Consider the following 51,090-nt stretch of genomic DNA (forward strand, 5'->3'; position numbering starts at 1 on the left):
CTGCGTGCCGAGCACGGCGAGCAGGCGCAGCTTCTCCTCGGCCTCACTGCGCGGCTCGGGCGTGAGCACGAGGAGCGCCTGCGCGCGGTCGTCGGTGAACAGCACCTGACAGTCCACCTCGATCGCGCCGACCTCCGGATGCAGCAGCACCTTGTGGTCGGCGAACCGCTGCGCCACCTCCTGCCGCTCCCACAGCCCCGCGAACTCCGCGCTGCGCGCCTGCAGCGCCGCGGCGAGCTCGCCGGCGACCGACGCCGGGCCGAGTGTGCCGTAGGCGGCGCGCAGACCCGCGACGATAGCGCGACTCTGCCGGTCACGGTCGTCTTCCGGGTAGTGCGCGCGCTCGGTCGCCGGCTCGACGAACCAGCGCCACGCCTCGAACCGGCCCCAGCCGTCGCGGGCGACGTGGTCGCCGAGGAGCGCGACCGACAGCGGGTTCTGCAGCAGCGTCTCGCCCACGTGCGAGATGATCAGCGCCGGCGTGTCGGACAGGCGGTCGAACACGCGTTGCAGCGCCGGGGCGACGTGGTCGGCGCCGCCGAGCCGGTCGGGCACGGCCTGCCCCGCCATGCGGTAGAGGTAGTCGCGCTCGTCCACGCTCAGCCGCAGCGCGCGGGCGAGCGCCGCGAGCATCTGCGTGCTCGGCTGCGGCCCGCGCTGCTGCTCGAGCCGCGTGTAGTAGTCGGTCGACATCGTCGCGAGGGTCGCGACCTCCTCGCGGCGCAGCCCGGCCGTGCGCCGGCGCGGCCCCGCCGACAGCCCGACGTCGGCCGGATGCAGCGCCTCGCGGCGAGCGTGGAGGAAGTCGGCGAGCGCGGCACGGTCCATGGCTCCATCCTCGCGGGCCGCCGCCTGCTCAGCCAGGGATCGCGACTCCCCCGATGAACGCTCCCTGGAGGCCACCCGGCCCGGCGCGAAGACTCGGGGCATGCGAATCAGCGGAAACACCATCTTCATCCCCGGGGCGACCAGCGGCATCGGGCTCGCCCTCGCCACGCGTCTCCACGACGCCGGCAACACCGTCATCGTCGGCGGCCGCCGGGAGGAGCTGCTCGCGGAGATCGCGGCGCAGCATCCGGGCATCGACACCGTGCGCATCGACACCACCGACGCCGACTCGATCGCCGCCGCCTCCGCCGACGTGCTCGCGCGGCATCCCGGGCTGAACGTCGTGATCGCCATGGCCGGCATCATGCGGGTCGAAAACTGGCCCGCCGGCGGCTTCCGGCACGACGCGGAGGACATCGTCACGACGAACCTCCTCGGCCCCATCCGTCTGATCGACGTGTTCCTGCCGCATCTGCTGGCGCAGCCGGATGCGACGCTCATGACGGTCTCGTCGGGCCTCGCGTTCGTGCCGCTGCGGGTCACGCCGACGTACAACGCCACGAAGGCGGCCATCCACATGCTCAGCGAGACGCTGCGCCTCCAGCTGGCCGGCACGAGCGTGCGGGTCGTCGAACTCGAGCCGCCGTCGGTCGCGACCGACCTCATGCCCGGCCAGCGCGACAGCGACTTCGCGATGCCGCTCGACGCCTTCGCCGACGAGGTCCTGACGATCCTGCGCGAGCGTCCCGACGTGACGGAGGTGCAGGTGGAGCGCGTGAAGTTCCTGCGGTATGCGGAGCAGCGCGGCGACTACCCCGACGTCGTCGCGACCCTCAACGCCGCCGACCCGCACGCCGCCGCCTGACACCCCGTCGCACCTCCGCTCGTCCCTGTTCGCTCGTCTGATATGCCGCCCCCGAGCCGCGGCGGAGGGCGATATACGCCGAGCGAACGGGGAGAGGATCACGCGGGGGCGAGCCACACGGTCGACTCGCCGGGCACGCGCACCGCGGACGCGGCGGACTCGGACGCGGCGGACTCGGATGCGTCAGGCCCGGACGCGGCGGACTCGGATGCGTCAGGCCCGGACGCGGCGGGCCCCGACGCCTCACCTCCCGACGCCTCACCTCCCGACGCCGCATCCCCGGTCGCCAGCACCACGGCGCGACCCGCGGCTTCGAGGGTGTACGGCTCGGTACCGAAGTTGGTCACGACCTCCCAGCCGTTCGGGCGGACGTAGTGGAGCACGTCATCGCGGCCGGTCTCGAGCCAGTCGAGGCGCTCTTCGGCGAGGAGCGCGTGCCGCGCGGCGAGGGCCCGGCGGTACAGCGACAGCGTCGAGGCAGGGTCCTCCTCTTCCGCATCGACCGCGTACGAAGCGAACCAGTCCGGCTGCGGCAAGTGGGCGCCACCCGCGCCGAAGCCGAACGCCGGCGCGTGCACCCGCCACGGCAACGGCACGCGGCATCCGTCCCGCCCGATCTCCGCACCGCCGGAGCGGAAGAACGTCGGGTCCTGCCGCGCGTCCGCCTCGAGTCCGGCGACCTCCGGAAGCCCGAGCTCCTCGCCTTGGTACAGGTAGGTCGAGCCGGGCAGGCCGAGCACGAACGTCGTCGCCGCCCGCGCGCGGCGCAGGCCGCGCGCCACGTCGAGCCGGTCGGCCGGGCCGCCCGCGAGGAGCCACGCCGCGGCGCGCTGCGTCGGCCGGCCACCATCGGACGGGGCGGGGGCGAGGCCGTACCGCGTCGCGTGTCGCACGACGTCGTGGTTGGACAGCACCCACGTGCTCGACGAGCCCGACTGCGCGGCGAGCGCCAGGTTGTCGCTCACGATGCGCCGGAACGTCGGCCCGTCGAATTCCGCCTCGAGCAGGTCGAAGTTGAACGCCTGGCCGAGACTCTCGGGCCGCGCGTACAGGTGCACGCGCGACGAGTCCACCCACGCCTCGGCCACGGCGGTGCGCGGCGGGTCGTAGGAGTCGAACACGGCGCGCCACTCGGCGTACACCTCGTGCACGTCGTCGCGGTCGACGAGCGGATGGTTGCCGTCGCGGGGGATGAGCTCCAGCTGGGCGCGCGAGGGGAGCGGCTCGGTCAGGTCCTTCGTCAGCATGTGAGCGACATCGATGCGGAACCCGTCGACTCCGCGGTCGGCCCAGAAGCGCAGCGTGCGCACGAAGTCGGCGCGCACGTCGGCGTTGTCCCAGTTGAGGTCAGGCTGCTCGCGCGCGAAGTTGTGGAGGTACCACTGCCCGTCGGCGACGCGCTCCCACGCCGATCCGCCGAACACCGACACCCAGTCGGTGGGCGGCTCCGACCCGTCGGGGCCCGTGCCGTCGCGGAAGATGTACCGTTCGCGCGCGGGTGATCCCGGAACGGCCGCGAGGGCCTCCTGGAACCACGCGTGCCGGTCGGACGTGTGATTGGGCACGATGTCCACCACCACGCGGATGCCGCGGGCGTGCAGCGCCGCCAGCATCTCGTCGAAGTCGGCGAGCGACCCCAGGCGCGGGTCGACGTCGCGGTAGTCGGCGACGTCGTAGCCGCCGTCGGCGAGCTCGGACGGATAGAACGGGCTGAGCCACACCGCGTCCACCCCGAGCTCGCTCAGGTAGTCCGCGCGCGCGGTGACCCCCGGGATGTCACCGAGTCCGTCGCCGTTCGTGTCGGCGAAGCTGCGGGGGTAGACCTGGTAGACGACGGCCTGGCGCCACCACGGCGGGGCCTGGTCGGCGGCATCGTCGCGGACGAGGGCGAGGGGGGTGGTCACGGAACGGGTCCTTTCTCGAACGGGTGGATGCCGCGTCAGCTCAGCCCTTGACGGCACCCTGCGTGACGCCCTCCATGACCCATCGCTGGGTGAACAGATAGGCGACGATCGCCGGGGCCATGGCCATGAGGTACGAGGCGAACGACACGTTGTAGTTGTTGCTGAATTGCGTCTGGAACAAGTTCTGCCGCACCGGGAGGGTCTGCAGATCGGGGTCGGAGATGATGAGCGAGGGCATCATGAAGTCGTTCCACGCGTACAGGAACGCGAAGATGCCGACGGTCGCGCTCATGGGCGCCAGGAGCGGGAAGATCAGCCGCCAGAAGGTCTGCCACGTGCTGGCCCCGTCGATGCGCGCGCTCTCCTCCAGCTCGAGGGGGATCGAGCGCAGGAACGCCGTGAACAGCAGCACGCTGAAGCTCAGCTGGAACATCGTGGCCAGCAGCACGACACCCACGGGGTTGTCGAGGCCGACGCGCCCGGTCAGCTGGATCTGGGGCAGCGCGACCACGGGGAACGGGATGAACATCGCGGCGAGAAGGTAGAAGAACGACCAACGGAACAGCCGCCGGTCCCAGTTGCGCACGATCGCGTACGACGCGAACGCCGCCAGGATGATCGTCGCGGCGACGGTGCCCGCGGTGACGAACAGCGAGATGGCCGCCCCGACGGGCAAGCGCGTGAGGTTCCATGCCTGCACGAACCCCTCGAAGCTGATCGGCGCCGGCAGGGAGAACGCGTTGCCGTCCACCGCCTGGCCGGTGGTCTTGAGAGCCATCGAGATCGTGACGTACAGCGGCAGGAGCACCGTCACGGCGCACAGCATGAGGATGATCGTCGTCGACCACGAGATGCGCTCGCGGCGCATGCGCTGCGGACGGGCGGCCGGGGTGTCGTCGGCGCGCAGCTCGACGGCGTCGGCCTGCTCGAAGGCAAGTGCGGGCTGAGTGGTCATGACAGGCGGTTCCTTCCGCGCGTGATCGACAGTTGCAGCAGCGAGATGACGATGGCCACGACGAAGAAGATCGTCGCGTTGGCCATCTGGTAGGCGTAGTCGCCGCCGTTGAAGCCCGTGATGATGCTCATCGCAACGCTGCGGGTCGCTGTGCCCGGCCCGCCGCCGGTGAGACCCACGATGATGTCGTAGGCGTTGAGGAAGCCCTTGAACCCGAGGATCACGTTGATGACGACGTATCCGGCCACGAGGGGCAGCGTGATCCGGAACAGCTGCTGGGTCTTGGATGCGCCGTCGAGGTCGGCCGCCTCGTACACGTCCCCCGGCACCGCGAGCAGGCCCGCGATGTAGATGAGGAGCGTGCCGGGGATCGCCTGCCATGCCGTGACGATGACGATCGCCACCCACGCCAGGTCGGGGTTGGCCAGCAGACTCGTCGAGAGCACCGGGATCCCGAGGGCGCCGCCCGCCTCCGGGAGGGAGTTGGAGAAGAGGAAGTTGAAGACGTAGGCGATGATGATGCCGGAGATCACCATCGGGATGACGAAGATCGTCCGCAGCCCCGCCGTGAACCGGATGCGGGCGGTCAGCCCCACCGCGAGCAGGAAGCCGGCGACGTTCACGACCACGACGGTCGCGATCGAGAACCCGATCGTGAACAGGTAGCTCTGCAGGATCGCGGGGTCGCTGAAGAGCGCGATGTAGTTCGTCAGGCCGATGAAGCTCCAGTCGCCGATGCCGATCGAGTCGGTGAAGCTGAAGAAGATGCCGATGACGGCCGGCACCGTGATGGCGAGCGTGAACAGGATCAGGCTCGGCAGCAGGAAGAGGTAGTAGATCGGCTCGACGCGGCGGGTGCTGTGCCGGGCACGGGCGTTTCCGCCGGTGACGATCGTCGTCGTGGTGGTCACTGTCCGGGCTCCTTCGCCTGTGCGGTGGGCGCCGGCTGCCGGAAGGCCAGGCGCGCCCAGTCCTCGTCCATGGTGCGCAGCTGCGCCTCGGGGTCGGCGCCGAGCACCATGGCCTGCGCATAGTTGAAGACCGGGATCGTCTTGGGAACGAGCACCGACGGACCCTGGTAGATGCGGCCGCTGTCGTAGTACTCCTGCATGCCGGCCACGCGCGGGTCGTCGGGGGGCGCGGCATCCGTCGTCGGCGCGAAGCCGAGCTGCGACTGGTTGTACGCCTCGATGATCTGCGGCTGGTACAGGTACTCGAGGAAGTCACGGGCGGCGTCCTTGTGCCGAGACGCGTCGGGGATCATGGCGGCGAGGTCCATGTTGACGCGCACCGCGAGGTCGTCGGGGTCGTCGGTCATCGGCAGCGGAAAGGTCCCGAGGTCGAGGTCGGGCGCGCTCTTGGCGATCTCGCTGAAGGCCCACGGCCCCTGCAGGTACATCGCGGCCTCGCCCTTGCCGAACGCGAGGTTGCCGTCGCCGTACGCGCGGCTGGCTGCATCCGCGTTGACGTCATCGCTCGCGAGCTCGAGCATGCGCTGCAGCGGCTCGGCGAAGTCCTGCGCGAACGACACGGCCGATCCGCTGCCGACGTCGGCGCCTTCGGCGGCGAGCTCGTCGAAGAAGCCCTTCACGTCGAGCGAGCCGCCGATCGCGTAGTCGTACCAGCCCTGCCCGACGGTCCAGTCGTCCTTGAACGTCGCGTAGAACGGCGTGATACCGGCAGCCTTGAGCTTCTCGCACACTTCCTGCAGTTCGCTCCAGGTCGTCGGGATCTCGAGGCCGTTGGCGGCGAAGATCTCCTTGTTGTAGATCACCGACGCGGCCATGACGGAGTAGGGCAGCGCGCTCACGCGGCCCTCGCACGAGCCGTACTGGTCCATGAGCGGCTGGAGGTCTTCGCGCGTGCTGGCCGCGGCCTCGGTGCCCGACAGGTCGCTCAGGGCGCACCGCTGCACGAAGCGCGCGACCTCGTAGTTGTAGTTGGCGAGCATGATGTCGGGCGGATTGCCCCGCACGAAGCTCGCCGAGACGACGTCGACGCCCGACGTGTCCATCTCCACGCGCACGCGGTCCTGCGACGCGTTGTAATCGGCGACGACGCCGTTCATGAACTCGAGCGCCTCGCGCTTGCTGAACGTGAAGCGGATCGTCTCGCGCCCGTCGGCGCTGCATCCGGCCAGGGCGGCTGCAGCGAGTCCGAGCGCGGCGATCACCGCCGCCGCCCGCCTCATGGTGGTCCTGCCTGTCGTGGGCACCGTCTCTCCGTTCGCTCCGTCGCGACCGCCGCTCCCGCCGGGCGGTAATCATCATCGATTAGATTTAACTATCCAATTAACTTGGATGCCGCCAGTATCACACGCCCCGATCAGTAGGGTCAATAGCCGTGTCGAGTGCCTCGCCCTCCCCCGCCGCACGGCCGGCGAGCCTCGACGCCGTCTTCGCCCACGCGTGGCAGGCGGCGGAGTTCACCGCGAGCGATGTCATCGCCGTGACAGGGCTCACACGATCGACCGCGATCGACGCGATGGACACCCTCGCCCGCGCGGGCCTGCTGCGCGAGCTGCCCAATGCCCGCCACGCGGGCGATTACCGCAAGGGCCGCCCCGCCCGCCGCTTCGCGCTCGCCGAGGAGGCGGGCGCGCTCGTCGGCATCGATGCCGGCAACGAGCACGTGACGGCGACGGTCGCCGACCTGCGCTCGCGGCCCCTCGCGACGCGTCGCCTGCGCCTGGAGCTCGACCGCGACGACGGACCCGCCCGTGCGGCGCTCGTCGCGGCCCTCGTCGACGACGTGCTCCGCGATGCCGGCCTCGCCCGCGCCGACGTGCTGTCGGTGTGCGCGGGCGTTCCGGCGCCCGTCGACCGGTCGGGCCGGTCGCCGCGGCATCCGACGGGATTCTGGGAACGCATGAACCCGGGCCTGGTCGACACGTTCGCGTGGGCGCCGCTCGTGCGCATCGCCAACGACGCGTCGCTCGCGGCCGTCGCCGAGGGGTCGATCGGGGCGGCCGTCGGCTGCCGCGATTACGTGACGCTGCTCGCGGGGGCGCGGCTCGGGGCGGGCGTCGTGATCGACGGGCATCTGCTGCGCGGCGCGCACGGCGGCGTCGGCGAGATGGTCGCCTTCGCGCACGTCCTCGGCGTCGGCACGGCCGACGGCCTGGGCGCGCGGGTGGGGGCGATCGTGGCCGACGTGCTGGCCGAGGGCGCCGCCGACTCGGCGCTCGCCGGCCTCGGTACTTCTGAGCGCGACGCGCCCGCCGTGCTCGCGCTCGCCGCGCGCGGTGACGCCGCGGCGCTCGAGGTGGCCGACCGGCTCGGGGCCGTGCTCGCCCGCATCGTGAGCGTGCTCGGGAGCATGTTCGATCCCGAGCGCGTGGTCGTGTCGGGCGCGATCGCGGCCGGCATGACCGACGTCGTCGCCGCCGCTCGGCGGGCGCTGCCGACCGACCTCGACCTGCCGGCTCCGACGATCGCGCTGTCCGATCTCGGGGCCGACGTGGTCGTGCGCGGCGCGGTCGCCGCGGCTGCCTCCCACGCCCGCGAGCGCGCGCTCGACGTCTGGACCTTCGCGCGCCCCTGACCCGCCCCGCCGACTCAACCACGCCGCCGCCTGACCCGCTCGACCCCAAACCGACTGCACGTATTCAGGCGGGCGGCACGGGGCGGCACGGTCCCGCGGCGGAATTCCGCGGCCAGACGTGCGCACACGAGCCGCCCAGCCTGAATTCGTGAGCCGGGGGGCGGCGCATCGAGCGCGTGCCTAGGGTGGAAGGCATGGCTGACATCCTGGCGATCACCGGTGGTCACGTCGTCCCCGTCGTGGGCGACCCGATCGAAGGCGGCACCGTGGTCGCCGTCGACGGCGTCATCGCGGCAGTGGGCGCGGATGCGGCGATCCCCGACGGCGCCCGCGTCATCGACGTGCGCGGCAGCTGGGTGCTGCCCGGCTTCGTCGAGGCGCACGGCCACCTCGGCGTGCACGAGGACGGCGAGGGCTGGTCGGGCAACGACACGAACGAGATGACCGACCCCAACGGCGCGCGCTTCCGCGCGCTCGACGGCATCGACATCGAGGAGGTCGGCTTCCGCGACGCCCTGCGCGGCGGCGTCACGACCGCCGTCATCAAGCCCGGCTCGGGCAACCCGATCGGCGGGCGCACCGTTGCGATCAAGACGTGGGGCGGGCGCACGGTCGACGAGCAGCTGCTGCGCTACGACGTGTCGGTCAAGTCCGCGCTCGGCGAGAACCCCAAGCGCGTGTACGGCGACAAGAAGCAGACCCCCTCGACGCGGCTGGGCGTGGCCGCGGTCATCCGCGAGGCGTTCGTGAAGGCACGCGGCTACGCCGAGAAGCGCGCGGCGGCCACGGCGAAGGGCGAGCCGTTCGAGCGCGACCTCACGAACGAGACGCTCGCCGCCGTGCTCGACGGCGACCTGCTGTGGGACCAGCACTGCCACCGCCACGACGACATCGCCACGGCCATCCGCATCGCGGAGGAGTTCGGCTACCGCCTCGTGGTCAACCACGGCACCGAGGGGCACAAGATCGCCGACGTGCTCGCCGAGAAGGGCATCCCCGTGATCTTCGGGCCGATGCTCACGTCGCGCTCGAAGGTCGAGCTGCGCGACCGCGGCATCGGCAACCTCGCGCTCATCGCCGACGCCGGTGTCACCGTCGCCATCACGACCGACCACCCCGTCGTCCCGATCGACCAGCTGCGACTGCAGGCGATCCTCGCGGTGCGGGAGGGCCTGGATGCGACGACCGCGCTCGAGGCGCTGACCGTCAACCCGGCGGCGATCCTCCGCCTGGACGACCGCGTCGGCGCACTGGAGGTCGGCCGCGACGCCGACATCGTGGTGTGGTCGGACGATCCGCTCGCGCTCGACTCGCGCGTCGAGCGCGCCTTCATCGTGGGTCGCGACGTCGTGGAGCCGACGGATGCCGACGACCCGACGCCGCGCGTCGTCGAGCGCTGGGAGCGCTTCGGGCGTTCGTCCTGGCGGGGGTGAGCGTGGTCTTCCGCGACGACCTGCGGCCTCCCGGGGCCCTGCGCGGACCCGATTTCCTGTTGCGTCCGATCACGCTCGACGACGTCGAGCGCGATTTCGCGGCCGTCATCGCCAGCCGCGACGACCTGCGGCTGTGGGAGCAGTCGGGTTGGCCGGCCGACGACTTCACGGTCGAAGACAACCGGCGCGACGTCGCCGACCTCGTCGAGCGCCATACGGCCGGGCGCGCGTTCACGTACGCGGTCACGGATGCGGACGACACCGATAACGTCGGCTGCGTCTACGTGTTCGCGAACGACGCCGGCTTCCTCGCGCGCGCCGAGCGCACCCCCCTCGGCGACGGGGCATGGGACGACCTGGACGCCCTCGTCTATTTCTGGGTGCGCACCGACCTCCGCCAGACCGGCCTCGACGCGCGCGTGCTCGCGGCGCTGCGTCCGTGGTTCGCGCGGGAGTGGTCGCTGTCGACGGTCGCGATCGTCGCGCACGAGTCCTTCAGCGCGCAGGTCGAACTGCTCTCCGCGGCGGGCATGCGGCCGGCGTTCGCGATCCGCGAGTCCGATAAGCCCGGCCGATTCCTCGCCTTCCGGTGATGCGCGGCCGCGCGAAGCGACGTTCAGGCGAGCTCCGGTCTGCTCTGGGCCGGTCCTCTCGCGACGACGCCTGAGGTTGCCCGTTCACGATCCGGTGAGCGTCCCGCCGCGTGGGGCGGTGGCGCGGTCGGGGCGGATGCGGCGCCCTAGGATCTCGGGTGACGGAGGAGGACCGGATGACGGCGGATGGTGCACGAACGGATGCGGCCGTGCCGACGGCGCGCCGACGCGGCGTCGACGTCCTCGGACTGATCGGCGTGATCCTCGCCGGGCTCGCCCTGCTGCCCTCGCTCGCCGTGTTCCTCATCGGCCTCATCCCGGAGATGAACGCGATCTGGTGGCTCGGGATCCTCATCATCCCCGCGCTCGGCATCGTCGGCGCGGTCGTCGCCGTGCTCGGGGTGATCGGGCTGATCCTCGGCATCCGCGCGCGTGGGCGCTACGCACTGTCGATCGTTGCGATCGTGCTGGCGATCGTGCTGATCGCCCCGATCGCCCTGCTGTACTTCGGCTCCGCGGTCTGACCGGGGCGGCACCCGCCGCCGGGGTCATCGCGCACCGAGGACGGTGACGACGAACACGTCCGCGAAGACCAGCGGCACGTCGATGTCGTCGCCGATCCACGGCGCCCCCTCGGGAGGAGGCGCTGCGGGGCATCAGTCGACCAGGTCCGCGTGGCGGTGGACGAGCCGCCACGCGTCCTCCTCGCGCCGGAAGATCTCCGTCACCCGCAGCGTCATCGCGACCCGCTCCGGCTCGCCCTTCACGTCCATCTCGGCGACCTGTCGACCGGTCCAGTACGCGAGGTCGCCGCTGGACCCGCTGTGCAGGATCTCGAAGCGGCCGGTGCTGGCGGGGCCGAATGCGCGCGCTCCGGCGACCTGGGCGTCACGCGCCGGTCCGGCGTGCTCAATGATCGCGCCGCCGGGCGGCAGGAAGGTGGCGGGATCGTTGATGGTGAGCAGTTCCGAGAGCGGGACGGCGTCTCCGCGGATCCAGGCGTCGGACGCCTCCCGGCGTCGCCGCAGGAACTCTTCGAACACCTCCGTCATGACGGCTCTCCCTCCTCTTTCGCGCCTGCGATCGTCGGCGTCCACGCGCGCGTGGCCACCGAGACGACGTTCCAGGCGTTGATCGTGGTGATGAGCGCGACGAGAGCGCCGAGCTCGGCGTCGGCGTAGACCGCACCGGCCTCCTCCCACGCGTCGGCCGGCACGTGCGTGTCGGCGACGCGCGTCATGCTCTCCGCGAGGGAGAGCGCAGCACGCTCGCGCACCGAGAAGAACGGCGATTCCCGCCACACCGACACCGCGGCGACGCGCTCGATCGGCTCGCCGGCGGCGAGGGCGTCGCGCGTGTGCATGTCGACGCAGTAGGCGCAGCCGTTCAGCTGCGAGGCGCGGATGCGGACGAGCTCGCGCAGCCGCGCCGGGACTGCCGCCGCATCCAGTTCGCGCGCAGCGGCGGCGTCGAGCGCTGAGAGGGCGCGGGAGAACGCAGGCGCCGCGCCCTCGATGTCCAAGCGGATCGGGATGTCCAGTCGATGATCGACCGTGCTCATAGTGTGCCGCCTCTCCCAGACGTGATCCCATCGTGCCGCGCAGGTGCGGATCTTTCCAACATCTGATAGTGACGCGACCTATCATTCAAAGTGATGGAACTTCACCAGCTCCGCTACGTGCTCGCGGTCGTCGACACGGGGTCGTTCACCGCGGCGGCGGAACGCGTGCGCGTGGCTCAATCCGGCGTCAGCAGCCAGGTGCAGAAGCTCGAACGTGAACTGGGTGTCACGATCTTCGATCGCTCGTCGCGACGGGTTTCGCTCACGCCCGACGGCCAGCGGCTGCTGCCGGCGCTGCGTGCGGCCGTTGCCGCGGCCGACGACGTCCACGACCGCGCGGCCGAGCTCCGGGGTCTCGTGACCGGCGGGCTGCGGATCGGCACCGTCACCGGGCTCGTGCTGCCCGCCCTCTTCGACGCGATCAGCGGGCTCCACGCCGATCACCCCGGCCTCGAGCTCAGCGTGCGAGAGGGCCTTTCGGACCAGCTCGTGACCGACGTGCGCCGGGGCGACCTCGACATCGCAATCGCCGCGTGGGCGCTGCATCCGCCTGAGGGTCTGGAGACCGCCGTGCTCGTGGACGACGCCCTCGTCGCCGTCGTGTCCGCCGACCACCCGTGGGCGACGCGACGCGTGGTGCGGCCCGCCGACATCGCGGCGGCGGACGTGATCGCGCTCTCCCGCGGGGCCGCCGCGCGGGTCGCGCTCGACGCGATGCTCGGACGAGCCGGCGCGTCCGCGACGCCGCGGTGGGAGGTCGCGACGCCGGCCCTTCTCGAAACCCTCACGGCGCGGGGACTCGGCGTGGGCGTGGCGAGCGAGACCACCGTGAGCGGGGCGGAGGGGCTCGTCCGCCTGCGCATCGACGACCCGCGCGCACGCTCTCAGTTCGGCATCGTGTGGCGACCGGGGCCGGGCGCGGCGGCCCGCGCGCTGTTGCAGCTTCTGCTCCCGTCCCGCGAGGAGTGAGCGGCGGATGCGTCAGGCGACCGCGAACGCCTCCCAGTTGCCCTCCGAGACGACGCGCACGTCGGAGCCCACGACCGAGATGGCGGTCTGCTCGTCGATCGCAAAGGCCGGCGCGCCGAGCGCCGCCGCCCAGCGGCGTGCCGCCGCTGTCGTGTTGCTCTCCCATCCCGGGTAGTCCAGATGCGGGAAGATCGAGAAGTCCACGAGGCCGAGGGTCTCGTCCGACCCGCCCGGGCGCCAATCGACGAACTCGGGCCCGATGCGCGGGGTCATCACCATGCTGCCGGCGCTCACGCCGACCCACACGACGTCGAGATCCGGCAGCATCCGGTCGAGGCCGACCTCCCGCATCCGGTGCGCGAGGAAGACCGCCTCGCCGCCGTCGGCGAGGATGACGTCGGTCGCCTCCACCCACGGTCGCCAGCGCTCGGGATCGACGTCGCGCAGGGCCGCGAGCTCCAGCACACCGACCGTCCGCCAGCCCAGTCCGACGAACGCGTCGCCGAAGGGCGGGGCGCCGGCCGTCGACCGCCACACGCTCTGGGGTGAGCACATCGGCTGACCCCACTGGGCGGTGGGCACGACCAGGGCATCAGCTTCCTCGATCGGCTTTTCGAGCAGCCGCACGAGCTCGGCGCGGATGCTGGCGTTCGTCACGCCGCCGGAGGTCAGAAGCATCTTCATGCCGCCGATCGTGTCACGAGCCGTCCTCCGGCACCTACCAGAACTCCACTGCTCCGTCGAGCACGGAATGGCCGGATGCAGGCGACATACAATCGCCGGACGGAGCGGCCCCGCCCTGCGCAGCGAAGGAGCCACACATCGACGAGCATCGCGCCCCGGCCGCCGGCGGCGCCGTCCCGGCGCGCACGACATGGCGCGCCACGCTCGCTCGCCTCGTCCACATCTCGCGACCCGTGCTGTGGATCAACACGATCGGCACCGGCATGCTCGGGATGTGGCTCACGGGGCGCCTGCTGGATGCCGCGGCGATTCCGCTCCTGCTCTGGCTGACCCTGCCGTTCAACCTCCTCATCTACGGCGTGAACGACATCTTCGACCAGGAGACCGACGCGCTGAACCCGCGCAAGGGCACGATCGAGGGCGCCCGCATCGCACCGCGCGAGGTGCGGACGATCGTGCGGGCTGTGGCGGTGACGAACGTGCCGTTCCTCGTGTGGTTCCTCGTCGCCTACCCGCTGGCCGCCAACGCGCTCGTGCTTCTCTACACGGCCGTGTTCGTCTTCTACTCCGCACCGCCGCTGCGCTTCAAGCAGCGTCCCTTCCTCGACTCGCTCAGCAACGCCGCCTACGGCCTGCCGCTGCTGATCGTGCCGGTGGCCATCGGCGCCCCGCCGGTATGGCCGGCGGTGGCCGGCCTGCTCGTGTGGAGCGTCGCCAAGCACGCGTACGACGCGGTGCAGGACATCGACGAAGACCGTGCGGCGGGCATCATGACCACCGCCGTGCTGCTCGGCCCCCGCGGGACGGCCCTGTGGAGCGGCGCGTGGTGGCTCGCGGCGACGGTCCTGTTCGCGCTCGTCAGCGTGCCCGTCGCGCTCGTCAACCTCGTCATCGCGGGCGTCCTCATCGGATGCCTCCTGATGCGCCCGACCCCGGCGACGGGCCGGCGTCTCTACCCCGTATCCATCGCCTTCCCGTACGTCGCCGGGTCTCTCGCGAGCGGCCTCCAGCTGACGAAGATGTTCTTCGAGGCCACCGGATGAGTCGCATCGTCGTCGTGGGCGCGGGGCTCGGCGGCCTCGCCGCATCCGCGCTTCTCGCCCATGCCGGTCACGACGTGACCCTGCTCGAGCGGTCCGCGTCGGTGGGTGGCAAGAGCCGGCGGCTCGAGGTCGACGGCCAGCGCATCGACTCCGGTCCCTCGCTCGTGACGTTCCCGGGGGTGTGGGAGGAGCTGCGGCGGCGCCTCGGGGTGGCGGCGGACGCCGGGCGGCTCGACTTCGAACGCCTCCCCGAGGTGGGGCGCTACTACTTCGCCGGCGAAGAGGTCACCCTCCCGGTGCCGCCGGGCCACCGGTGGCACGCGGCGTGGCAGCGGTTCAGCGAGCTCCATGCGCCGCTCGCCGACGATGTCACCTCCCTGCTCGTCGCCGACCCGCTCGACCGCCGCTCGCTGCCGGCGCTGCGGCGACTGCTCGCCGTGTACGGCACACGTCTGAGCACCCGCGCGTACCTCGACAGTCTCCCGTGGCTTCCCGACGGCCTGCGCGAGATCATCGCGATCCACACGCTCAACGCCGGTGTCGCGCCCGCGCGCACCCCCGCGCTGTACGCGAGCATGCCCGCGATCATGGCCGCCTCGGGCGTGTGGGTGCCGCGCGGCGGTGTCTACGAGATCCCGCTCGCGCTCGAGCGGATGGCGGATGCGGCGGGGGTCGTCATCCGGACCGGACAGACCGTCACCCGCATCGAGCGCGGACGCGTGCTCACGCTGGACGGATCCTTCGCCGCGGATGTGGTCGTGGCCGGCCTCGACGCAGACCGCGTGACCGCGCTGCTGGGCGGCTGCTCACGTCCAGCCCGCGCCCTCTCGTGCTCGGCGGTGGCCATCTACGGAGCGCTCCGCGAACCGCTGCCGGAGTCGATCGCGGCTCACAGTGTGATTCTGCCGACGCGACCCGACGCGCTGCATCGCAGTCTCGCCGCGGGCGACGACCCGGCCGAGACGATGGCGTTCGTCAACCTGTACCGGGCGGGGCAGGTGTACCCGAACGAGCGGAGCACCCTCGCGGTGCTGCTCACCGCGCCGGCTGACGGCTCGGCGTACACCCTCGAGCACCCGTTCGTGCGCCGCGAGGTCGAGCGCATCTCGCGGGCGATGGGCCTCCACAGGCCCCTCACCGAGGCGATGTCGGGTGCGACGGTCCTCGATCCGCGGTACTTCGGCACGTTCGGCGAAGCGCACGGCGCCCTCTACGGCGCGGCGCGGCCGCTCTGGATGAGCGGGCCGCTCCACCGCCCCGCGCAGCACGACCTCCGCCGGCCGTGGCTCTACCGGGTCGGCGCATCCGTGCACCCGGGCGGTGGCATTCCCGCCGTCCTCGGCGGCGCGATGATGGTCGCGGCGAAGCTGCTGCGCCGCCACCCCGCCTAGCCGACAGGTCGACCGAATTGCGCATTCCCCCGGTGCAGAAAACGCACTCGTGAAGACGAACCGTAAAGTCCGGATGCGGCTTTGGTAGACAGATGCGAAGCATCGACCGCCATGGCATCTCTCAGCCCCGGGCTCCGCGTTTCCGCAACGCGAGACGGGCGCTTCTTCGCAAGCGCCCCGGAGTGCCCGTCGATATCGACGGCGCTCTCGGTGCGGGTGGGTCCCCCAGCCCACCCGCACCTTTCCCGTGGCATGGTTGTCCCGTCGCGAGCCGGGGTGAGAACGGTCGTCCGCCGTCAGGTGAAGTCGCCCGGGGCCATGTCGGTGAAGCGCGAGTAGTGACCCTGGAAGGCGACCGTGATCGTGTCGGTGGGGCCGTTGCGGTGCTTGGCGACGATGAGGTCGGCCTCGCCCGCCCGCGGGCTGTCCTTCTCGTAGGCGGCCTCGCGGTGCAGCAGCACGACCATGTCGGCGTCCTGCTCGATCGATCCCGACTCGCGCAGGTCGGAGAGGGCCGGCTTCTTGTCGGCGCGCTGCTCGGGGCCACGGTTCAGCTGCGACAGCGCGATGACGGGAACCTGCAGCTCCTTGGCGAGGAGCTTCAGCGCGCGCGAGAACTCGCTGACCTCCTGCTGGCGTGACTCGACGCGCTTGCCGCTGGTCATGAGCTGGAGGTAGTCGATGACGACCATCTTCAGACCCTCGCGCTGCTTGAGGCGCCGGCACTTCGCGCGGATCTCGACGAGGGTCATGTTGGGGCTGTCGTCGATGTAGAGCGGCGCCTCGTTGATGCGCCCGCGCGTCGCGGCGATCGTCGTCCAGTCCCGCGAATCGAGTGTGCCCTTGCGCATCGACTGGAGGGGGATCGCACCCTCGGCGCTGAGCAGGCGCATCGCGATCTCGCTGCGCCCCATCTCGAGGGAGAAGAAGATCGTCGGAGCGCCGCCCTTGATCGCGGCCGCGCGCGCGAAATCCAGCGCCAGCGTCGACTTACCCATCGCGGGTCGTGCCGCGATGATGATCATCTGGCCGGCGTGCAGACCGTTGGTGAGCTGATCGAGACCCGAGAAGCCGGTGGGGATGCCGGTCATCTGACCGTCGCGCCCGCGGGCGGCCTCGATCTCGTTGACGGCCGCGTCGACGGCGGTCGTGAGCGGCACGTAATCCTCGGCCGTCTCGGCGCCGGAGACGTTGTAGATCTCCGCCTGGGCATTGTTGACGAGGTCGAGCGGATCGCCCTGACCGGAGTAGCCCATCTGCACGATGCGGGTGCCGGCCTCGACGAGACGGCGCAGCAGCGCGCGCTCGGCGACGATCGATGCGTAGTAGCCGGCATTGGCGGCCGTGGGGACGATCGACGTGAGGGTGTGGAGGTAATCCGCGCCGCCGGCCCGCTGGAGCTCGCCGGTCTTGATGAGCTCGTCGGTGACGGCCACGACATCCGTGGGCTCGCCGTGCGAGTACAGCGAGAGGATCGCCTCGAAGATCAGCTCGTGCTTCGGCACATAGAAGTCCGTGCCGCGCAGCGTCTCGATGACGTCGGCGACGGCGTCCTTCGAGAGCAGCATCCCACCGAGGGCGCTCTGCTCGGCGAGCAGATCGTGCGGAGGTGTGCGTTCGGACGGGCGAGGTCCGCCGAGTCGTTCGTCGGCGATGTCCGCAATCGACACAGGCTCTCCTTTTCGGGTCGGGTGCACCGCGCTCCGCGCACGTGGGAGCGCGCCGATGAGGGGACCGACGGATGCGTCTCCACACCGTGCATGAATGACAGCACGGACCCCCGACACGCACCGACGCGTTCCGGGTACCGGCTCGAGATGGGCTGCACCCACGGTATGGAGGGAGTTCCCAGGCTGCAACTGTGCCTGTGGATAACTCTGTGGAGGGTCTGCGCGAAACGCCGTTCAGCTTGTGCATAACGGCTGTGGAGAACTCACGACACGCCCAGATGAGAAAACGCTTATCTGAGTTTTCATCAGGCCTTTTGCTGTCCACAATCATCCACTTGTGCGCTGATTGAAGTGGGGGTTGAAGGTTGACAAACGCGCGGCGGTGCTTGTGCACAACATTGGGGAGAGCGCGAACCGCTGCCAGAACAAGCAATTGGTTGTCAACACCTCTTGAAAATTTGCTATGCGCGTCGTAACGTGCATCGCATCTGGATATCCGGTCCAGTGAACGCTTCACGGGCGTCAGGGGTGAGATCGTGGAAGCAGTGCAGCGCCGCCGGCGGGTTCGTCCCGCGCGCCTGCTGCTGCTCGCGGGCATCGGCGGGATCGCCTGGGCCGCGTTCACGGTCCTGTCCGCCCCGGTGGCCGCATCCGCGGACGACGGCTCGAGCCAGGGCTCCGGTCTGCTGGGCGTCGTCTCCTCGACGGTGTCGGGCGTCGGTGACACCGTCGGCTCGGTCGTGGGCGCGGTCGACAGCACGGTGCACACGGTGACCGCCGCGGTCGCGCCCGCTGTCGAGCCCGTCGTGGCGCCGGTTCCGGCACCCGTCGTCGCGCCGGCCGCGCCCGTCGTCGCGGCTGTTCCACAGACGGTGACCACTGTCGTCGCTGCGGTCGACTCCGCCGCGACCGCGGCCGTCGACGCCGTCCTCGAGACGGCCGGATCCGCAGTCGAAGGCGCACCCGTCGGTGCCGTCGTCGAGCCCGTCGCGGATGCGGTGACAGCCGTCCCGGTTGTCGGCGGCATCGTCGCGGACACCGGCGTCGTCCAGCTGCTCACCGGAACGGCCGACTCTCTCGACCACGCGCTCACGACGATCGTCGGCACTCCGACGCCGACCGGTGGCATCCTCCCGCTTCCTCCCGTCACGGCGGTCGACCCCATCGTCGACGCGCTGACCCCCACAACCACGCCGGCCCTCCCGTCGATCCCCGGAATTCCCGGCCTGCCAGGCCTTCTCCCTGGCCTCGATGGGCTCGTCACGGTGCCTTCCGGGCCCGGGACGACGGGAGCCGGCGCCCTCTCGTCGGCGCCGGATGAGGCGAGGGGCGCGCTCTGGCGTGCCGGGGGTGACGCCGCATCCGGCGCCGCGGCTGCTTCCGCGGCGATCTCGGGCGGCGCGCTCGCGGGCCAGGACTCCGCCTGGGGTGCCACGCCGGCCGCCCCGGGATCGGCGGGAACGTCCGCGTCCGGCAACGGCGCCGGAAGCGGATCCGCCGCTCTCGGGCACGAAGACTCCCACACCTCGGCGCTGGGCCCCATCGGCTCCGCCGTCCTCGTCGACGACGCGCTTCCGGGCGCTCCCGTCTACGACACCGACGTCGCTCCTGACTGAGTGAGGGTCGCGTCGCGTTCCATCGCGACAGACGACCGTCGGCGCGCATCCGCGCGCCGTCATGACCACTCATTCACTTTCAGATTTTCAGGAGCTCATGATGCGTACATTCATGAAGAGGGCGCTCCTCGGAGCGCTGGTCGGGGGCGGCATCGCCGTCCTCGGCGCAGGGGTCGCACAGGCGGCCGAGACATCCGGGAACGACGGACTGCTGTCGGGCACGCAGGGAATCGTGTCCGTCGACCTGCCGGTGACGGTGTCGGGCAACAGCATCTCCGTCATCGGCGACTCGTCGAGCAGCGGCGCGGAGACCTCCGCGCCGGCACCGGCGGCGGCACCCGCCCCGGCGACGACGAGCGGTGACGACGGCGCCGCATCCGGCGGCCAGGCGCTGGTGAGCGTCGCGGTCCCCGTGACAGTGTCGGGCAACGGCATCTCGGTCGTCGGAGACAGCACGTCGGACGGTGCGGACACCGCAGCCGCGCCGGCACCCGCCCCCGCCGCAGCGCCGGCGGGGACGTCGGGCGACGACAGCGTCCTGGGCGGCACCCAGGGTGTCATCGACGTCGCCGTGCCGGTCACCGTGTCGGGCAATGCCATCTCCGTCCTCGGCGACGCCGAGACGACGGATGCGGCGACCACCACCGGCACCGGCACCTCCGGCGGATCGACCGGCGGCGCGATGACGTCGGGCGACGACGCGATCGCGGGCGGCACGCAGGTGCAGGCGCCCGTGTCCGCGCCGGTCACCGTCGGCGGCAACGCGATCTCGGTCATCGGCGACAGCTCGACCGACGGCGCCGAGACCACGGTCGCAGGCGGCGGCTCGGGCACCGGCTCGGGTGCGAGCACGACCGGCGACGACGGCATCCTCGGCGGCACCCAGGTCGCCGCCCCGGTCACCGCGCCGGTGACCGTCGGCGGCAACGCGATCTCCGGCCTCGGCGACGCCACCACCGCCGACCCGGCCACCGGCGTTACCGGCACCACGGGCTCGAGCACCGGCTCGGGCGCGAGCACGACCGGCGACGACGGCATCCTCGGCGGCACGCAGGTCGTCGCCCCGATCACCGCGCCCATCACGGGCGGCGGCAACGCCGTCTCGGGCATCGGCGACGCCACCACCGACGGCGCCACCACCGGCGTCTCCGGCGGCACCGCGGGCGGCTCGGGCTCCGGCTCGGCCACGAGCGGCGACGACGGCATCCTCGGCGGCACGCAGGTCGTCGCCCCGATCACCGCGCCCATCACGGGCGGTGGCAACGCCGTCTCCGTGATCGGCGACAGCACCTCGACGGACGCGACCACCGCGGTCACGCCCGGCGCGGGCACCGGCACGCCGGTCACCAGCGGTAACGGCAGCGTCGGCGGCGGCACGCAGATCGTGCTTCCGATCGGGGTCCCGGTGACGGTCGGCGGCAACGCCGTGTGCGTCGTCGGCGACTGCACCACGGGCGGTTCGACGACCGTGGTCACGCCCACGACGCCGACGACCCCGACTACGCCCACGACGCCGACGACCCCGACGACTCCGACCACCCCGACGGACCCCACGGGCCCGACGACCCCCGGTGACTCGGACGGCGGTTCGGCGATCGGCGCTCCGGTGGCCCTCGGCTCCGCGGCCGCGACCGCGCGGCTGGCCGCCACGGGCGGCGAGCTGCCCTGGTTCGCGACGCTCGCGGGTCTGCTGCTCCTCGTCGGCGGCGGGGTGATCATCGCCCTGCGTCGCCGGACGGCGTGAGCGATCCCGGCTCCGCGGCGATCCCCAACCGTCGCGGCGCCGGGACACTCCGGTGAGACCGGCTCCCCCAGAGCCGGGAGGTTCCCCAGACCGACGCCGGAAACACGGATGCCGCGGACCCCAGTGGGTCCGCGGCATCCGCTCACGCCGTCGCGAGGTTACTTCGCGGCGACCACCTGCAGCGTGATCACGGCGGTGACGTCGTCACGCAGGCGAACAGTCGCCTCGTGCTCGCCCACGGCCTTGATCGGCGAGGTGATGTGGATCTTGCGCTTGTCGAGGTCGCCGAAACCGGCGGCCTTGACGGCGTCGGCCACGTCGCCCGTCTTGACCGAACCGAACAGACGGCCCTCGTTGCCGGCCTTGACCGACAGCTTGACCTTGTTCGACTCGAGGGTGTTCTTCAGGGCCACGGCCTCTTCGTGGTCGTGGATCGCGCGGGACTCGCGGGCCGCGCGGATCGACGCGACCTGCTTCTCGCCGCCACGGGACCACGCCACCGCGAAGCCCTGGGGGATGAGGTAGTTGCGGGCGTACCCGTTCTTGACCTCGACCACGTCACCGGCGCTTCCGAGCCCGGCGACCTCATTCGTGAGAATCAGCTTTGCCATGCGCGTGCTCCTTAGCGGCCGGCGCCGGAGTAGGGCAGGAGCGCCATCTCGCGCGCGTTCTTGATCGCGCGAGCGATGAGGCGCTGCTCCTGCACCGAGACACCGGTGATACGACGGGCGCGGATCTTGCCGCGCTCCGAGATGAACTTGCGGAGGGTCGCGACGTCCTTGTAGTCGATGACGCCGACGCGGATCGCCTTCGCGGGGGCGGCGTTCTTCGCGCCCTTCCGCGGCTTCCGGCGATCGCCGGTGGCCTTTCCAGCCATGTTTCCTTCTTTCGTACGAGATCGGATGCAGCGCCTACGCGGTGGGCGTCAGCATCCGGAAGTGGAATCCGAGCCGCAGGCTCAGAAGGGGGTGTCGTCTCCGTAGGAGCCGGGCGTGGACCACGCGTCGCCGCCGCCCGAGGAGGACCCGGGGGTCGACCACGGCTCGTCGGCGACCTGCGCCTGCTGGCGGGGCTGTCCGCCGCCGCCACCCGAGCTCGCGGCGCGCGTCACCTGTGCGGTGGCGTAGCGCAGCGACGGGCCGATCTCGTCGACCTCCAGCTCGATCGCGGTGCGGTTGTTGCCCTCACGGTCCTGGTAGGAGCGCTGCTTGAGGCGACCGGTCGCGATGACGCGGGCACCCTTCGTCAGCGAGCCGGCCACGTGCTCGGCGAAGTCGCGCCACACCGAGGCGCGCAGGAAGAGCGCCTCGCCGTCCTTCCACTCGTTCGCCTGACGGTCGAACGTGCGGGGCGTGGATGCGATGGTGAAGTTCGCCACCGGCAGCCCGTTCTGCGTGTAGCGCAGCTCGGGGTCGGCCGTCAGGTTGCCCACGACGGTGATGACGGTCTCGCCGGCCATCAGGAGTCCTTCTTGGCCGTCCGGGTCTCGGGCACGGACGCCTTGCGGGCGGCCTTGGCCTCCTTGCGCTGCGCCTCGGCGGCGACCTGCGCGATGGCCTCCTCGGCGCGGAGGACCTTGGTGCGCATGATCTGCTCGTTCAGCTTGAGCTGACGGTCGAGCTCCTGCGTGGCCTCGCTGGACGCCGTGAAGTTGACGACGGCGTAGATGCCCTCGTTCTTCTTCTTGATCTCGTAGGCCAGACGGCGGCGGCCCCAGATGTCGACGTTGTCGATGGTGCCCCCATCGGTCGTGATGACCTTGAGGAAACCGTCGAGCTTCGGAGCGACCTGGCGCTCGTCGACCTCGGGGTCGAAGATGACCATGAGTTCGTACTGGTGCGTCACTAACCCACCTCCTTCGGACTAGAACGGCTGCCGGGCATTTCCCGTCAGCAGGAGGGTGTGTTGCACGTCGTCCGCGCGGATGCGCACTGGGGCGCGGCCGGACAACCTTCACAGTGTATCGGATGCGGCGTGCGCCCCGCGAGCCGGCCGGATCCACGTCTACTGCATCCGGTGAAACCACACCCGTCCGCCGCCGAACTCTCACCCGCCGCCGCGCCGACGAGGTGGTTCGGGCGGATCGGGTGGGTTCACTGGGCGGGCCGGCGCCCGGTCGGTAGCGTGGCGGCATGGAGTGGACCGCGGACGTGTCGAGCGGCGACTGGATCCGGGATCGGCTCGACCCGGACGGGCCGGCGTGGGGCACGACGATGCACGCGGTCGTGCCGCGCGGCTTCGCCGCGTACGCGCGCATCTTCCATCCGGCCGCGCGCGATCGGCCGGTCGGCGAGCCGTGGCCGGAGAGACCCTACGAGCGGCACGCCCGCGAGTGGGACGCCTTCCAGGAGCGGGCGCCGCTCATCGACACCGAGCTCGTGACATGGGCGGAGACGGCACGCGCATTCGACCGCGAGATGCACGCGCTCGCACAGTGGCACCGCCTCGCCATCGACTCCGACCAGCCGGAGGGGGAGGACGGACCCAGGGATGCGGCGGGTTGGCGGTACAGCGCACCCGCCGTCGGCACGCTCGACGCCGACGTGCTGGCCGTCGTCGTACGCGTCGCGCTCGCGCACACGACCACGCCCGAGGACGCGCGCGCCGCCGTGTGGGTCGGATTCGGCGGGCTCGTCGGCGGGATGGGCTACGGCGCCTCCCGCGTGCTGGCGACGTCGGAAGATCCGGACGGGCGTCACGGTGCGATGCTCGGCCACGCGGCGCGGGACGCGTTCAACGACGTATTCCGCAAGCCCTCGTGGCAGCCCGGCGCGCTCTCCGACGACATCTCGCGCGGCCCGCGGCTCGAGTTCCCGCAGCGCTCGTACGTGCTGTTCCACACCGGCCTGAAGGAGCTCGCCGACCCGGGATGGGCCGAGCGCGTGCCGTGGGCCGATGACCTCGGCGCGGCGACGCAGTCGCCGAATCTGGTGTGGCCGGTCGACCGTGCATGGGTGATGGTGACGGAGGTCGACTTCGACTCCACGGTGGTCGCAGGCTCGACCGAGCTCGTCCGTGCTCTGTGTCGCGACGCGCGGCTGGAGGCGCTCCCGATCGACGAGGGCGCCGACCTGTCGTGGGACGGCGACGGAGTGAACCGGTGAGCGCCCCCGTGCCCGTCGCCTTCGACGCGCGGCCGCTGACCGAGCCGGTCGATCGCGCTGAGGCGCGCGCGTTCGTGAAGGGCCTGCGGGCGGCGGGGCGGATGCCGACGTGGTCGGCGAACGCGATCATCGGCCTCGTCTTCGCGATCGTGATCGGGCTGTTCGTGCTCGGCATCGGCGGCTCGATCTTCGGCGGCATCGCGGTCGCGCTGGCGCGCGGCGGTGCGGGCGGCTTCGCACTGGTGCCCATCGTGTTCCTGGTGGTCGTGGTCGTGTTCCTCGTGCTGATCGTGATCGCGATCATCGGCGGGGCGGGTGGCGCGGTTCGGCTGTTCCGCCTCGACCGGTTCGCGCGGGCCAACGGCATGACGTTCGAACCGGCCGTGGCGGACCCGCCGCTGCCGGGCATGATCTTCTCGCTCGGCGACTCGCGCCGCGCGAGCGACCTGGTGCGCGGTGCGCAGCCCCGGTTCGTCGAGTTCGCCAACTACCGCTACGAGACGGGGTCGGGCAAGAGCCGTCAGACCCATCGGTGGGGGTACGTCGCGATCAAGCTCGACACACCGCTGCCGAACATCGTGCTCGACGCCGTCGGCAACAACGGCCTGTTCGGCGCATCCAATCTGCCGGCGACCTTCGACCGCGACCAGCGACTGAGCCTCGAGGGCGACTTCGATCAGTACTTCTCGCTCTACTGCCCGCAGGGCTACGAGCGTGATGCTCTCTACTTGTTCACGCCCGACATCATGGCCCGCTTCATCGACAACGCCGCCGCCCTCGACGTCGAGATCGTCGACGACTGGCTCTTCCTCTACGCGCGACGCGACCTGTCCACGCTCGACGCGGCGACATGGCAATGGCTGTTCTCGGTCGTCGCGGCGCTCCTCGACAAGCTCGCGCAGTGGTCGCGGTGGCGCGACGAGCGCTTGGCCGCACCGAGCCCGGCTCCGGCGGCGCTCGGCGGTCCCGCGTCGACGGATGCGGCCGCATCCGGGATCCCCGGCGCCACCGCCGCGCCCGCCCCGCTGCTCACCCCGCCGCCGGTGGGCGTGGCGCCGCAGGGCCGGCGCCTCAGGCGCGGGGTGTCGTGGGCGTCGATCGCGATCGCCGTGCTGTTCGTCGGGGGCTGGATCCTCAACCTCGTCCTCGGCGCCCTCGGCCGCTGACGGCCGCGCGTGTCGCGGGGATCGGCGGCCGAACGGGTCGGGATAGCCGCCGATCCACGCACGTCGCGGGGTCAGCGGGCCGACCAGCCGCCGTCCATCGTGTAGCTCGCGCCCGTGACCATGCCCGCGTCGGGCCCCGCGAGCCACAGAGCGAGGGAGGCGACCTCGGCGGGTTCGACGAGGCGCTTGATCGCCGCCTCGGCCAGCAGCACGTCCTCGACCACCTCCGATTCGGGGATCCCGTGCAGACGCGCCTGGTCGGCGATCTGCTTCTCGACCAGCGGCGAGCGCACGTAGCCCGGGTCGATGCAGTTGCTCGTCACACCGCAGGGCCCGCCCTCCAGAGCCGTCACCTTCGAGAGGCCCTCCAGGCCGTGCTTCGCGGCGACATAGGCCGCCTTGTACGGCGAGGCGACGAGACCGTGCACGCTCGAGAGGTTGAGGATGCGGCCGAATCCGCGCTCGTACATCGCCGGCAGCGCCGCGCGGATGAGGAGGAACGGCGCCTCGAGCATCAGCCGCATCATGAACGAGAACCGCTCCGGCTGGAACTCCTCGATCGGGCTGACGTGCTGGACCCCGGCGTTGTTGACGAGGATGTCGACGTCGAGCCGTCTGTCGACGAGCGCCGCGGGATCGGAGAGGTCGACGACCCATGACGTGCCGCCGATCTCGGATGCCACGGCCTCGGCGCCGGCCGCGTCGACGTCCGCGACGGTCACGCGGGCACCTGCCGCGGCGAACGCGCGGGCGCACGCGGCCCCGATGCCGCTCGCGCCCCCGGTGACGAGGGCGGAGCGGCCGGTCAGGTCGACCGTCATCGGGCGGTCGCCCCCGCGCGGGCGGCCGTGAGCGCCGCATCCGCGTCGTCGATCGCCTGGAGCGAGACACCCTTCGTCTCCCGCAGCGACAGCACCGCGATCGCGGTGAGAACGCACGCCGCGACGATGTAGAGGGCGATCGGCAGCCACGAGCCGAAGTCTTTGAGCCACTGCGTCGCGAGGATCGGAGCGAGCGAGCCGGCCAGGATCGCGGTCACCTGGGCGCCGAGGGAGACGCCGGAGTACCGCATCCGCGTGGGGAACAGCTCGGCCATGACCGCCGGCTGCGGGGCGTACATGAACGCGTGGAAAACGAGGCCGATCGTCACGGCCAGCACGATGAGGACGGGGTTGAGGGTGTCGAACAGCGGGAACGCGAAGAACGCCCACGTCGCGCTGAGCACAGCGCCCAGCAGGTACACCGGCCGGCGTCCCCAGCGGTCGGCCAGCCGACCCAGCTGGGGAATGACGGCGAAGTGCACGACGTGCGCGATCAGCAGGGCGAGCAGCAGCTGGCTCGTGTCGTACTCGTGCACGACCCTGAGGTACACGATCGAGAAGCTCACGACGATGTAGTAGACGATGTTCTCGGCGAAGCGCACGCCCATCGCCTGCAGGACGCCCACCGGGTAGCGGCGCAGCACCTCGACGACGCCGTACGAGACGGCCTTCTCGGCCTCGACCTGGGCCTTGGCCTCGAGGAAGATCGGCGCCTCCTCGACGTGACGGCGGATGTAGAAGCCGACGAGCACGATGACGGCCGACAGCCAGAACGCGATTTGCCAGCCCCACTCGAGGAACGCCGCCGAGCTGAGCACCCACGAGGTGATGAGCAGCACGAGGGTGGCGAGCAGGTTGCCCACCGGGACGGCCGCCTGCGGCCAGCTCGACCAGAACGCGCGGGAGCGGTCCGGGCTCTGCTCGGCGACGAGCAGCACCGCCCCGCCCCACTCGCCGCCGACGGCGAACCCCTGGATGAAGCGGAGGGCGACGAGCATCGCCGGCGCCCAGTAGCCGACCGACGCGAAGCCCGGCAGGCATCCCATGAGGAACGTGGCGACCCCGACGATGACGATCGTCGCCTGCAGCGTCGGCTTCCGGCCGAACCGGTCGCCGATCTGGCCGAACACGATGCCGCCCAGCGGACGCGCGACGAAGCCCACGGCGTACGTGACGAAGGCGGCGATGATGCCGTCCAGCGGCGAGCCGGTCTGCGGGAAGAAGTACGTGCCGAACACGAGGCTCGCGGCGGTGGCGTACAGGAAGAACTCGTACCACTCCACGACCGTCCCCGCCATCGAGGCGGCGACGATGCGCTTGAGCTTGCTGGGGGTTCCGGGGGCGGCTGCGGTGCCGCGTGCATCCGAGTGCATGGTTCTCCTTCGGGCGTCGACGGTGACGATCCGTGATCCAGTGTCGGGAGGCGGAATCTGCGAAGCAATGCCCAGTCGTGCACCGACGGTGTGCACAATTGCACACATGGACGGCTCTCCTCGTGTGCGCGCCGACGACCTGCTGGTGCTTCTCGCCGTCGCCCGCACGGGCCGCTACACCGCCGCGGCGGAGCATCTTGGAGTCGACCACACCACGATCGCGCGGCGGATCTCCGCGCTCGAGGACGCGCTCGGCGGCCGAGTCGTCGCTCAGACGTCGGCCGGGTGGCAGCTGACCGACCTCGGCCGTCACGCCGCCGACACGGGCGGTCGCGTCGAGGCGGCCATGTCGCAGCTCGCGGTCGGCGACGCGGCACCCGACCCGGTCGCCGGCGTCGTGCGCCTGTCGGCGACCGACGGCTTCAGCGCCTATATCGCCGCTCCGGCGATCGCCCTGCTGCGCGAGGCCCATCCGCGCCTGAGCGTCGAGGTGGTCACCGCGACGCGCCGCGGCGCCGCCCATCGCCCGGGGCTGGACCTCGAGGTCGTCGTCGGGAAGCCCCAGACCGCACGAGCCCACGCGGTCGAGCTCGGCGAGTACACGCTCGGCATGTACGCCTCGCGCGACTACCTCGCTCGCCATGGGCTGCCCACGACAGCCGACGAACTGCAGGAGCATCGCCTGGTGTACTTCGTCGATTCGATGCTGCAGGTCGAGGCGCTCGATCTGCCGCGCCGCCTCGTGCCCCGCATGCAGGACGGCCTGACCTCGACGAACGTCTTCGTGCACGTCGAGGCGACCCGGGCAGGGGCGGGCGTCGGGCTCCTGCCGTGCTTCGCCGCCGACCGCCACGACGACCTCGTGCGGCTGCTGCCCGACGTCTTCGCCGAACGGCTGCCGTACTGGATGATCGTGCGAGCCGAGTCGATGCGGCTGCCCGCCGTGACGGCCGTGGCCGACGCGCTGCGCGCGCAGACCGCCGCATCCGCCACCCTGCTGGCCGGCCGCGGCTGACGACGCGCCGCAGCGCTCAGGCGGGGGCGAGGCCGAAGTGCTCGAGCTCGGCGGGGGTCAGCATCCGGGAGCGGATGAGGAAGCGCATGCCCGTCGGACCCTCGACGCTGAAGCCCGCGCCGCGGCCGGGCACGACATCGATCGTGAGGTGCGTGTACTTCCAGTACTCGAACTGCGCCTCCGACATGTAGACCTCGATCGGCTCGAGCTTCTCGGTCCCTGAGCCTGTCGAAGGGTCGATCGCGCCGAGATGCACGTCGGACGGGCCGGTGAGGAACATCCCGACGGGGTAGCACATGGGCGAGCTGCCGTCGCAGCATCCGCCCGACTGGTGGAACATCAGCGGTCCGTGCTGCGCGGTGAGATCGCGCAGCAGGGCCGCCGCGGCATCCGTCACGGCGACCCTGCTCATCGCTGCGTCGGGCATGGCTCAGAAGAAGCCCATCGCGCCCTCGGCGTACGACACCAGCAGGTTCTTCGTCTGCTGATAGTGGTCGAGCATCTTGAGGTGGTTCTCTCGACCGATGCCCGACTGCTTGTACCCGCCGAACGCGGCATGCGCCGGGTACTGGTGGTAGGTGTTCGTCCACACACGACCGGCTTCGATGGCGCGCCCTGCCTTGTACGCGAGGTCGCCGCTACGGCTCCACACCCCCGCTCCCAGGCCGTAGAGCGTGTCGTTGGCGATCGAGATCGCGTCGTCGAAGTCGTCGAATGCCGTGACCGACAGCACCGGGCCGAAGATCTCCTCCTGGAAGATGCGCATGTCGTTCGTGCCCTCGAACACCGTCGGCGCGACGTAGTACCCGCCCGACAGTTCGCCGCCGAGGTCGACGCGCTCGCCGCCGGTGAGGAGCTTCGCGCCACCCTGCTTGCCGATGTCGATGTAGCTGAGGATCTTCTCCAGCTGATCGTTCGACGCCTGCGCACCGATCATCGTCTCGGGATCGAGCGGGTTGCCCTGACGCACCTTCTTCACGCGCTCCAGCCCGTCGGAGAGGAACGTGTCGTAGATCGAGCGCTGGATGAGCGAGCGCGACGGGCACGTGCACACCTCGCCCTGGTTCAGCGCGAACATCGTGAAGCCCTCGAGCGCCTTGTCGTAGTAGGCGTCCGACGTGCTGCGCGCCACGTCCTCGAAGAACAGGTTCGGGCTCTTTCCCCCGAGCTCGAGGGTGACGGGGATGAGGTTCTGAGACGCGTACTGCATGATGAGGCGCCCGGTCGTCGTCTCGCCGGTGAAGGCGATCTTGCGGATCCGCTTGTGCGACGCGAGCGGCGCGCCCGCCTCGATCCCGAAGCCGTTGACGATGTTCACCACTCCCGCCGGCAGCAGGTCGCCGATGAGGTCGAACAGGAACAGGATCGACGCCGGCGTCTGCTCGGCGGGCTTGAGCACCACGCAGTTGCCCGCGGCGAGCGCGGGGGCGAGCTTCCACGTCGCCATGAGGATCGGGAAGTTCCACGGGATGATCTGGCCGACCACGCCCAGCGGCTCGTGGAAGTGGTAGGCCACGGTGTCGTCGTCGAGCTGGCTGAGCGTGCCCTCCTGCGCGCGCAGCACGCCGGCGAAGTATCGGAAGTGGTCGACGGCCAGCGGGATGTCGGCGGCCAGCGTCTCGCGGACGGGCTTGCCGTTCTCCCACGTCTCGGCGACCGCGATCTTCTCCAGGTTCTGCTCGATGCGGTCGGCGATCCGGTTCAGGATGACGCTGCGCTCGGCCGGCGTCGTCTTCTTCCACGAGGCGAACGCCTTCCACGCCGCATCCACCGCCCGGTCGATGTCTTCGGCGGTGCCGCGCCCGACCTCGCAGAACGGCTTGCCCGTGACCGGGGTGATGTCCTCGAAGTACTCGCCCTTGATCGGGTCGACCCATTCGCCGCCGATGTAGTGCCCGTAACGGGAGCGGTACTCGGCGACCGCCCCGCGCTGTCCGGGTGCGGCGTAGACGCTCGAGACGCCCTCTTCGACGATCGTCATGTCGTGTCTCCTTCGACTGTGCATGCGCGACGCGGCAGCTGCGCCGCGCTCGTGCGTCGACGGTAGACGCGGGGACGTTGCATCCGGTTGCAGCGGGTCAGTCGCGGGGCAGCAGCCGCTCGACGAGCGCGTCGACGATGTCGTCGGTGGACGTGTCGGGATCGATCGACGTCGTCAGCCGATCGAGCAGGAGCCCGTCGATCGCGTAGTGGAAGAGCGCGATGTCGCGGCGATCGCCGGGAAGCCCGCGCTCTTCGTTGAATGCGACATCGGCGTCGAAACCCGCGCGCTGCCATGCTCCGAGCGCGTCGGCGACCTCCGGTGTGCGCGAGGCTTCGAGGCGAAGTTCGATCAGCGCGATCGCGACCTCGCGCTCCGTCGTCAGCCGCGCGACGATGTCGCGGATGTAGTCCGCGAAGAGTGCCCGCGTGGGCGCGCGCTGGGCGAGGCGCTCGTGCACGTCGGGCCGAGGGGCCAGCCGTTCGCCGATCCGCGCGACGAGGGCGTCGACGAGCGCGCGACGCGTGCGGAAGTAGTTGGAGGCGGTACCCGCCGGTACTCCCGCCCGTGCGTCGACGGCGCGGTGCGTGAGCCCGCGCGCCCCCTGCGCGGCGAGCACGGCGAGCCCCGCGTCGGTCAGAGCCGTGCGGCGCGTCTCATTGCGGGCCATGGGGCGACTCTACCGAAACCACAACATCTGTCGTAGTCTGTCAATCACTACGGATGTCGTTATTGGAGTCTCATGCGCGCGCTCACCTACTTCGTCGCCACGTCGCTGGACGGCCGCATCGCCGCCCCCGACGGGCTCTTCGACGCGTTCCCGATGGTCGGCGATCACGTCGACATGCTGCTCCGCGAATGGCGCGACACCCTCCCCGCCGCTGCCGCCGCCGCGCTGGGGGTGGAGCCGGACGGCTCGCGATTCGACACCGTCCTCATGGGGTGGGAGACGTACGCGGCCGGATTCGCTCAGGGCGTCGACGACCCATACCCGCACCTGCGGCAGGTGGTCTTCAGCCGCCGTCATCGCGATGCGTCGGTGCCGGCCGGTGTGACGCTCACCGACGAGGATCCGCGCGCCGTCGTACGCCGACTGAAGGCCGAGCCCGGCGGCGCCGGCATCTGGCTCTGTGGCGGCGGCGTGCTGGCCGCGCAGCTCGCCGACGACATCGATCGCCTCGTCCTGAAGGTCAATCCGCTGATCTTCGGCGCGGGGCGGCCCCTCTTCGCCGGCGACTACACCCCGCGGTCGTTCCGCCTCGATCGTTCGCGGACCTACGACTCGGGTGTGGTCGTGAACGAGTACAGCCGGAGCTGACTCAGCGCTCCTCGAGGCGCTCGAGCCGTGCGACCAGCGCGGCTCGGCGCGGCGAACGCGCCGGCAGCAGGCGCAGGCACTCGCGCAGCACCTCGGCGTCATCGGACCCGCCGGCGGTGTCGGCGTAGGCGAGGAGCACGTCGACGCCGGCCTCGGCGAGGAGCGACTCCCGAATGGCGCGGCGCACCGAGTCGCGCAGCTCGGCCACGCCCGGCGCATCCGAGTCGGGGAGCACCGGGCCCGGGCAGGCGGCGAGGGCGACGCGATGCGCCCCCCGATCCAGGAGCGACAGCACGTGCTGCGCATCCGTCTCCAGCGGAGCGGCGAGACGGTACGGGCGGGACTGCGGCGCGAGGTGGGGCGCGGCGCGCTCGAGCACCTTGCGCAGACGCGTCATCTCGGGACGCAGCGTGTCGGTCGCATCGTCACCGTAGACGAGCTCGGCGAGCGCCTCCGCCGAAAGCCCCTCGCGGTGGACAGCCAGCATCAGCAGGATCTCGGCATGCCGGGCGCTCAGCTCGACGATGTGCTCGGCGGCGTGGGACGACACCTCCAGGAGCGCACGGTCACGTCCGAGCACCCGCAGGATCGTCCGCTGCGGAGTCGCCGTGCGTCGGGCCGGGCGGGATGGGGGCGGAGCGGCACGGGCCCGCAGCCGCGTGACGAGGAGCTCGCCCTCCACCGCCCGCGCCGCCGCGTCCACGAGCAGCTGCGCCTGCGGGGTCACCGCCTCCGACCCTCCGGTCACGTCGATGACGCCGATGAGGCGGCGCGTCTCGGGATCGTGGACGGGCGCCGCGGTGCACGACCACGGCTGCACGAGACGGTTGAAGTGCTCGGCCTGGCGGATCTGCACCGAGCGGTCCAGGGCGAGCGCCGTGCCGGGCGCGGACGTGCCGACGGCGTCCTCGGACCAGTTCGCCCCGGCGACGAAGCCCATGTCGCCGGTGAGGGTGCGCACTCCTCGGTCGCCCTCGACCCACAGCAGGCGCCCCGCCGCGTCGCCGACCGCGACGACGACGCCGGACTCCTCGGCGGATCCGGGCAGGAGCAGCGCCCTCACCATGTCCATGACGTCGGCCAGCGGGTGCGCGCGACGATACGCCTCGAGCTCATCGGCGGTGAGGTCGAGGCGCGGCAGCCCCTCCGGCCCGACCGCCGAGGCGAGCGCGCGACGCCACGATTCGCGCACGAGCGGGCGCACGTCCGCGAGCCGGCGGTCATCGCCCGCGACGAGCTCGTCGTGCGCGCGCTCGATGAGCAGCCTCGAGGTCGCGGGGGCGACATCCAGGCGCGTGGACCACGGCGACGTCATGCCGGCTCCGATCGACGGCGAACGGGCGTGCGGTCAGTGTACGTCGCGTCGCGCGGTTCCGGCAGGGATCGTGGGGGAGGACACTGGCGACATGGACATCGAGGCGACGGCCGCCGAGCTGCTGGATGCGGCGGCGGCGGACCAGCAGGTGGTGCGGCGCCTGGAGGCGGATGCACCGGTGCCCGAGTTGCGCGCGGCGGTGCGCCGGCTGGCCCGGGCGCGCGGCGTGCGCATCCGCACGGCGATGCTGGGCCACGCCCTCGCGGTGGTGCGAGCCGATGCCGACGTATGGCACGAACCGATCCCGACCATGCGCGCGAAGCTCACACCTGACGACGCGCGCTGACGCTCACCAGGGCAGCGGCTGCCCGTCGCGCGTGAAGCTGCCGGGCTCGACGGGCGTGTCGCCGAGGATGGGCCACAGGATGCTGCGGGCGCCGTCGACGGGCGGACGGGCACCCATCTCCGCCATGCCGGGAGCGGTTGCCGTGAGCCCGGGGTCGACGACGTACACCGGGACGCGCCCCTCGAGCTCGAGTGCCGCCTTGCGCGCGAGGGCGTGCACCGCCGCCTTCGACGCGGCATACGACGCAGCCCCGGGCTGGGTCGCGATGCCGAACCGGGGATCGCCGTGCGAGCCGCCGCCGCTGCCGACGACGATGAGCGATCCGTGGCGCGCCTCGAGCGCAGGCGCGAACGCCTGGATCGTGCGCCATGTGCCGAGCACGTTGACATCGAGCACCGCGCTCGCGGCGTCGAGGTCGGCGGCCAGCGCCGTCTCCTGCCACGGGGCGAACGCGGCGGCGTTCGCGACGACGAGGTCGACGTCCCCGGCCTCCCGCGCCGCATCCTCGAGGCTCCGCGCATCCGTCACGTCCGCCTGGATCACGCGGACGTCGCTGTCATCCGCCCAGGCTTCGGGCACCGCGCCGCGATCGCGCACCAGCGCGATGACGCGCCATCCGTCCTCCCGCAGGAGATCGACCGCAGCCGCGCCGATCCCCCGGCCGCCTCCCGTGATCACTGCTGTCCGTTGTCCGGCCACGTCGTCCACCTCCGGTCCGTCACGTGAGATCGTGCGCCCGGAGCACCGCGGTGTCATTCGGCGGGGGCGGCCGTCAGACGCGCGCCGGCAGGTTCTCGGATGCCCACTCCCCGAGCTGCGCGAGGATCGGCACGAGTCCGCGGCCCTGCGGCGTCAGCTCGTACGAGACGGTGACGGGCGGGCCGGCGTCGACCTGACGCGACACGAGCTGGAGGCCGGCGAGCTCGGCGAGGCGGTCTGACAGCACCGCGTCACTGATCCCCGAGACCCCGCGGCGCAGCGCCACGAACGACAGCGGCCCCGCGCTCAGCGCGTCGATGATCATGCCGTTCCACCGCTTGCCGAGCACCGAGAAGGCGAGGCTCACCGCGGCGTCGCACTGCTGCGGCTCGTGGGTCTTCTCGGTCACCCCACCATGGTACGCGTGCTACTCTGAGTGAAGCCGCTTTGTTTTTCATAGTAACTAGCTATTCGGAGGCATTCATGTCCCTGTTCCGTCTCGACGCCAGCCTGTTCCCCGCCACCAGCGCGAGCCGCGAGCTCGCAGACCTGGTCGAGGCCGAGTGGCTCGCCGCACACCCCGACTCCACCGTGCTGCGACGCGACCTCGCCGCCGAGCCCGTCTCCGCCACCGCGTGGGCGGCCGCGGTCACCGCGAAGGGCACCCCTGAGGCCGAGCGCTCCGACGAGCAGCGGGCCGCCGTCGCGCAGGCCGCCGCGATCGCCGATGAGCTCATCGCCGCCGACGCACTGCTCTTCGCCGTGCCGCTGTACAACTACGGCGTCTCGCAGCACTTCAAGACGTGGTTCGACCTGGCTTACACCGACCCGCGCATCGACCCGCAGGGCACGGCTCTTCGCGGCAAGCCCGCGACGCTCGTCACGGTGCTCGGCGGCAACTACGCCCCCGGGTCGCCGCGCGAGGACTGGGACCACTCCACGCCATGGCTCCGCCGCGTGCTCGAGGACGTCTGGGGCCTCGACCTGCGTGTCGTGCAGCGCCCGTTCACCCTCGTGGGCGTGAACCCCGCCCTCGACGCCTTCCGCGACGCCGCCGACGAGCTGCGCGTCGCCGCCGAGCACGACGCCCGCCGTTCGGGCCAGGAGATCGCCGACCTGCACCGCGCCCGCGTGGCCTGACCCGCCGGCGCTGCTTCGTCGCGCTGCGGATTCGGATCGCGGCGCCGGATCCGGATGCGGCGGGTCGCTGCATCCGAATCTCCGCACCCGAGCCGAATCCGCGCGCGGGCCGCTGAGAGCGTCAACCCCGTGCCCGCGCCGCGCAGCCGGTGCGAGGCTGGACGGGATCCAGAGAAAGGACGCGCTCATGAAGGCCGTGCAGTATCGCGAGATCGGCAAGGGACCCGAGGTCGTCGAGATCGAGACGCCCGAACCCGGCCCGGGCCAGATCCGGCTCAAGGTGACCGCGGCGGGCCTGTGCCACAGCGACTGGTTCGTGATGGACCTCCCGGAGGAGCAGTACACGTACGGACTCCCGCTCACTCTCGGCCACGAGGGCGCGGGTGTGGTCGACAAGCTCGGCGACGGGGTCGAGGGCGTGCAGGTCGGCGAGGCCTACGCGATCTACGGACCGTGGGGCTGCGGCCGGTGCCACGCGTGCGCGCAAGGCGCGGAGAACTACTGCCCGTATGCCGCCGACCTCGGCATCGCCCCTCCCGGACTCGGCTCGCCCGGCGCGATGGCCGAGTACGTGATCGTCGACGATCCGCGCCACCTCGTGCCGCTCGGCGACCTCGACCCTGTCGAGACCGTCTCGCTGACGGATGCCGGACTCACGCCCTATCACGCGATCACCTCGGCGCGGCACAAGCTCTACCCGGGCGCGACCGCCGTCGTCATCGGCGTCGGCGGACTCGGCCACGTGGGTGTGCAGATCCTCCGCGCGATCAGCCAGGCCACCGTCATCGCCGTCGACGTGAGCGACGAAAAGCTGGAACTCGCCCGCGAGGTCGGCGCGCACCGCACCGTCGTGTCGGGCGAGGGCGCCGCCGATCGCATCCGGGAGCTCACCGGCGGCCTGGGCGCGACGGCGGTGTTCGACTTCGTCGGCGTGCAGCCCACGATCGACCTGGCGCGCGAGATCGCAGGCCTCGACAGCTTCATCCACATCGTCGGCATCGGCGGCGGCATCCTGCCGACCGGCTTCTTCTCCACACCGATGGGCGCCGCCGTGCGCGCACCGTACTGGGGCACGCGCAGCGAGCTCATCGAGGTACTCGACCTCGCGCGCTCCGGGGCGGTCGGCGTGCACGTCGAGCGCTACGGCTTCGACGGCGCCGTGGAGGCCTACCGCAAGCTGCACGCGGGCACGGTCCGCGGCCGCGCGGTCGTCGTGCCCTGAGCCGGCCGGCCGTCGCAGCGTCGGAGGATGAGCGCTTCGTCGGAGGATTCGGCCGTGAATCGCCCGGCGAAGATGCGATCCTCCGACGACGCGCGCACTGGATTCGGCTGAGCGAGCCGGATTCGGATGCGGCGGGCCGCTGCATCCGAATCCGCAGGTGTGAGCCGAATCCGCGGACGGGGGCGGCCGGGATTCAGGCCGGGCGGGCCGCCCACCACGCGCGCAGGCGCCGCTCGGCCTCCTCCTCGCCGAGCACGCCCTCGTCCAGGCGCAGGTCGAGGAGGAAGCGGTACGCCTCGCCGACCTCGCGGCCGGGACGGATGCCGAGCACCTCCTGGATGCGGTTGCCGTCGAGCTCGGGCCGCACCGCGTCGAGCTCCTCCTGCTCGCGGAGCTCCGCGATGCGCCGCTCGATGTCGTCGTAGGCCGAGGCCAAGCGGGCGGCCTTGCGGCGATTGCGGGTCGTGACGTCGGCACGCGTGAGGATGTGCAGGCGCTCGAGTTCGTCGCCCGCGTCGCGAACGTAGCGCCGGACGGCCGAGTCGGTCCACGCCCCCTCCGCGTACCCGAAGAACCGCAGGTGCAGCTCGATGAGCTTCGTGACCGACCCGATCGTGTCGGAATCGAAGCGCAGCGCCTGCAGCCGCTTGCGCGCCATCCGCGCGCCCTTGACGTCGTGGTGATGGAAGGTGACGCCGCCGCCGGGCTCGAGGCGCCGCGTCGCGGGCTTGCCGATGTCGTGCAGCAGCGCTGCGAGCCGCAGCGGCACGTCGGGGGCGGCGCCGGGATACCGTTCGTGTTCGAGGTCGATCGCCTGACGCAGCACGGTGAGCGAGTGCTCGTAGACGTCTTTGTGGTGGTGGTGCTCGTCCACCTCGAGCCGGAGCGCGGGCACCTCCGGCAGGAACCGCTCGATGAGCCCGGTCTCCACGAGGATCCGGATGCCGCGGACCGGGTCGTCGCTCGCGAGCAGCCGCACGAGCTCGCCCTGGATCCGCTCGGCGCTCACGATCGACAGCGTGTCGCCGAGCTCGCTCATCGCGGCGAGCGTCGCATCGTCGACGGTGAAGTTCAGCTGCGACGCGAAGCGCGCGGCCCGCAGCATCCGAAGCGGATCGTCGCCGAAGCTGACCGCCGGGTCGATGGGCGTGCGGAGGCGCTGCGCGAGGAGGTCTTCGACGCCGCCGGTCGGGTCGACGAGCGTCTTCCCGGGCACGCGGAGAGCCATCGCGTTGACGGTGAAGTCGCGGCGGACGAGGTCGTCCTCGAGGGTGTCGCCGAACGCGACCGTGGGCTTGCGCGTCATGCCGTCGTACGCGTCGGCGCGGTACGTCGTGATCTCCACCTGCTCGCCGGAGACGCGTGCGCCGATCGTGCCGAAGTCGCGCCCGACGTCCCAGCGGGCCGACGAGATCGGCGTGACGATGCGGAGGATGTCGTCGGGCCGGGCGTCGGTGGTGAAGTCGAGGTCGTGCGTGTCGCGGCCGAGGAGCGCGTCGCGCACCGGACCGCCGACGACGGCGAGCTCGTGGCCGGCGTCGGCGAACGCACGGCCGAGCCGCGCGACGACGTCGGAGGCGGCGAGCGCGTCGAGGCGCGCGACACCCTCGGCCATGTTGAGCATGGCTTCGAGCCTACGGCCTCGCCCTCGGCGGGCGAATCGGCCGAGATCAGTGCGATCCGCGCCGATTCGTGCTGCATCCGGCCGATTCGCCCGCACCCGGCCCGCTTACCCGAGCGGTTGCACCCGAGCGGTTGCACCCGGGCCGTGCCGAGTCGCGCCGAGCCCCGCCGAGCTGCACCCGAGCCGCGCCGAGCCCCGCCGGGCGGCACCCGCGTCAGTCCGCGAAGCGCAGGAAGCCGGTGAAGACGAGCTCGCGGATGCGGGGGAAGACGTCGGCCCGCAGTGCCGCCGCATCCACGTCCAGCAGGTCGGCGACGGCGTCGACGAGCGCGCCGAGGGGCAGGTCGCCGTCGCTCGCGCCCACGACCGCGGCCAGCGCCGGGTCGACCGACAGCGCACGGCCGAACCCGCCGCCCTGGCGCAGCTCGATGATGGTGGGCGTCTCCTCGCCCGGCCGGTGGTGACGCGCTTCGGTCACATCGGGTGAGACGACGAACCCGGATGCGGCGAGGCCGACGTCATCGGTGCGCTGCAGCCGGTCGTGCGCGGCGAGCGCCGCGGCCACGTGCGCGCCGAGTGGGCCCTCGCCCGATCCCGCGACGCGCTCGAAGCGGCTGAGCGTGGGCCGGTCGTCGGCCGGGCGGCGCAGCAGGATGTAGCCGAACCCGATCGCTGTGACCTCGCGCCCGGCGAAGTCGTCGAGCCATGCGTCGACCAGCCGCGCGTAGGCGGGCGTCCCGGGCAGCGTCCCGCCGTCGCGGATCCACAGCTCGGCGTAGGCGAGCGGGTCGAGCGTCTCGCGCTCGACGACCCATGCGTCCAGCGGAATGCTCGACTGGTCCACCCACTCGCGCACGCGCTCGAGGCCGTCCCTGCCCCCGCGCGTCTCCCAGTTCCCGAGCAGCTGCGCGACGCCGCCGGGGGCGAGATGCTCGCCCGCCCCGCGCACGACGTCGGCGACGAGCGCGTCGCCCTCGCGTCCCCCGTCGCGATACTCGTACGCCGGGACGTCCGCGACGCGCGGCGTGATCACGAACGGGGGGTTCGTGGCGATGCGGTCGAAGCGCTCGTGGCGCACCGGCGCGAAGAGGCTGCCGTGCCGCGTCTCGATGCCGTCGACGCCGTTGAGCAGGGCGTTCAGACGCGTGAAGCGCAGGGCACGCTGCGACACGTCGGTCGCGACGACACGGTCGACGTCGCGCCGCATCCGTAGGGCCTGGATGCCGCACCCGGTGCCGACATCGAGTCCGGTCGCGGCGGGTCCGCCCACCTGCAGCGCCGCGAGAGTGAGGGAGGCGCCGCCGACACCGAGCACGTGGTCTTCGGGGAGGGGGCCGCCGAGCGCCGCCTCGTCGAGGTCGCTCGCGATCCACCACTCGCCCTCGCCGTGCGCGTCGGCGAAGGCCTGCGGGCGCACGAGCGCCGCCGCACGCACGACGCGGCCGTCCAGGTCGGCGAGTCCCAGTGCGGCAAGTCCCGCCGACCCCGTCGCCGGCAGCGCGGTGTCGACGAGGTCGCGCCCCTGCTCGACGCCGAGCCCGAGAAGACGCGCGAGCACCGCGAGCGGGTCCCGGCGCTCCCCGAGCACGCGCAGCGCGGGGCCGCGCAGGCCCCGCGCGATGGCGTCGTCCGCCGTCTCTCCCCACGCCTCCCGCAGCCCGCGCGACGAGTAGCCGGCCGCGCGCAGGTCGGCGGCGAGCGCGGCGGCGAGGGCGGGGTCGGGATGCGGCAGCATCCGACCATTCAAGCGCTGTCCACGCGCCCACGGGCGAGGCGCACGGGTTGCGCACGGGCGACGCCCGTAGAATCGCTGCGGCGCGGCGGTCGGTCGCGTGGAGCTCGTATGACGTCCCACTTTCCCAGGACGGCCCGTCCGTCAGCACATCGCCGCGCACGGCGGCTGCTGGCGACCGTGCTCGCGGGGCTTGCCGGCGCCGTCCTCGCGGTCGCCACGGTCGTGCCCGCCGTCGCCGCGCCGTCGCCGTCCCCGTCGTCCAGCGCCGAGCTCAGCGGCACGGTGACCGCGACCCTGTCACCCGCCGCGGGCGGCGTCGTCCGGACCGGGAGCGCGCTGTCGGCGGTGGTCGCGCTCGACAACGGCACCGCCGGCGCCGTACCGGCCGGATCGGCCGCACTCGAGCTCGGCACCGCGCCGCTGCCCGACCGCACGGCGCTCGGCGCGTGGCTGGCCGGCAACCTCCAGACGGGTCTCGCGCCGGTCGGCACCCCCGTCGCGACCGAGGCGACCGACTCGGGGCAGCAGTCCACGGCGGACTTCGTCATCGCGCCCGACGACGCCTCGCTGGCCGGGCGCGGACCGGGCGTCTATCCGCTGCGGGTCTCTGTGACGGCGGGCGACCAGCGAGTCACCGCCCTCAGCGCGATGGTTGTACCGGATGACGCGGTGGCATCCTCGGTCGCGGTCGTCGTGCCGATCGTCGCCCCCGTGCGCTCGCGCGGCCTGATCTCCTCCGACGACCTCGCCGCCCTCACCGCGGAGGACGGCGCGCTCACGTCACTGCTGGACGCTGTCGACGGGACGAGTGCGATCCTTGCCGTCGATCCTGCGATCCCCGCCGCCATCCGCGTCCTCGGCAGCGCCGCCCCCGCCACCGCAGCCGCGTGGCTCGCACGCCTCGAGGCGCTGCCGAACGCGCGATTCGCTCTGCAGTTCGGCGACGCCGACCTCGCCACGCAGGTCTCCGCCGGCCTCACCGCGCCGCTCGCGCCGATCTCGCTCGCCACCTACATCCCCGCCGGCACGACCCTCTCGACCCCCTCGCCGTCGCCCACGAGCACACCGCCGCAAGGCACCCCGGCGCAGGAGCCGCAGCTCGCGCAGCTCACCGACATCGGGCCGCACACCTCGAGCGGCGTCTTCTGGCCGGCATCCGGATCGGCCGGCCCCGAGGTCCTCTCGATGCTGACCGGTGCCGCGGGCGGCAGCCCGTCCCTCACCCTGGTGCCCTCCGACACGACGGCCGCAGGCTCGGGCACCGCCCTCGGCCGCGCGACGAGCGGCGGCGCGCAGCTGGCGGTGTACGACAGCGCCGTGTCCGGCGCGCTCCGCCGCGCCGCGGATCAGCCGGATGCAGCGGCGCGGGGCGCGTCCCTCACCGAGGCGACGGCCTACCTGGCGTTCGCCGCCCGCGACAGCGCCGGACAGCCGCTCGTGGTCGCGGTCGACCGGGGCGCCACGAGCCGCGACCGTGCGGCACTGCGCACCGCGATCCAGACCGCGACGACCGCACCGGGGGTCACCGCGATCGACATGACGACGCTCGCGGCCGCCTCGCCGGTCGAGACGACCGTCGCCCCGAACGCCTCGACGCCGGACCGAGGCGCCGATCTGACGCAGCTCCTCGCGGACGAGGGGACGATCGGCAGCTTCGCGACGATCCTCGACGACCCGGCCCTCCTCACCGGACGCGAGCGGGCGGAGATCCTCCAACTCATCGCCGTGGCCTGGCGCTCCGACCCCGCCGCCGCCCAGGCGATCGCCGCCCACCGCACGCAGACCCGCGAGACGCTCGACGCCGTCGGCATCCTCCCCTCGGCGGTGCTCAACCTCGTCAGCTACGACGCGACCTTCTCCCCGTGGGTGCGCAACGACCTGCCGTGGCCGGTCCGGGTCGAGCTCATCGCCCAGCCCAACAATCCCCAGCTGGTCGTCGGCCAGCGCACGGAGGTCGTGGCGTCGGCCGCGAGCAACACGCGCGCGACGATCCCTGTCCGCTCGCGCGTCGGCAACGGCGCGGTGACCGTCACGATGCAGCTCTACAGCCCGACCGGCGTCGCGATCGGTCAGGTCCAGAGTGCCGAAGTGCAGGTGCGTGCGGAGTGGGAGACGATCGGCCTCGTCATCCTCATCGTGATCATGGTGCTGTTCCTCAGCGTCGGCGTCGTGCGCACCGTCCGTCGCCGGCGCCGGGCGCGTGAGCTCCGCGCCGCCGCGGACGCCGCGGACGGCGACCCCGCCCCGCTCGACCCCCGCGTGCTCGAACCTGAGGTGCGCGTCGACTCCGCGGAGGCCGACAGCACGGACCCGGATGCGGAGACTCGCCCGTGAGCGGCATCGGCCGCGCGAGCGTCCTCATCGGCGCCGGCACGATCGTCAGCCGCCTGACCGGATTCCTGCGATCGGTCGTTCTCGTGTCAGCGGTCGGCGCGGTATCCGCGGGCGGCAATGCCTTCGCGATCGCGAATCAGCTGCCCAACAACATCTACGCGATCATCTCCACCGGGCTTCTCAGCGCCGTCGTCGTCCCGCAGATCGTCAAGGCGGCCGCCCACGACGACGGCGGCCGCGCGTTCGTCTCAAAACTGTTCACACTCGGCACGGTCGCGCTGTTCGCAGTGACGGTCGTCGCGAGCATCGCCGCGCCGGTGCTGGTCGAGCTGTACGCGCCACAGTACGGCGCGGCGCAGAAGGCACTCGCAACGGCGTTCGCCTACTGGTGTCTGCCGCAGATCCTCTTCTACGGCCTCTACGCGCTCGTCGGAGAATCCCTCAACGCCCGTGGCGTCTACGGCCCGTTCACGTGGGCGCCCATCGTCAACAATGTCGTCTCAATCGCGGGCTTCGGGGCCTTCATCCTCTTGTTCGGCGCCGAGCCGTCGGCGTGGGATCCCGGAATGATCGCGCTCCTGGCGGGCACAGCCACCCTCGGCATCGTCGTGCAGGCGGCGATCCTGCTCGGCTTCTGGCGCCGCTCCGGCCTGCACGTGCGACCTGACTTCCGTTGGCGCGGGGTCGGTCTGGGGCAGATCGGCCGCCTCGCGGGCTGGACGTTCCTCATGGTCGTCGCAGGACAGCTCGCCGGACTCGTGCAGTCCCAGATCCTGTCCGAAGCCGCAGAGAAGGTCGCCGGGGTCCTCGTCTCGCAGAATGCGTGGCTGCTCTTCATGCTCCCGTACTCGATCATCGTGCTGTCGATCGGGACGCCGTACTTCACACGGCTGAGTGGTCACGCTGCTGCCGGGCGCCACGACGAGGTCCGCGCTGACATCGTCAGCAGCATCCGGGTGCTCGGCCTGTTCATCGTCGCCGCCACCGCGGCGCTGGCGGTCGCAGCCATCCCCGCCTCGCGCATCTTCACCGGGAGCGCAGATGAGGCGGTCGCCGCCGCCGAGGTGCTGTGGGGCTTCCTCGTGTGCCTGATCCCTCTCGCGGTCCTCTTCGTCGTGCAGCGCACGTTCTACGCGTACGACGACACGCGGACGCCGTTCTTCTTCACGCTTCTGCAGTGCGTGCTCGTCGCCGCCTCTGCGTGGGCCGCGGCAGCGTCGCTCCCTGTCGCACAGCTCGCCGCCGGAGTCGCTCTGGGGCAGGCGGTCGCGAGTACCGTGCAGGTGATCGTCGCAACCGTGCTGCTGCACCGCCGCCTCGGGGGGATCGGAGCCGCGCAGTGGCTCGGAAGTCTCGGACGCTTCGTCCTGGCCGCCATCCCCGCGGCTGCCGCCGGTTACGGAGTGTTGGTCCTTCTCGGCGGTGCGGACGGCTGGATCACCGCCGACAAGTTCCTCGGCGCAGCCGGCGCGGCGATCGTCGGTCTGGTCGTCCTCGCCGTGTACGCCGGGATCCTCGCCGTCTTCCGCGCGCCGGAGCTGAAGCCCGCCACGGCGATGATCCGCCGCTTCCTGCCGCGTCGCTGACAGTCTCGTGGCGGCCGGAGCGGGGGAATACCCCGCGGCTACCATGGGTTGAACGCTCTGGAACAACGAAGGGGGCGACGCACGTGCGTCACGTCATCATCATCGGATCGGGCCCCGCGGGTTACACGGCGGCGATCTACGCCGCCCGCGCCAACCTGGAGCCGCTTGTCATCGCCAGCTCCGTCGAGGCCGGCGGCGAGCTCATGAACACGACCGAGGTCGAGAACTTCCCCGGGTTCCCCGAGGGCATCCAGGGCCCCGAGCTCATGGACAAGATGCAGCAGCAGGCCGAGAAGTTCGGCGCCGAGGTGCTTTACGACGACGTCGTCGGCCTCGAGCTCGACGGGCCCGTCAAGAAGGTCACGCTCGGGTCGGGCGCCACGCACGAGGCGGAGTCGATCGTCTTCGCCACCGGCTCGGCCCCCCGCAAGATCGGCATCGAAGGCGAGTCCCGGCTGTCGGGCCGCGGGGTGTCTTACTGCGCCACGTGCGACGGCTTCTTCTTCCGCGAGCGCACGATCGCCGTGGTGGGCGGCGGCGACTCGGCGATGGAGGAGGCGACGTTCCTGACGAAGTTCGCCTCGAAGGTCTACGTCATCCACCGTCGTGAGGAGCTGCGCGCCTCGAAGATCATGCAGGAGCGCGCGTTCAAGAACGACAAGATCGAGTTTGTGTGGAACAGCGAGGTCGTCGACATCCTCGGCGACGAGGCCGTGACCGGCGTGCGCCTGCGCAACACCGTCGATGGGTCGGAGAGCGAGCTCGCCCTCGACGGCATCTTCGTCGCGATCGGATACGACCCGCGCACCCACCTCGTCCACGGCGCGCTCGACCTCACGTCGGAGGGCACCGTCTGGGTCGACGGGCGCACCTCCCGCACCTCCGTGCCCGGTGTCTTCGCCGCCGGCGACGTCATCGACCCGACCTACCGTCAAGCCGTCACCGCGGCCGGCAGCGGCACCGTCGCGGCCCTCGACGTCGAGCACTACCTCGCCGCCCTCGGCGACGCGGGCGCTCCCGCCCCGGACGCCGCCGAGATCGACGGCCTGCCCGACGCGACCAGCGTCAGCGTGGCCTGAGGAACAACCGCGCCGCATCCGGCGTTATATCCACCGACCGACTTCTGAGGAGGAGATGCACATGAGCGCAAAGGCCACGACCTCTGCCACCTTCGATCAGGATGTGCTCCAGGCCGACGGCACCGTGCTCGTCGACTTCTGGGCCGAGTGGTGCGGACCGTGTCGCATGGTCTCGCCCGTCCTGGACGAGATCCAGGCGGAGAACCCCGACAAGATCACGATCCTGAAGCTCAACGTCGATGAGAACCCTGACCTGGCCATGAAGTACCAGATCACCTCGATCCCGGCGATGAAGGTCTTCCAGGGCGGCGAGGTCAAGACGACCATCATCGGCGCGAAGCCGAAGTTCGCCCTCGAGAAGGACCTCGAATCCTTCCTCGCCTGAGCTTCCTCGCACGAGAACCCCGTCGACCTCCGGGTCGGCGGGGTTCTGTCATTTCGGAGGGATGCAGCGACGCCGTTCAGGACGCGTCGAGACGCACGTTGGCGTCCCAGCGGCGGTAGCCCTCGTCCTCGCCGAGGAGCCGCCACACCGCCCGTGTCAGCGGCGGGTAGTCCAGGGCGATCTGCCGGAGCACGCGGTAGTGACGCGCACGATTCGGGCGCGCGCCGCCGTTCTTCGCGATGTTCTCCGCGCGCAGCATCAGGACGACGAGCTCATCGACCGACGGCAGGTCCTCCATGAACTCCCACGGGTCCTCCCCGTCGAGGAGGCGCTCGTGGATGAGCACGGAGCGCTCGTCGGCGGCCTCGGCACGGAGCACTTCGAGGCTCGCCCGGCGGCGAGGGCGGTCGTCGTGCGCGGACATGCTTCCAGCGTACGTGCCTTCACCCGCGTGCGGGCCGTCTGGCTCGGACTGTGTGCAATCAGCCGCCGAACGGCTCCTCGCCGAGCTCCGACAGGATGCGATTGAGGTCCTGAATAGACGCGAAATCGATCACGATCTGGCCTTTTTTGGCAGCCAAAGAGACCTTCACTCGCGTGTTCAGGCGGTCGCCGAGTCGCTCCGCGACCTCGTCGAGCTGGCCGCGTCGCGCGCCGGCCTGCGGCCGCGTGGCGCGGCGCGGCGCAAGACCCTGCGCGGCCGCTTCGGCGGCGCGCACCGACAGGTCTTCGTTCACGATCTTGTCGGCGAGGCGCTGCATCTGCGTCTCGTCATCCAGCGACAGGATCGCGCGTGCGTGACCCGCCGTGAGCACGCCGGCGGCGACGCGCTGCTGCACGGGAACCGGCAGGCGCAGCAGACGGATCGTGTTGCTGATCTGCGGACGGGACCGGCCGATCCGGGACGCGAGCTCTTCCTGAGTGATGCCGAAGTCGGCGAGGAGCTGCTCGTAGGCCGAGGCTTCTTCGAGGGGGTTGAGCTGCGACCGGTGCAGGTTCTCCAGCAGGGCGTCGCGGAGCAGGTTCTCGTCGGACGTGTCGCGCACGACGGCGGGGATGCTCTCGAGGCCGGCCTCACGCGCGGCACGCGTACGCCGCTCCCCCATGATCAGCTCATACGAGCCGTTCCCGACATCGCGCACGACCACAGGCTGCAGCACGCCGAACTCGCGGACGCTGTGCACGAGCTCCGCGAGGTCGTCGGGATCGAAGTGCGTGCGCGGCTGGCGCGGGTTGGGAACGATCGAGTGCGGGTCGATGTGCACGAGACGCGCGCCGGGAACCGCGACGAGGTCCTCGTCCGACGACCGCGTCGAGCCTGCATCCGTGGACGTGCCACCCGGCTTCGCACTGTCACCCACTGCGGGTGCACCAGGGAAGAACACGTCGACCGGACGTGCCTCCGTCGGCTCCGCCGTGGGGATGAGGGCTCCGATGCCGCGTCCCAGTCCAGTCCTCTTCGCCATCAGGCTTCCTTCTCTTCCGTTTCACCGCGGCGGATGATCTCCACCGCCGCCTCGCGATACGCCACCGCACCCGCCGACTGCCCGTCGTACGCGATCACCGTCTGACCGAAGCTGGGCGCCTCTGACACGCGCACCGAGCGCGGGATGACGGTGTCGAGCACCTCCTGGGGGAAGTGCGAGCGCACCTCCTCCGCCACCTGCTGCGCAAGACGCGTGCGACCGTCGTACATCGTCAGCACGATCGTCGACACGTGCAGCGCGGTGTTGAGGTGCTTCTGGATCATGCGGACGCTGCCGAGGAGCTGGCTCAAGCCTTCGAGCGCGTAGTACTCGCACTGGATCGGGATGAGCACCTCGTGCGCCGCGGTGAACGCGTTGATCGTCAGCAGCCCCAGCGAGGGTGGGCAGTCGATCAGCACGAAGTCCATGCGATGGTCGGCGGACGCGAGGTAATCCTCCAGCGCCGTGCGCAGCCTGTGCTCACGCGCCACCTGCGAGACCAGCTCGATCTCCGCCCCTGCGAGGTGGATCGTGCTCGGTGCGCAGAAGAGGTTCTCCGACTCCGGGCTCTGCTGCACGATGTCGGCGAGGGGGAACTCGTCGATGAGCACGTCGTAGACGCTCGGTGTCTCGGCGTTGTGCGGCACCCCGAGCGCCGTCGACGCGTTCCCCTGCGGATCGAGATCGACCACGAGCACGCGCGCACCGACGGAGGCGAGCGCGGCAGCGAGGTTCACGGCGGTCGTCGTCTTGCCGACGCCGCCCTTCTGATTCGAGACGGTGAGCACGCGCGTGCGCCCGGAGAGCTCGACCGTGGTCGCCTCGAGCGCGCGTCGTCGTGCGGAAAGCTCCGCGAGTTCTCGGGCGATGGGCGAATCGAAGGACACACCGGATCCGGACTCGTCGGATTGTTTCACGTGAAACGCTCTCCCTCACCGCACAGAACCGGACCGAATCAGTCTACCTGCGGCCTCCCCCATCTCCCGCCGACGCGACGCTGCCGTCGGCCTCAGCAGCCTGCGGTTTCTGCTCATCCGAAACCGTCAGAGCGGCGGTGGCACACAGCGTCGGACACTCGGCGGGCACAGCGAGGCGAAGCGTCCGATTCGATGTGTGACGCATGCTCCGATCCACCGGCTTACAGAGACCCATCACGCCAGAGCGAGCGGGAGCAGCACGTCATGTATGGCGTCGCGGAATCGAGTGCCCTACGGCTCGGTGCACATCGATGTTTCACGTGAAACGCCTGGTTGGCGCGTGGAGGCGGTTCGTTCCGCTGTGCGCCGAACATCATGCGGCGAATCATCGGGGCGATCCGCGACGCGCACATCCAGCCACGACTGTGTCGACGGCCCGCACCGTCATCTATCGTCTGCCAGCCGCCGTTTCACGTGAAACATCGCTCGGCACGCAGCTCAGCGGGAAACGCGAGCGCGAACGACGCGTGTGGGTTCGTCCACCACATGCTCACCGAGCATCTCCACGCGCACGTCGACCAGGCCGAAGCGGCGGATCTGCTTCCGAGCGGCTTCGATCTCGTTCTGAGCGTTGACACCCTTGAGGAGGATGACCTCGCCGCCGTCCTTGACCAGCGGCGCCGTGATCGGGATGAGAGTGCGCAGCGCGCTCACCGCGCGGGCGGTCACGGCGTCGAGAGTGCCGGCTCCGTCCCACTCCTCGCCTCGCGACCGCACGATCTCGACGTTGTCCAATCGCAGGGAATCGACTTGCTCCAGCAGCCACGTCGTGCGCCGTTCCATCGGCTCGATGAGCACCCACGACACATCCGGTCGGGCGATCGCGAGCACGAGCCCCGGAAGACCGGCCCCGGAGCCGACATCGCCGACGCGACCGCGGAACAGCGGCGCTGCGACCGCGCTGTTGAGGATGTGCCGGGTCCACAGCCGCGGCAGTTCCTGCGGCCCGATGAGTCCGCGCTCTTCACCGTGCTCGGCGAGGGCGGTGGTGAAGCGTCGCGCCAGATCGAGCCGATCACCGAAGACGACGCGCGCGACGTCGGGCTCGTTCTCGAGTTCGGTCATCGATGTTTCACGTGAAACGTCAGGCGCGGCGGAGAACGGTGTGGCGATCAGCGCCCTCGCCGTACGACTCCGACACCAGGCCGCGCTCCGCTGCGATGTCGTGGATCAGCTTCCGCTCGTAGCTCGACATGGCGGGGAGAGAAGCCTGCGACGCCCCTTCATCGAGACGCTTCATGGCGCGCTCGACGAGCAGCTCGAGCTCGCGCTGTCGCGCGTCCCGTGAACCGCCGACATCCAGGATCAGTCGGGAGAAGCGTCCCGTGCGGTTCTGAACCGCGAGACGCGTCAGCTCCTGCAGCGCCTGCACAGTGTCGGGATCAGAGAGTCGCGAGAGCGAGCTGCCGCCGTCGGCTTCGATCGACACATATGCACGACCCGCGCGCACGTCGAGCGCGAGGTCACCGTCGATGTCCGCGATGTCGAGGAGCTCCTCGAGGTAGTCGGCGGCGATGTCGCCTTCCTGCTCGAGCTGCTCGTCGGTCACCGACTCGCGGGCATCCGAGACGTCGGTCGGGTCAAGAGTCATGGCACAGGGACTTTCGGATCGTCAGGATGCGGGGGAGTCGGGCGTCGCGGGTCGTCGGCCGGGCTGCTGCTGCTTCTTCGCGCGCTGCTTCCCGACCGGCTGCTGCCGCTTCGGGGCTGCGGCGCGCGCCTTCTCGGCCTCCTCGAGGAGACGCTGCTGCTCGGCCTGATACTTCTCCATCGACACGACCTTGCCGTTCGCGTCGATCGCCTTGCCCTTGCGCGCGAGGCGCTCCTCACGGGCCTTGGCGGCGTCGGAGCCGGGAGTCGGCATCTCACGGATGACGATGAACTGCTGCACCATCGTCCACAGGTTGCTGATGAACCAGTAGATGACCACGCCGAGCGGGAAGAAGACGCCCGAGAAGATGAAGGCCAGCGGCAGGATGTAGAGCATGATGCGCTGCATCTGGTAGGCCTGGCCGGTCTTGGCCTCGGGGGAGAGGTTCTTCGAGATGATCTGCAGCTGGGTGAAGAACTGCGACGCGATCATCAGCACCACGAGGATCGCGAGGATGATGACGGCAGAGGTGTTGCCGTTCGACCACGCCGTCGTGAGGTTCTCGTGGAGCGACGCGCTGCCGAAGAGGTCGGCGTCGTAGAACTGCTGCGTCAGCTCCGAGTCGAGCAGGCCGACACCGCCGATGCCGGCGGCCGCGTGCTTGGCCACGTCGTTCAGCACGCTGAACAGCGCGAAGAAGATCGGCATCTGCACCAGGAGCGGCAGACAGCTCGACACCGGGGTCGTGCCGTGCTTCTTGTACAGCGCCATCGTCTCGCGGCTCATCGCCTCGCGAGAGAGCTGATCCTTCTTGCCCCGATACTTCTCTTGAACTTTCCGCAGTTCAGGAGCAATTTCCATCATCTTCCGCTGGCTCTTGATCTGCCGCACGAAGAGAGGGATGAGCGCCGAGCGCACGACGATGACGAGGCCCACGATGGAGAGCACCCACGTGATGCCCTCGGCAGCCGGCAGACCGATCGCGGTGAAGACGGCGTGCCACGCCACCAGCACGAGCTCGACGAGCCACTTCAGCGGCCACAAGACGATTCCGATGAGATCCGGCACGGATCAATCCTTTCCAGGGGGCACGACGAATCCGTGCGGAGTGAGCTCGTAGCGGAAATCGCGATGCGGCTTCACATCGTCGATGCCGCCCTGAGCCCAGGGGTGGCAGCGCGCCAGACGTGCCGCCGTCAGCGCCACGCCCTTGAGCAGCCCGTGTTGCTGGACCGCCCCGACGGCGTACGCCGAACACGACGGATAGTACTTGCACACATCGCCGTAAACATGGGAGATGGTTGCGCGATAGCCGTGAAGCAGCGCGAGCCCGAGGTTGCGCGGAACGAGGGGGAGCGAGGCCGGCAACCGCGACGGCGCGAGGTGCCCATGACCGACGTAGGCGGTGGGAAGAGTCGACGTGCTCATGCGGCCGCCTTCCGTCGCAGGCAGCGCTGCACGTCGTCGCGGAGTGCCGCGTAGTCGGCGGATGCAGCGCCCGGCAGCGCGCGGATCACCACGTCTGCCCCGGGGCGCACCCACGGCAGAGCTTCGGCCGTGATCGCCTTCAGCCGACGCCGCACGGTGTTACGGACGACGGCGGTGCCGACCTGGCGACTCACGATGAAGCCGAACCGAGCCTGCGAGGATCCACCGGCGTCTCCGACGTACGTGACGGTGTGCGCACCCGCACACCGAGCACCCCGCCGGACGACGACCTTGTAATCCGATCCGCGGGTGAGTCGGTTCGGCTTCGCGAGCACCTGCGGTCAGGCGGACAGCTCGGTGCGCCCCTTGGCGCGACGAGCGGAGAGGATGGCGCGGCCGGCGCGGGTGCGCATACGGGCGCGGAAACCGTGCTTCTTGGCGCGACGACGGTTGTTGGGCTGGAACGTACGCTTGCTCATGAGATCACTTCCGGAGGTGTGTCGCCCGGGAGCTCAGGGCCGGGGACGGATCTGTCGGGACTGCCGTTACGGCATAAGTCAACCGACTAAGGCTACGTCGCGCGCCG

At 71.1% G+C, this 51,090-nt stretch carries 53 protein-coding genes (1 of these 53 only partly in view); 21 read left to right on the top strand and 32 right to left on the bottom strand.

What is annotated here, in order from left to right; translation table 11 throughout:
- A protein-coding gene (locus tag EI169_RS16200) for a helix-turn-helix transcriptional regulator (RefSeq protein WP_125133197.1) crosses the window boundary here: on the bottom strand, positions 1 to 828 show its 5' portion. Its footprint begins 21 nt before the window's first position; the window shows 828 of its 849 coding nt (coding positions 1–828); it begins with the start codon at positions 826 to 828; the stop codon falls past the left edge of the window.
- A gap of 100 nt (positions 829 to 928) precedes the next feature.
- Between EI169_RS16200 and EI169_RS16205 the strand changes: the two genes are divergently transcribed.
- On the top strand, positions 929 to 1,693 hold the full coding sequence (locus EI169_RS16205) for an SDR family NAD(P)-dependent oxidoreductase (protein ID WP_125133198.1): 765 nt from the start codon (positions 929 to 931) through the stop codon (positions 1,691 to 1,693).
- Between the two features lie 98 nt (positions 1,694 to 1,791).
- Here EI169_RS16205 and EI169_RS16210 read toward each other — a convergent pair whose 3' ends face one another.
- Genes EI169_RS16210 through EI169_RS16225 form a run of 4 tightly spaced genes read right to left on the bottom strand, consistent with a single transcriptional unit; the run spans position 1,792 to position 6,743 of the window.
- Positions 1,792 to 3,597 carry a glycoside hydrolase family 13 protein gene (locus tag EI169_RS16210; RefSeq protein ID WP_125133199.1) on the bottom strand — a complete coding sequence of 602 codons (1,806 nt, stop codon included), beginning with the start codon at positions 3,595 to 3,597 and terminating at the stop codon, positions 1,792 to 1,794.
- A 40-nt stretch (positions 3,598 to 3,637) separates the two neighbouring features.
- Positions 3,638 to 4,552 (bottom strand): carbohydrate ABC transporter permease, encoded by a 915-nt coding sequence (locus EI169_RS16215; protein ID WP_125133200.1) that lies wholly within the window; start codon positions 4,550 to 4,552, stop codon positions 3,638 to 3,640.
- The gene (locus tag EI169_RS16220) at positions 4,549 to 5,463 is read right to left on the bottom strand and encodes a sugar ABC transporter permease (protein ID WP_125133201.1); all 915 of its coding nucleotides are present in this window, start codon (positions 5,461 to 5,463) and stop codon (positions 4,549 to 4,551) included. The genes EI169_RS16215 and EI169_RS16220 overlap by 4 nt, the downstream gene beginning before the upstream one ends.
- On the bottom strand, positions 5,460 to 6,743 hold the full coding sequence (locus tag EI169_RS16225) for an extracellular solute-binding protein (protein ID WP_125133202.1): 1,284 nt from the start codon (positions 6,741 to 6,743) through the stop codon (positions 5,460 to 5,462). Before EI169_RS16225 ends, EI169_RS16220 begins: the two co-directional genes overlap by 4 nt.
- Before the next feature lie 152 nt (positions 6,744 to 6,895).
- Here EI169_RS16225 and EI169_RS16230 point away from each other — a divergent pair, with 152 nt between their 5' ends.
- The 4 genes from EI169_RS16230 (at position 6,896) to EI169_RS16245 (ending at position 10,645) form a co-directional block, all read left to right on the top strand.
- Positions 6,896 to 8,095, top strand: coding sequence for an ROK family protein (locus EI169_RS16230; RefSeq protein WP_125133203.1), 1,200 nt, complete (start codon positions 6,896 to 6,898; stop codon positions 8,093 to 8,095).
- Between the two features lie 194 nt (positions 8,096 to 8,289).
- Complete coding sequence (locus tag EI169_RS16235; protein ID WP_125133204.1) at positions 8,290 to 9,528, top strand: amidohydrolase; 1,239 nt, start codon at positions 8,290 to 8,292, stop codon at positions 9,526 to 9,528.
- Positions 9,525 to 10,121 (top strand): GNAT family N-acetyltransferase, encoded by a 597-nt coding sequence (locus EI169_RS16240; RefSeq protein WP_125133205.1) that lies wholly within the window; start codon positions 9,525 to 9,527, stop codon positions 10,119 to 10,121. The genes EI169_RS16235 and EI169_RS16240 overlap by 4 nt, the downstream gene beginning before the upstream one ends.
- 158 nt (positions 10,122 to 10,279) lie before the next feature.
- The gene (locus EI169_RS16245) at positions 10,280 to 10,645 is read left to right on the top strand and encodes a hypothetical protein (protein ID WP_125133206.1); all 366 of its coding nucleotides are present in this window, start codon (positions 10,280 to 10,282) and stop codon (positions 10,643 to 10,645) included.
- Positions 10,646 to 10,777: 132 nt separating this feature from the next.
- On the opposite strand, the gene EI169_RS16250 is transcribed toward EI169_RS16245, so the two are convergent.
- Together EI169_RS16250 and EI169_RS16255 are read right to left on the bottom strand one after the other, a co-directional pair.
- The gene (locus EI169_RS16250; RefSeq protein ID WP_164515519.1) at positions 10,778 to 11,173 is read right to left on the bottom strand and encodes a nuclear transport factor 2 family protein; all 396 of its coding nucleotides are present in this window, start codon (positions 11,171 to 11,173) and stop codon (positions 10,778 to 10,780) included.
- Positions 11,170 to 11,682, bottom strand: coding sequence for a carboxymuconolactone decarboxylase family protein (locus tag EI169_RS16255; RefSeq protein ID WP_125133208.1), 513 nt, complete (start codon positions 11,680 to 11,682; stop codon positions 11,170 to 11,172). The genes EI169_RS16250 and EI169_RS16255 overlap by 4 nt, the downstream gene beginning before the upstream one ends.
- Positions 11,683 to 11,775: 93 nt before the next feature.
- On the opposite strand from EI169_RS16255, the gene EI169_RS16260 reads away from it, so the two are divergent.
- A complete protein-coding gene (locus EI169_RS16260; protein WP_125133209.1) occupies positions 11,776 to 12,651 on the top strand; it encodes a LysR family transcriptional regulator in 876 nt (291 codons plus the stop codon).
- A 12-nt stretch (positions 12,652 to 12,663) separates the two neighbouring features.
- On the opposite strand, the gene EI169_RS16265 is transcribed toward EI169_RS16260, so the two are convergent.
- A complete protein-coding gene (locus EI169_RS16265; RefSeq protein WP_125133210.1) occupies positions 12,664 to 13,335 on the bottom strand; it encodes a Type 1 glutamine amidotransferase-like domain-containing protein in 672 nt (223 codons plus the stop codon).
- Between the two features lie 137 nt (positions 13,336 to 13,472).
- Between EI169_RS16265 and EI169_RS16270 the strand changes: the two genes are divergently transcribed.
- Positions 13,473 to 14,378: a UbiA family prenyltransferase gene (locus EI169_RS16270; protein ID WP_125133544.1), complete on the top strand. Its 906-nt coding sequence runs from the start codon at positions 13,473 to 13,475 to the stop codon at positions 14,376 to 14,378.
- The gene (locus EI169_RS16275) at positions 14,375 to 15,769 is read left to right on the top strand and encodes an NAD(P)/FAD-dependent oxidoreductase (RefSeq protein ID WP_125133211.1); all 1,395 of its coding nucleotides are present in this window, start codon (positions 14,375 to 14,377) and stop codon (positions 15,767 to 15,769) included. Before EI169_RS16270 ends, EI169_RS16275 begins: the two co-directional genes overlap by 4 nt.
- A 296-nt stretch (positions 15,770 to 16,065) precedes the next feature.
- Here EI169_RS16275 and dnaB read toward each other — a convergent pair whose 3' ends face one another.
- Positions 16,066 to 17,439 carry a replicative DNA helicase gene (gene dnaB / locus EI169_RS16280; RefSeq protein ID WP_125133212.1) on the bottom strand — a complete coding sequence of 458 codons (1,374 nt, stop codon included), beginning with the start codon at positions 17,437 to 17,439 and terminating at the stop codon, positions 16,066 to 16,068.
- Positions 17,440 to 17,975: 536 nt separating this feature from the next.
- Here dnaB and EI169_RS16285 point away from each other — a divergent pair.
- Both EI169_RS16285 and EI169_RS16290 read left to right on the top strand, forming a co-directional pair.
- A complete protein-coding gene (locus EI169_RS16285) occupies positions 17,976 to 19,055 on the top strand; it encodes a hypothetical protein (protein WP_125133213.1) in 1,080 nt (359 codons plus the stop codon).
- A gap of 112 nt (positions 19,056 to 19,167) precedes the next feature.
- The gene (locus EI169_RS16290) at positions 19,168 to 20,799 is read left to right on the top strand and encodes an LPXTG cell wall anchor domain-containing protein (RefSeq protein ID WP_125133214.1); all 1,632 of its coding nucleotides are present in this window, start codon (positions 19,168 to 19,170) and stop codon (positions 20,797 to 20,799) included.
- A 158-nt stretch (positions 20,800 to 20,957) separates the two neighbouring features.
- On the opposite strand, the gene rplI is transcribed toward EI169_RS16290, so the two are convergent.
- From rplI to rpsF, 4 genes are all read right to left on the bottom strand, one after another.
- Entirely contained in the window at positions 20,958 to 21,410 is a 453-nt protein-coding gene (gene rplI / locus EI169_RS16295) for a 50S ribosomal protein L9 (RefSeq protein ID WP_125133215.1), read from the bottom strand.
- Positions 21,411 to 21,421: 11 nt separating this feature from the next.
- The gene (rpsR, locus tag EI169_RS16300; protein WP_125133216.1) at positions 21,422 to 21,676 is read right to left on the bottom strand and encodes a 30S ribosomal protein S18; all 255 of its coding nucleotides are present in this window, start codon (positions 21,674 to 21,676) and stop codon (positions 21,422 to 21,424) included.
- 81 nt (positions 21,677 to 21,757) lie between these two features.
- Entirely contained in the window at positions 21,758 to 22,258 is a 501-nt protein-coding gene (locus tag EI169_RS16305; RefSeq protein ID WP_125133217.1) for a single-stranded DNA-binding protein, read from the bottom strand.
- Positions 22,258 to 22,644: a 30S ribosomal protein S6 gene (gene rpsF / locus EI169_RS16310; protein ID WP_125133218.1), complete on the bottom strand. Its 387-nt coding sequence runs from the start codon at positions 22,642 to 22,644 to the stop codon at positions 22,258 to 22,260. The genes EI169_RS16305 and rpsF overlap by 1 nt, the downstream gene beginning before the upstream one ends.
- A 287-nt stretch (positions 22,645 to 22,931) precedes the next feature.
- On the opposite strand from rpsF, the gene EI169_RS16315 reads away from it, so the two are divergent.
- Together EI169_RS16315 and EI169_RS16320 are read left to right on the top strand one after the other, a co-directional pair.
- The gene (locus tag EI169_RS16315) at positions 22,932 to 23,903 is read left to right on the top strand and encodes a hypothetical protein (RefSeq protein ID WP_125133219.1); all 972 of its coding nucleotides are present in this window, start codon (positions 22,932 to 22,934) and stop codon (positions 23,901 to 23,903) included.
- Positions 23,900 to 25,069 carry a hypothetical protein gene (locus EI169_RS16320; protein ID WP_125133220.1) on the top strand — a complete coding sequence of 390 codons (1,170 nt, stop codon included), beginning with the start codon at positions 23,900 to 23,902 and terminating at the stop codon, positions 25,067 to 25,069. Before EI169_RS16315 ends, EI169_RS16320 begins: the two co-directional genes overlap by 4 nt.
- Before the next feature lie 71 nt (positions 25,070 to 25,140).
- On the opposite strand, the gene EI169_RS16325 is transcribed toward EI169_RS16320, so the two are convergent.
- Both EI169_RS16325 and EI169_RS16330 read right to left on the bottom strand, forming a co-directional pair.
- Positions 25,141 to 25,890: a 3-hydroxybutyrate dehydrogenase gene (locus EI169_RS16325; RefSeq protein ID WP_125133221.1), complete on the bottom strand. Its 750-nt coding sequence runs from the start codon at positions 25,888 to 25,890 to the stop codon at positions 25,141 to 25,143.
- Entirely contained in the window at positions 25,887 to 27,263 is a 1,377-nt protein-coding gene (locus EI169_RS16330) for an MFS transporter (protein WP_125133222.1), read from the bottom strand. Before EI169_RS16330 ends, EI169_RS16325 begins: the two co-directional genes overlap by 4 nt.
- A gap of 106 nt (positions 27,264 to 27,369) precedes the next feature.
- Between EI169_RS16330 and EI169_RS16335 the strand changes: the two genes are divergently transcribed.
- Complete coding sequence (locus tag EI169_RS16335; RefSeq protein WP_205783848.1) at positions 27,370 to 28,278, top strand: LysR family transcriptional regulator; 909 nt, start codon at positions 27,370 to 27,372, stop codon at positions 28,276 to 28,278.
- 16 nt (positions 28,279 to 28,294) lie between these two features.
- Here the strand turns inward: EI169_RS16335 and EI169_RS16340 are convergent, their stop codons facing one another.
- From EI169_RS16340 to EI169_RS16350, 3 genes are all read right to left on the bottom strand, one after another.
- Entirely contained in the window at positions 28,295 to 28,705 is a 411-nt protein-coding gene (locus EI169_RS16340) for a DUF779 domain-containing protein (RefSeq protein WP_125133223.1), read from the bottom strand.
- A 3-nt stretch (positions 28,706 to 28,708) separates the two neighbouring features.
- Entirely contained in the window at positions 28,709 to 30,259 is a 1,551-nt protein-coding gene (locus tag EI169_RS16345; RefSeq protein ID WP_125133224.1) for an aldehyde dehydrogenase family protein, read from the bottom strand.
- A 97-nt stretch (positions 30,260 to 30,356) separates the two neighbouring features.
- Positions 30,357 to 30,929, bottom strand: coding sequence for a TetR/AcrR family transcriptional regulator (locus EI169_RS16350; RefSeq protein WP_125133225.1), 573 nt, complete (start codon positions 30,927 to 30,929; stop codon positions 30,357 to 30,359).
- Positions 30,930 to 31,001: 72 nt separating this feature from the next.
- On the opposite strand from EI169_RS16350, the gene EI169_RS16355 reads away from it, so the two are divergent.
- Positions 31,002 to 31,577 carry a dihydrofolate reductase family protein gene (locus EI169_RS16355; protein ID WP_125133226.1) on the top strand — a complete coding sequence of 192 codons (576 nt, stop codon included), beginning with the start codon at positions 31,002 to 31,004 and terminating at the stop codon, positions 31,575 to 31,577.
- Between the two features lies 1 nt (position 31,578).
- On the opposite strand, the gene EI169_RS16360 is transcribed toward EI169_RS16355, so the two are convergent.
- Entirely contained in the window at positions 31,579 to 32,892 is a 1,314-nt protein-coding gene (locus tag EI169_RS16360; RefSeq protein ID WP_125133227.1) for a GAF domain-containing protein, read from the bottom strand.
- 91 nt (positions 32,893 to 32,983) lie between these two features.
- Between EI169_RS16360 and EI169_RS16365 the strand changes: the two genes are divergently transcribed.
- Positions 32,984 to 33,238: a hypothetical protein gene (locus EI169_RS16365; RefSeq protein WP_125133228.1), complete on the top strand. Its 255-nt coding sequence runs from the start codon at positions 32,984 to 32,986 to the stop codon at positions 33,236 to 33,238.
- 3 nt (positions 33,239 to 33,241) lie between these two features.
- Here EI169_RS16365 and EI169_RS16370 read toward each other — a convergent pair whose 3' ends face one another.
- Positions 33,242 to 33,937, bottom strand: coding sequence for an SDR family NAD(P)-dependent oxidoreductase (locus tag EI169_RS16370; RefSeq protein ID WP_164515521.1), 696 nt, complete (start codon positions 33,935 to 33,937; stop codon positions 33,242 to 33,244).
- A gap of 73 nt (positions 33,938 to 34,010) precedes the next feature.
- Positions 34,011 to 34,346 carry a helix-turn-helix domain-containing protein gene (locus EI169_RS16375; RefSeq protein WP_125133230.1) on the bottom strand — a complete coding sequence of 112 codons (336 nt, stop codon included), beginning with the start codon at positions 34,344 to 34,346 and terminating at the stop codon, positions 34,011 to 34,013.
- A 74-nt stretch (positions 34,347 to 34,420) separates the two neighbouring features.
- On the opposite strand from EI169_RS16375, the gene EI169_RS16380 reads away from it, so the two are divergent.
- Together EI169_RS16380 and EI169_RS16385 are read left to right on the top strand one after the other, a co-directional pair.
- Positions 34,421 to 35,077: an NAD(P)H-dependent oxidoreductase gene (locus EI169_RS16380; protein WP_125133231.1), complete on the top strand. Its 657-nt coding sequence runs from the start codon at positions 34,421 to 34,423 to the stop codon at positions 35,075 to 35,077.
- Between the two features lie 187 nt (positions 35,078 to 35,264).
- Positions 35,265 to 36,299: an NAD(P)-dependent alcohol dehydrogenase gene (locus tag EI169_RS16385; RefSeq protein WP_125133232.1), complete on the top strand. Its 1,035-nt coding sequence runs from the start codon at positions 35,265 to 35,267 to the stop codon at positions 36,297 to 36,299.
- A gap of 193 nt (positions 36,300 to 36,492) precedes the next feature.
- On the opposite strand, the gene EI169_RS16390 is transcribed toward EI169_RS16385, so the two are convergent.
- Both EI169_RS16390 and EI169_RS16395 read right to left on the bottom strand, forming a co-directional pair.
- Positions 36,493 to 37,923, bottom strand: a complete 1,431-nt coding sequence (locus EI169_RS16390; RefSeq protein ID WP_125133233.1) for a CCA tRNA nucleotidyltransferase — start codon at positions 37,921 to 37,923, stop codon at positions 36,493 to 36,495.
- A 214-nt stretch (positions 37,924 to 38,137) separates the two neighbouring features.
- Positions 38,138 to 39,658 carry a methyltransferase gene (locus EI169_RS16395; RefSeq protein ID WP_125133234.1) on the bottom strand — a complete coding sequence of 507 codons (1,521 nt, stop codon included), beginning with the start codon at positions 39,656 to 39,658 and terminating at the stop codon, positions 38,138 to 38,140.
- 108 nt (positions 39,659 to 39,766) lie between these two features.
- Between EI169_RS16395 and EI169_RS16400 the strand changes: the two genes are divergently transcribed.
- The 4 genes from EI169_RS16400 (at position 39,767) to trxA (ending at position 45,042) form a co-directional block, all read left to right on the top strand.
- The gene (locus tag EI169_RS16400) at positions 39,767 to 41,992 is read left to right on the top strand and encodes a DUF6049 family protein (RefSeq protein ID WP_125133235.1); all 2,226 of its coding nucleotides are present in this window, start codon (positions 39,767 to 39,769) and stop codon (positions 41,990 to 41,992) included.
- Positions 41,989 to 43,578 (top strand): murein biosynthesis integral membrane protein MurJ, encoded by a 1,590-nt coding sequence (gene murJ / locus EI169_RS16405; RefSeq protein ID WP_125133236.1) that lies wholly within the window; start codon positions 41,989 to 41,991, stop codon positions 43,576 to 43,578. The genes EI169_RS16400 and murJ overlap by 4 nt, the downstream gene beginning before the upstream one ends.
- A gap of 83 nt (positions 43,579 to 43,661) precedes the next feature.
- Positions 43,662 to 44,657, top strand: a complete 996-nt coding sequence (trxB, locus tag EI169_RS16410) for a thioredoxin-disulfide reductase (RefSeq protein ID WP_125133237.1) — start codon at positions 43,662 to 43,664, stop codon at positions 44,655 to 44,657.
- Between the two features lie 61 nt (positions 44,658 to 44,718).
- Positions 44,719 to 45,042, top strand: coding sequence for a thioredoxin (gene trxA / locus EI169_RS16415; protein ID WP_125133238.1), 324 nt, complete (start codon positions 44,719 to 44,721; stop codon positions 45,040 to 45,042).
- Between the two features lie 76 nt (positions 45,043 to 45,118).
- Here trxA and EI169_RS16420 read toward each other — a convergent pair whose 3' ends face one another.
- The 9 genes from EI169_RS16420 to rpmH form a co-directional block, all read right to left on the bottom strand.
- Positions 45,119 to 45,466, bottom strand: coding sequence for a tryptophan synthase subunit alpha (locus EI169_RS16420; RefSeq protein WP_125133239.1), 348 nt, complete (start codon positions 45,464 to 45,466; stop codon positions 45,119 to 45,121).
- Between the two features lie 58 nt (positions 45,467 to 45,524).
- Positions 45,525 to 46,508 (bottom strand): ParB/RepB/Spo0J family partition protein, encoded by a 984-nt coding sequence (locus tag EI169_RS16425; RefSeq protein ID WP_125133240.1) that lies wholly within the window; start codon positions 46,506 to 46,508, stop codon positions 45,525 to 45,527.
- Complete coding sequence (locus EI169_RS16430) at positions 46,508 to 47,395, bottom strand: ParA family protein (protein WP_240640508.1); 888 nt, start codon at positions 47,393 to 47,395, stop codon at positions 46,508 to 46,510. Before EI169_RS16430 ends, EI169_RS16425 begins: the two co-directional genes overlap by 1 nt.
- Before the next feature lie 528 nt (positions 47,396 to 47,923).
- Positions 47,924 to 48,550 carry a 16S rRNA (guanine(527)-N(7))-methyltransferase RsmG gene (gene rsmG, locus EI169_RS16435; RefSeq protein WP_125133242.1) on the bottom strand — a complete coding sequence of 209 codons (627 nt, stop codon included), beginning with the start codon at positions 48,548 to 48,550 and terminating at the stop codon, positions 47,924 to 47,926.
- A 19-nt stretch (positions 48,551 to 48,569) separates the two neighbouring features.
- Entirely contained in the window at positions 48,570 to 49,076 is a 507-nt protein-coding gene (locus EI169_RS16440) for a R3H domain-containing nucleic acid-binding protein (protein ID WP_125133243.1), read from the bottom strand.
- 21 nt (positions 49,077 to 49,097) lie between these two features.
- The gene (gene yidC / locus EI169_RS16445) at positions 49,098 to 50,144 is read right to left on the bottom strand and encodes a membrane protein insertase YidC (RefSeq protein ID WP_125133244.1); all 1,047 of its coding nucleotides are present in this window, start codon (positions 50,142 to 50,144) and stop codon (positions 49,098 to 49,100) included.
- Positions 50,145 to 50,147: 3 nt separating this feature from the next.
- Positions 50,148 to 50,504 carry a membrane protein insertion efficiency factor YidD gene (gene yidD / locus EI169_RS16450; protein ID WP_125133245.1) on the bottom strand — a complete coding sequence of 119 codons (357 nt, stop codon included), beginning with the start codon at positions 50,502 to 50,504 and terminating at the stop codon, positions 50,148 to 50,150.
- Positions 50,501 to 50,839, bottom strand: a complete 339-nt coding sequence (gene rnpA / locus EI169_RS16455) for a ribonuclease P protein component (protein WP_125133246.1) — start codon at positions 50,837 to 50,839, stop codon at positions 50,501 to 50,503. The genes yidD and rnpA overlap by 4 nt, the downstream gene beginning before the upstream one ends.
- 6 nt (positions 50,840 to 50,845) lie before the next feature.
- A complete protein-coding gene (gene rpmH, locus EI169_RS16460; protein ID WP_022879826.1) occupies positions 50,846 to 50,983 on the bottom strand; it encodes a 50S ribosomal protein L34 in 138 nt (45 codons plus the stop codon).
- Between the last annotated feature and the right edge of the window lie 107 nt (positions 50,984 to 51,090).

Origin of the sequence: Microbacterium sp. 10M-3C3 (assembly GCF_003931875.1) — a bacterium.
In the GTDB taxonomy this organism is placed as follows: domain Bacteria; phylum Actinomycetota; class Actinomycetes; order Actinomycetales; family Microbacteriaceae; genus Microbacterium.

What these genes read in the sequence shown, in the direction of transcription:
- rpmH (WP_022879826.1), bottom strand. Translation starts at nt 50,983, where the DNA reads ATGAGCAAGCGTACGTTCCAGCCCAACAACCGTCGTCGCGCCAAGAAG.
- EI169_RS16205 (WP_125133198.1), top strand. Translation starts at nt 929, where the DNA reads ATGCGAATCAGCGGAAACACCATCTTCATCCCCGGGGCGACCAGCGGC.
- rplI (WP_125133215.1), bottom strand. Translation starts at nt 21,410, where the DNA reads ATGGCAAAGCTGATTCTCACGAATGAGGTCGCCGGGCTCGGAAGCGCC.
- trxA (WP_125133238.1), top strand. Translation starts at nt 44,719, where the DNA reads ATGAGCGCAAAGGCCACGACCTCTGCCACCTTCGATCAGGATGTGCTC.
- EI169_RS16225 (WP_125133202.1), bottom strand. Translation starts at nt 6,743, where the DNA reads ATGAGGCGGGCGGCGGCGGTGATCGCCGCGCTCGGACTCGCTGCAGCC.
- EI169_RS16420 (WP_125133239.1), bottom strand. Translation starts at nt 45,466, where the DNA reads ATGTCCGCGCACGACGACCGCCCTCGCCGCCGGGCGAGCCTCGAAGTG.
- EI169_RS16265 (WP_125133210.1), bottom strand. Translation starts at nt 13,335, where the DNA reads ATGAAGATGCTTCTGACCTCCGGCGGCGTGACGAACGCCAGCATCCGC.
- EI169_RS16335 (WP_205783848.1), top strand. Translation starts at nt 27,370, where the DNA reads ATGGACGGCTCTCCTCGTGTGCGCGCCGACGACCTGCTGGTGCTTCTC.
- EI169_RS16425 (WP_125133240.1), bottom strand. Translation starts at nt 46,508, where the DNA reads ATGGCGAAGAGGACTGGACTGGGACGCGGCATCGGAGCCCTCATCCCC.
- EI169_RS16215 (WP_125133200.1), bottom strand. Translation starts at nt 4,552, where the DNA reads ATGACCACTCAGCCCGCACTTGCCTTCGAGCAGGCCGACGCCGTCGAG.
- EI169_RS16360 (WP_125133227.1), bottom strand. Translation starts at nt 32,892, where the DNA reads ATGACGTCGCCGTGGTCCACGCGCCTGGATGTCGCCCCCGCGACCTCG.
- EI169_RS16290 (WP_125133214.1), top strand. Translation starts at nt 19,168, where the DNA reads ATGAAGAGGGCGCTCCTCGGAGCGCTGGTCGGGGGCGGCATCGCCGTC.
- EI169_RS16305 (WP_125133217.1), bottom strand. Translation starts at nt 22,258, where the DNA reads ATGGCCGGCGAGACCGTCATCACCGTCGTGGGCAACCTGACGGCCGAC.
- EI169_RS16260 (WP_125133209.1), top strand. Translation starts at nt 11,776, where the DNA reads ATGGAACTTCACCAGCTCCGCTACGTGCTCGCGGTCGTCGACACGGGG.
- EI169_RS16350 (WP_125133225.1), bottom strand. Translation starts at nt 30,929, where the DNA reads ATGGCCCGCAATGAGACGCGCCGCACGGCTCTGACCGACGCGGGGCTC.
- yidD (WP_125133245.1), bottom strand. Translation starts at nt 50,504, where the DNA reads ATGAGCACGTCGACTCTTCCCACCGCCTACGTCGGTCATGGGCACCTC.
- EI169_RS16440 (WP_125133243.1), bottom strand. Translation starts at nt 49,076, where the DNA reads ATGACTCTTGACCCGACCGACGTCTCGGATGCCCGCGAGTCGGTGACC.
- EI169_RS16380 (WP_125133231.1), top strand. Translation starts at nt 34,421, where the DNA reads ATGTCCCTGTTCCGTCTCGACGCCAGCCTGTTCCCCGCCACCAGCGCG.
- EI169_RS16390 (WP_125133233.1), bottom strand. Translation starts at nt 37,923, where the DNA reads ATGCTCAACATGGCCGAGGGTGTCGCGCGCCTCGACGCGCTCGCCGCC.
- EI169_RS16355 (WP_125133226.1), top strand. Translation starts at nt 31,002, where the DNA reads ATGCGCGCGCTCACCTACTTCGTCGCCACGTCGCTGGACGGCCGCATC.
- EI169_RS16235 (WP_125133204.1), top strand. Translation starts at nt 8,290, where the DNA reads ATGGCTGACATCCTGGCGATCACCGGTGGTCACGTCGTCCCCGTCGTG.
- EI169_RS16340 (WP_125133223.1), bottom strand. Translation starts at nt 28,705, where the DNA reads ATGCCCGACGCAGCGATGAGCAGGGTCGCCGTGACGGATGCCGCGGCG.
- EI169_RS16345 (WP_125133224.1), bottom strand. Translation starts at nt 30,259, where the DNA reads ATGACGATCGTCGAAGAGGGCGTCTCGAGCGTCTACGCCGCACCCGGA.
- EI169_RS16385 (WP_125133232.1), top strand. Translation starts at nt 35,265, where the DNA reads ATGAAGGCCGTGCAGTATCGCGAGATCGGCAAGGGACCCGAGGTCGTC.
- rsmG (WP_125133242.1), bottom strand. Translation starts at nt 48,550, where the DNA reads ATGACCGAACTCGAGAACGAGCCCGACGTCGCGCGCGTCGTCTTCGGT.
- EI169_RS16400 (WP_125133235.1), top strand. Translation starts at nt 39,767, where the DNA reads ATGACGTCCCACTTTCCCAGGACGGCCCGTCCGTCAGCACATCGCCGC.
- EI169_RS16255 (WP_125133208.1), bottom strand. Translation starts at nt 11,682, where the DNA reads ATGAGCACGGTCGATCATCGACTGGACATCCCGATCCGCTTGGACATC.
- EI169_RS16275 (WP_125133211.1), top strand. Translation starts at nt 14,375, where the DNA reads ATGAGTCGCATCGTCGTCGTGGGCGCGGGGCTCGGCGGCCTCGCCGCA.
- rpsR (WP_125133216.1), bottom strand. Translation starts at nt 21,676, where the DNA reads ATGGCTGGAAAGGCCACCGGCGATCGCCGGAAGCCGCGGAAGGGCGCG.
- EI169_RS16250 (WP_164515519.1), bottom strand. Translation starts at nt 11,173, where the DNA reads ATGACGGAGGTGTTCGAAGAGTTCCTGCGGCGACGCCGGGAGGCGTCC.
- EI169_RS16365 (WP_125133228.1), top strand. Translation starts at nt 32,984, where the DNA reads ATGGACATCGAGGCGACGGCCGCCGAGCTGCTGGATGCGGCGGCGGCG.
- EI169_RS16325 (WP_125133221.1), bottom strand. Translation starts at nt 25,890, where the DNA reads ATGACGGTCGACCTGACCGGCCGCTCCGCCCTCGTCACCGGGGGCGCG.
- EI169_RS16315 (WP_125133219.1), top strand. Translation starts at nt 22,932, where the DNA reads ATGGAGTGGACCGCGGACGTGTCGAGCGGCGACTGGATCCGGGATCGG.
- EI169_RS16395 (WP_125133234.1), bottom strand. Translation starts at nt 39,658, where the DNA reads ATGCTGCCGCATCCCGACCCCGCCCTCGCCGCCGCGCTCGCCGCCGAC.
- EI169_RS16330 (WP_125133222.1), bottom strand. Translation starts at nt 27,263, where the DNA reads ATGCACTCGGATGCACGCGGCACCGCAGCCGCCCCCGGAACCCCCAGC.